General features: G+C 40.7%; 48 protein-coding genes and 2 pseudogenes. 23 read left to right on the top strand and 27 right to left on the bottom strand.

Annotated elements, in window-relative coordinates; all coding sequences use genetic code 11:
- Positions 1–39: 39 nt before the first annotated feature.
- The 3 genes and pseudogenes from A1QC_RS08685 to A1QC_RS15450 all read left to right on the top strand — a co-directional run.
- Positions 40–474 (top strand): GNAT family N-acetyltransferase, encoded by a 435-nt coding sequence (locus A1QC_RS08685; RefSeq protein ID WP_026025686.1) that lies wholly within the window; start codon positions 40–42, stop codon positions 472–474.
- A 129-nt stretch (positions 475–603) separates the two neighbouring features.
- Positions 604–969, top strand: a complete 366-nt coding sequence (locus tag A1QC_RS08690; RefSeq protein ID WP_017024018.1) for a DUF6404 family protein — start codon at positions 604–606, stop codon at positions 967–969.
- Positions 970–981: 12 nt separating this feature from the next.
- Positions 982–1,077, top strand: a pseudogene (locus tag A1QC_RS15450) (type II toxin-antitoxin system RelE/ParE family toxin); the annotation flags it as partial.
- A 25-nt stretch (positions 1,078–1,102) separates the two neighbouring features.
- Here the strand turns inward: A1QC_RS15450 and A1QC_RS08695 are convergent.
- The 7 genes and pseudogenes from A1QC_RS08695 to pflB form a co-directional block, all read right to left on the bottom strand.
- A complete protein-coding gene (locus tag A1QC_RS08695; protein WP_017024019.1) occupies positions 1,103–2,014 on the bottom strand; it encodes a sensor domain-containing diguanylate cyclase in 912 nt (303 codons plus the stop codon).
- Positions 2,015–2,166: 152 nt separating this feature from the next.
- Positions 2,167–3,726, bottom strand: coding sequence for a SpoVR family protein (locus tag A1QC_RS08700; protein ID WP_017024020.1), 1,560 nt, complete (start codon positions 3,724–3,726; stop codon positions 2,167–2,169).
- Positions 3,727–3,741: 15 nt separating this feature from the next.
- Positions 3,742–5,013: a YeaH/YhbH family protein gene (locus A1QC_RS08705; protein WP_017024021.1), complete on the bottom strand. Its 1,272-nt coding sequence runs from the start codon at positions 5,011–5,013 to the stop codon at positions 3,742–3,744.
- Positions 5,014–5,147: 134 nt separating this feature from the next.
- Complete coding sequence (locus tag A1QC_RS08710) at positions 5,148–7,082, bottom strand: PrkA family serine protein kinase (RefSeq protein ID WP_017024022.1); 1,935 nt, start codon at positions 7,080–7,082, stop codon at positions 5,148–5,150.
- 279 nt (positions 7,083–7,361) lie between these two features.
- Positions 7,362–7,469, bottom strand: a pseudogene (locus A1QC_RS15350) (YfbU family protein); the annotation flags it as partial.
- A 14-nt stretch (positions 7,470–7,483) separates the two neighbouring features.
- Positions 7,484–8,224 carry a pyruvate formate lyase 1-activating protein gene (pflA, locus tag A1QC_RS08715; protein WP_017024023.1) on the bottom strand — a complete coding sequence of 247 codons (741 nt, stop codon included), beginning with the start codon at positions 8,222–8,224 and terminating at the stop codon, positions 7,484–7,486.
- 174 nt (positions 8,225–8,398) lie between these two features.
- Positions 8,399–10,675, bottom strand: coding sequence for a formate C-acetyltransferase (gene pflB / locus A1QC_RS08720; protein ID WP_017024024.1), 2,277 nt, complete (start codon positions 10,673–10,675; stop codon positions 8,399–8,401).
- Positions 10,676–11,543: 868 nt separating this feature from the next.
- Here pflB and A1QC_RS08725 point away from each other — a divergent pair.
- The 4 genes from A1QC_RS08725 (at position 11,544) to A1QC_RS08740 (ending at position 14,705) form a co-directional block, all read left to right on the top strand.
- Positions 11,544–12,314 (top strand): ABC transporter ATP-binding protein, encoded by a 771-nt coding sequence (locus tag A1QC_RS08725; protein ID WP_017024025.1) that lies wholly within the window; start codon positions 11,544–11,546, stop codon positions 12,312–12,314.
- Between the two features lie 131 nt (positions 12,315–12,445).
- Positions 12,446–13,216: an ABC transporter substrate-binding protein gene (locus tag A1QC_RS08730; protein WP_017024026.1), complete on the top strand. Its 771-nt coding sequence runs from the start codon at positions 12,446–12,448 to the stop codon at positions 13,214–13,216.
- A 65-nt stretch (positions 13,217–13,281) separates the two neighbouring features.
- The gene (locus tag A1QC_RS08735; RefSeq protein WP_017024027.1) at positions 13,282–14,025 is read left to right on the top strand and encodes an ABC transporter permease; all 744 of its coding nucleotides are present in this window, start codon (positions 13,282–13,284) and stop codon (positions 14,023–14,025) included.
- A 2-nt stretch (positions 14,026–14,027) separates the two neighbouring features.
- Positions 14,028–14,705 carry an ABC transporter permease gene (locus tag A1QC_RS08740; RefSeq protein WP_026025688.1) on the top strand — a complete coding sequence of 226 codons (678 nt, stop codon included), beginning with the start codon at positions 14,028–14,030 and terminating at the stop codon, positions 14,703–14,705.
- Between the two features lie 105 nt (positions 14,706–14,810).
- Here the strand turns inward: A1QC_RS08740 and xthA are convergent, their stop codons facing one another.
- From xthA to A1QC_RS08775, 8 genes are all read right to left on the bottom strand, one after another.
- Entirely contained in the window at positions 14,811–15,617 is an 807-nt protein-coding gene (xthA, locus tag A1QC_RS08745; protein WP_017024029.1) for an exodeoxyribonuclease III, read from the bottom strand.
- A 79-nt stretch (positions 15,618–15,696) separates the two neighbouring features.
- A complete protein-coding gene (locus A1QC_RS08750) occupies positions 15,697–16,305 on the bottom strand; it encodes a YeeE/YedE thiosulfate transporter family protein (RefSeq protein WP_017024030.1) in 609 nt (202 codons plus the stop codon).
- Positions 16,306–16,322: 17 nt separating this feature from the next.
- On the bottom strand, positions 16,323–16,577 hold the full coding sequence (locus A1QC_RS15550; RefSeq protein WP_158006025.1) for a hypothetical protein: 255 nt from the start codon (positions 16,575–16,577) through the stop codon (positions 16,323–16,325).
- A 106-nt stretch (positions 16,578–16,683) separates the two neighbouring features.
- Entirely contained in the window at positions 16,684–17,844 is a 1,161-nt protein-coding gene (locus tag A1QC_RS08755) for a cupin domain-containing protein (RefSeq protein WP_017024032.1), read from the bottom strand.
- 109 nt (positions 17,845–17,953) lie between these two features.
- A complete protein-coding gene (gene purB, locus A1QC_RS08760) occupies positions 17,954–19,327 on the bottom strand; it encodes an adenylosuccinate lyase (protein WP_017024033.1) in 1,374 nt (457 codons plus the stop codon).
- A 70-nt stretch (positions 19,328–19,397) separates the two neighbouring features.
- Positions 19,398–20,015 carry a high frequency lysogenization protein HflD gene (gene hflD / locus A1QC_RS08765; RefSeq protein WP_017024034.1) on the bottom strand — a complete coding sequence of 206 codons (618 nt, stop codon included), beginning with the start codon at positions 20,013–20,015 and terminating at the stop codon, positions 19,398–19,400.
- A gap of 96 nt (positions 20,016–20,111) precedes the next feature.
- Entirely contained in the window at positions 20,112–21,269 is a 1,158-nt protein-coding gene (gene mnmA, locus A1QC_RS08770) for a tRNA 2-thiouridine(34) synthase MnmA (protein WP_017024035.1), read from the bottom strand.
- 139 nt (positions 21,270–21,408) lie between these two features.
- A complete protein-coding gene (locus A1QC_RS08775; RefSeq protein WP_017024036.1) occupies positions 21,409–22,122 on the bottom strand; it encodes a pseudouridine synthase in 714 nt (237 codons plus the stop codon).
- A 317-nt stretch (positions 22,123–22,439) separates the two neighbouring features.
- Here A1QC_RS08775 and A1QC_RS08780 point away from each other — a divergent pair, with 317 nt between their 5' ends.
- The gene (locus A1QC_RS08780; protein ID WP_017024037.1) at positions 22,440–24,671 is read left to right on the top strand and encodes an NADP-dependent isocitrate dehydrogenase; all 2,232 of its coding nucleotides are present in this window, start codon (positions 22,440–22,442) and stop codon (positions 24,669–24,671) included.
- Between the two features lie 326 nt (positions 24,672–24,997).
- Positions 24,998–25,333, top strand: coding sequence for a hypothetical protein (locus A1QC_RS08785; RefSeq protein ID WP_017024038.1), 336 nt, complete (start codon positions 24,998–25,000; stop codon positions 25,331–25,333).
- Between the two features lie 52 nt (positions 25,334–25,385).
- On the opposite strand, the gene cspD is transcribed toward A1QC_RS08785, so the two are convergent.
- The gene (gene cspD, locus A1QC_RS08790) at positions 25,386–25,607 is read right to left on the bottom strand and encodes a cold shock domain-containing protein CspD (RefSeq protein WP_017024039.1); all 222 of its coding nucleotides are present in this window, start codon (positions 25,605–25,607) and stop codon (positions 25,386–25,388) included.
- Between the two features lie 350 nt (positions 25,608–25,957).
- Between cspD and clpS the strand changes: the two genes are divergently transcribed.
- Together clpS and clpA are read left to right on the top strand one after the other, a co-directional pair.
- A complete protein-coding gene (gene clpS, locus A1QC_RS08795) occupies positions 25,958–26,278 on the top strand; it encodes an ATP-dependent Clp protease adapter ClpS (protein WP_017024040.1) in 321 nt (106 codons plus the stop codon).
- 51 nt (positions 26,279–26,329) lie between these two features.
- Positions 26,330–28,594 carry an ATP-dependent Clp protease ATP-binding subunit ClpA gene (clpA, locus tag A1QC_RS08800; RefSeq protein ID WP_017024041.1) on the top strand — a complete coding sequence of 755 codons (2,265 nt, stop codon included), beginning with the start codon at positions 26,330–26,332 and terminating at the stop codon, positions 28,592–28,594.
- Positions 28,595–28,823: 229 nt separating this feature from the next.
- Here the strand turns inward: clpA and infA are convergent, their stop codons facing one another.
- The 3 genes from infA to aat all read right to left on the bottom strand — a co-directional run bounded on the left by infA (position 28,824) and on the right by aat (position 30,566).
- Positions 28,824–29,042: a translation initiation factor IF-1 gene (gene infA / locus A1QC_RS08805; RefSeq protein WP_017024042.1), complete on the bottom strand. Its 219-nt coding sequence runs from the start codon at positions 29,040–29,042 to the stop codon at positions 28,824–28,826.
- Positions 29,043–29,158: 116 nt separating this feature from the next.
- Positions 29,159–29,851, bottom strand: coding sequence for an arginyltransferase (locus A1QC_RS08810; protein ID WP_017024043.1), 693 nt, complete (start codon positions 29,849–29,851; stop codon positions 29,159–29,161).
- A 4-nt stretch (positions 29,852–29,855) separates the two neighbouring features.
- A complete protein-coding gene (aat, locus tag A1QC_RS08815) occupies positions 29,856–30,566 on the bottom strand; it encodes a leucyl/phenylalanyl-tRNA--protein transferase (RefSeq protein ID WP_017024044.1) in 711 nt (236 codons plus the stop codon).
- 178 nt (positions 30,567–30,744) lie between these two features.
- On the opposite strand from aat, the gene aroA reads away from it, so the two are divergent.
- From aroA to pyrF, 7 genes are all read left to right on the top strand, one after another.
- Positions 30,745–32,028 (top strand): 3-phosphoshikimate 1-carboxyvinyltransferase, encoded by a 1,284-nt coding sequence (gene aroA, locus A1QC_RS08820; protein WP_017024045.1) that lies wholly within the window; start codon positions 30,745–30,747, stop codon positions 32,026–32,028.
- A 286-nt stretch (positions 32,029–32,314) separates the two neighbouring features.
- Positions 32,315–32,995 carry a (d)CMP kinase gene (gene cmk / locus A1QC_RS08825; RefSeq protein ID WP_017024046.1) on the top strand — a complete coding sequence of 227 codons (681 nt, stop codon included), beginning with the start codon at positions 32,315–32,317 and terminating at the stop codon, positions 32,993–32,995.
- Between the two features lie 127 nt (positions 32,996–33,122).
- Positions 33,123–34,793 carry a 30S ribosomal protein S1 gene (gene rpsA, locus A1QC_RS08830; protein WP_017024047.1) on the top strand — a complete coding sequence of 557 codons (1,671 nt, stop codon included), beginning with the start codon at positions 33,123–33,125 and terminating at the stop codon, positions 34,791–34,793.
- A gap of 74 nt (positions 34,794–34,867) precedes the next feature.
- On the top strand, positions 34,868–35,152 hold the full coding sequence (locus tag A1QC_RS08835) for an integration host factor subunit beta (RefSeq protein ID WP_017024048.1): 285 nt from the start codon (positions 34,868–34,870) through the stop codon (positions 35,150–35,152).
- 183 nt (positions 35,153–35,335) lie between these two features.
- Positions 35,336–35,629, top strand: a complete 294-nt coding sequence (locus tag A1QC_RS08840; protein WP_017024049.1) for a LapA family protein — start codon at positions 35,336–35,338, stop codon at positions 35,627–35,629.
- A 12-nt stretch (positions 35,630–35,641) separates the two neighbouring features.
- Positions 35,642–36,811, top strand: a complete 1,170-nt coding sequence (lapB, locus tag A1QC_RS08845) for a lipopolysaccharide assembly protein LapB (RefSeq protein WP_017024050.1) — start codon at positions 35,642–35,644, stop codon at positions 36,809–36,811.
- 77 nt (positions 36,812–36,888) lie between these two features.
- Positions 36,889–37,584 (top strand): orotidine-5'-phosphate decarboxylase, encoded by a 696-nt coding sequence (gene pyrF / locus A1QC_RS08850; RefSeq protein WP_017024051.1) that lies wholly within the window; start codon positions 36,889–36,891, stop codon positions 37,582–37,584.
- 123 nt (positions 37,585–37,707) lie between these two features.
- Here the strand turns inward: pyrF and A1QC_RS08855 are convergent, their stop codons facing one another.
- Positions 37,708–38,124 (bottom strand): VOC family protein, encoded by a 417-nt coding sequence (locus A1QC_RS08855; protein WP_017024052.1) that lies wholly within the window; start codon positions 38,122–38,124, stop codon positions 37,708–37,710.
- Between the two features lie 233 nt (positions 38,125–38,357).
- On the opposite strand from A1QC_RS08855, the gene A1QC_RS08860 reads away from it, so the two are divergent.
- On the top strand, positions 38,358–39,155 hold the full coding sequence (locus A1QC_RS08860) for an alpha/beta fold hydrolase (RefSeq protein WP_017024054.1): 798 nt from the start codon (positions 38,358–38,360) through the stop codon (positions 39,153–39,155).
- 23 nt (positions 39,156–39,178) lie between these two features.
- On the opposite strand, the gene A1QC_RS08865 is transcribed toward A1QC_RS08860, so the two are convergent.
- From A1QC_RS08865 to elyC, 7 genes are all read right to left on the bottom strand, one after another.
- Positions 39,179–39,496, bottom strand: a complete 318-nt coding sequence (locus A1QC_RS08865) for a DUF2007 domain-containing protein (RefSeq protein WP_017024056.1) — start codon at positions 39,494–39,496, stop codon at positions 39,179–39,181.
- Positions 39,493–40,134: a CDP-alcohol phosphatidyltransferase family protein gene (locus tag A1QC_RS08870; protein WP_017024058.1), complete on the bottom strand. Its 642-nt coding sequence runs from the start codon at positions 40,132–40,134 to the stop codon at positions 39,493–39,495. The genes A1QC_RS08865 and A1QC_RS08870 overlap by 4 nt, the downstream gene beginning before the upstream one ends.
- Positions 40,127–40,783 carry an ATP-binding cassette domain-containing protein gene (locus tag A1QC_RS08875; protein WP_017024059.1) on the bottom strand — a complete coding sequence of 219 codons (657 nt, stop codon included), beginning with the start codon at positions 40,781–40,783 and terminating at the stop codon, positions 40,127–40,129. The genes A1QC_RS08870 and A1QC_RS08875 overlap by 8 nt, the downstream gene beginning before the upstream one ends.
- Positions 40,780–42,447 carry an ABC transporter permease gene (locus tag A1QC_RS08880; protein WP_017024060.1) on the bottom strand — a complete coding sequence of 556 codons (1,668 nt, stop codon included), beginning with the start codon at positions 42,445–42,447 and terminating at the stop codon, positions 40,780–40,782. Before A1QC_RS08880 ends, A1QC_RS08875 begins: the two co-directional genes overlap by 4 nt.
- Positions 42,448–42,483: 36 nt before the next feature.
- Positions 42,484–43,644, bottom strand: a complete 1,161-nt coding sequence (locus A1QC_RS08885; protein WP_017024061.1) for an ABC transporter substrate-binding protein — start codon at positions 43,642–43,644, stop codon at positions 42,484–42,486.
- 198 nt (positions 43,645–43,842) lie between these two features.
- Positions 43,843–44,847 carry an HTH-type transcriptional repressor PurR gene (gene purR, locus A1QC_RS08890; protein WP_017024062.1) on the bottom strand — a complete coding sequence of 335 codons (1,005 nt, stop codon included), beginning with the start codon at positions 44,845–44,847 and terminating at the stop codon, positions 43,843–43,845.
- 226 nt (positions 44,848–45,073) lie between these two features.
- Complete coding sequence (gene elyC / locus A1QC_RS08895; RefSeq protein ID WP_017024063.1) at positions 45,074–45,874, bottom strand: envelope biogenesis factor ElyC; 801 nt, start codon at positions 45,872–45,874, stop codon at positions 45,074–45,076.
- A 112-nt stretch (positions 45,875–45,986) separates the two neighbouring features.
- Here elyC and cmoM point away from each other — a divergent pair, with 112 nt between their 5' ends.
- The 4 genes from cmoM to A1QC_RS08915 all read left to right on the top strand — a co-directional run.
- A complete protein-coding gene (cmoM, locus tag A1QC_RS08900) occupies positions 45,987–46,769 on the top strand; it encodes a tRNA uridine 5-oxyacetic acid(34) methyltransferase CmoM (protein ID WP_017024064.1) in 783 nt (260 codons plus the stop codon).
- 42 nt (positions 46,770–46,811) lie between these two features.
- On the top strand, positions 46,812–48,164 hold the full coding sequence (mukF, locus tag A1QC_RS08905) for a chromosome partition protein MukF (protein ID WP_017024065.1): 1,353 nt from the start codon (positions 46,812–46,814) through the stop codon (positions 48,162–48,164).
- Positions 48,145–48,915: a chromosome partition protein MukE gene (mukE, locus tag A1QC_RS08910; protein WP_017024066.1), complete on the top strand. Its 771-nt coding sequence runs from the start codon at positions 48,145–48,147 to the stop codon at positions 48,913–48,915. Before mukF ends, mukE begins: the two co-directional genes overlap by 20 nt.
- On the top strand, positions 48,912–49,630 hold a 719-nt coding region (locus A1QC_RS08915), incomplete at its 3' end, for an ATP-binding protein (RefSeq protein WP_017024067.1). The genes mukE and A1QC_RS08915, both read left to right, overlap by 4 nt.

The following is a 49,630-nucleotide window of genomic DNA, read 5'->3' on the forward strand; positions in this document are numbered from 1 at the left end:
TTCGTGGGAGTCATTATGTCTATACGTAAGGAGAGTTTGGTGGTAATAGTTCGTGAAATGGATATCGCTGATTATGATTCCGTCATAGCCTTATGGTGTCAAACTGAAGGGATGAGCATAAGAGATGCCGATTCAAGAGAAAGTATTGGACGTTACCTAGAGCGTAACTCGGGTTTAAGTTTTGTTGCAGAAAGTGAAAGCGAGATTGTTGGCGCGGTATTGGTTGGTACTGATGGGCGTCGTGGCTACTTACAGCATCTGGCTGTTTCTCCAAAATTCCGAGGGCAAAGGTTAGGTTGTGAGCTCGTATCAACATCGCTCGATGCACTTTCAAAACTAGGAATCCCTAAAACGCATTTATTTGTATATAACGACAATGTAAGCGCCCAGCAGTTTTATGAAAAATTAGGTTGGTTTCCACGAGATGAAATTCGAATATACTCGTTTAATAGCTCGAGCAATAGCAACGTTTAGTGTTAGGCGTATAACAAAAAAATAATTGGACGGTTGGGGTTTGGCATTTTGGGTTATCGGTTTGGTGCGCTTTGTTGGTAATTACAGGTGTAAGCATGGCTGGTCATATAAGTGTTGAAAGGATGAACTATGGAAAAATTGGCTTTTATTAAACAACATCTAGTCGAAAAAGGTGTTCCTGAGGATTTGACCAAATTTAATTCTAATTTGTGGTCGAAGCTCCTTTTCTCAGAGACTAAGCCATTAGTCTTTCAATCCCCAGTTAAAGTCTTTTTTAAACAAGGAATAGTTTTCGGTACACTTTGGGGTCTACTTATGTGGTTGTTTATTTGGCGGACAGCTCCTGAAGATTGGATTATCCAATTAGTCTCTACACTTCTGTTTGGCTGTATTATAGGCGGGCTGTTAGCATATCGCGTTGCTAAAGCGCACAAGAAATTGGGCAATGTAAATTGGAAGGAGTGGTGTAGTGCTAACTACGAATCTGCGCCATAACAGGGTTCTGAAGTGGATGTCTTATCTGACCTTAATGATAACGCTGAATACATCGAACTTGAAAATTTTGTAGCTGCAAAACAATGGATTCAAACGAGTAAAGTACAGCCAACAAGAGCTTGGCATGGGAAATTTATTGACTTGAAAACTGATTCTTACCTTTTCTTTTTGCTTCATAAAGCGCCATATCTGATCGTTGATACACTTGGTCAATGGAATCGTCTTCTTTCTTAAATTGGCTTAAACCGATGCTGACGGTCATTTGAGGTTCGGAATTTCGGTCATTTGACGAAAGATGAATAACAGCCTGGTTGATTTTAGAGGCTAATTCAACCGCGGATTTCGGAGAGGTGTTTTTATGAATGATAGCAAACTCATCTCCGCCAATGCGCCCAACAATGTCATTACTGTTTATCTCTACTTGGCATATTTTCGCCAGTTTTTGAATTGCAGCGTCGCCTGATTGGTGGCCATGCGTATCATTAATGGCTTTAAAGTTATCAATATCGAGAACTAAAAAGCTATAACAATCATTGTGTTGTTGATAAAGAGTAAAAGCGCTCGATAATTTGGAGAATAATTTTCTTCGATTATACAGTTCAGATAATTCATCAATTTCTGATTGGAATAGAAGTTGTTTTTCTAATTGGTGGCGCTTGGTTATATTGCGGGCTACCCAGACTACAGCTCTTTCACCATAGCGTGGAGACTTGAGTGGATTCACTCGGCCTTCAAAACGAAGAATGCCATTTGGGCCAGATAGATCATCGATACTAGCAACATCATTAGAAGAAAGTGAGTACTCAAAAATCATCAATTTATTTTGTGTTAATGTTTCTTGAATTCTATCAATAAACCAATTGGCTTTTTGAACAGGTAAAACATCAAATAAAGAAACGCCTTTAAGGGGATCGGCATTATGATAAAGTTCGGAGCAATCACCGCCTACAATGTTTGCATAGTGTCCTGATTCGGTAATAACAAAAACCATATCAGGTAGTGCTGAAATGATAGCTCTATATTCTTCATATTCATTTTGATCCATAAGGATTAGCCTTGTTAAGAGGTACTGATAGCTTATGAACCATATTTTCTTTCATGTTATTAAAAATGGATTAGCTAATAATTAACGGATATTACTATAAGTAGATGAGAGCAACGAACAGAATTGTATTCATATAACATATAGTCTTACTTTTAAGATACGCCATGAGTCGTATTGGGTTTTGCTGGACATGTAGCCAATATCTCTCTATGACCTGAATCTTTTAATTCTTCAAGAATCACATCAAATCCCCATAATCTATGCAGGTGCTTAAGCACTTCAGGGTAGTTACCGTTTAATGGAATTCTGTCTTGAGGAATATGTTGTAATGTTAATGAACGATCGCCACGTACATTGACATTCCACACTTGAATATTGGGTTCTAAATTACTTAGATTATATTGTGACGCGAGTTTTTCACGAATCGCCTGATACCCATTTTCATCATGGATGGCACTGACTTTAATATGGTTTTTTCTATCGTCATCTAATACAGCGAACAACTTAAAATCACGAATGATTTTTGGTGATAAATATTGGCTAATAAAGCTTTCATCTTTGAAGTTTTGCATCGCAAAGTGAACAGTGTCTAACCAATTTGAGCCAGCCATTTCTGGAAACCATTCCTTGTCTTCATCGGTAGGGTTTTCACAAATACGTCGAATGTCTTGGAACATGGCAAAGCCTAGTGCATAAGGGTTGATACCACTATAATGAGGACTATTGTAATTGGGTTGAGCGACCACATTGGTGTGGCTGTGTAGAAATTCTAAGATGAATTTATCTTCCACAATGCCTTCGTCGTATAAATGGTTCAATATGGTGTAATGCCAGAATGTTGCCCAGCCTTCATTCATGACTTGGGTTTGTTTTTGTGGGTAAAAGTATTGGCTGACTTTACGGACAATACGAACAATTTCACGCTGCCAAGGTTCTAACAGTGGTGCATGTTTTTCTATGAAGTACAGTAAGTTTTCTTGCGGCTCACTAGGAAAGCGCGGAGCATCTGGGTGTTCATCCACATTGGATTTAGGGACGGTACGCCATAATTCATTCACTTGAGATTGTAAGTAAGCTTCGCGTGATTCTTGGCGTGCTTTTTCTTCGAGTATGGATATTTTTTCTGGGCGTTTATAGCGATCAACCCCATAGTTCATTAACGCATGGCACGAATCGAGGGTTTGCTCAACTTGTTCAATACCGTATTTTTCTTCACATTCTGTAATGTAGTTACGCGCGAATAGCAAATAATCGATGATGGAGCTAGCGTCTGTCCATGATTGGAACAAGTAATTGCCTTTAAAAAATGAGTTGTGCCCATAACATGCATGCGCCATAACGAGTGCTTGCATGGTAATGGTGTTTTCTTCCATTAAATAGGCGATGCATGGGTCGGAATTAATGACAATTTCATAAGCGAGACCCATGTGGCCATGTTTGTAGTTTTGTTCTGTTTGAATGAACCTCTTCCCGAATGACCAATGATGATAATTTATCGGCATGCCGACACTGGAATAGGCATCCATCATTTGTTCAGCGGTGATGACTTCAATTTGATTCGGGTAAGTATCTAAGCGGTAATGCTGCGCCACACGTTTTATTTCCGTGTGGTAGAGTTCTAATAGATCAAATGTCCAGTCTGGTCCAGCAGGTAATGGGAAGCCAGGGTGTGAACTCTTGTTAGATGACTGCGCTTTCATTTTTGTAACCATAATGCTGCCCCTTGTCTATTGCGTTTGCTTTTGAAAGAGTTCGCGGAAAATAGGGAAAATATCATCAACACTTTGAATATTCTTCATTGCAAAGTTATCAAACGTATTTTCTAACGATTCATATTCATTCCATAAGGTTTGATGAGCGCGTTTGGTGATCTCGATATACGAATAATAACGGCAAGAAGGTAGCAGTTGTTTGGTTAAGATCTCTTTGCATTTTGGTGAATCATCGGCCCAGTTATCTCCATCAGAAGCTTGAGCGGCGTAAATGTTCCATTCATGTGTTGGATAACGCTTTTTAATAATGTCATCCATCATTTTTAAAGCACTGGATACAATGGTGCCACCGGTTTCTTGGGAGTAGAAGAATTCGTGTTCGTCGACTTCTTTCGCTTGGGTGTGATGGCGAATAAATACCACTTCAACATTTTCATAAGTGCGAGTTAAGAACAGATACAAAAGCACATAAAAGCGTTTGGCGATGTCTTTGGTGGCTTGATCCATAGAGCCGGACACATCCATTAGGCAAAACATGACAGCTTGGCTAGAAGGAATAGGGCGTCGTTCGTAGTTTTTAAAACGCAGATCAAAGGTGTCAATAAAAGGCACGCTAGCAATTTTTTGGCGTAGGGCTTCAATTTCGTTTTTAATGCGTTTTTCTTCTAATGGTTGAGCCGGTTCAGTCATGTGAACATTATCGAATAGGCTTTCTAGTTCTTTTAATTGACGCCGTTTAGAGGCTGACATGGCGGTACGGCGAGCGAGGGATTGTTGCAGGGATCGAACAATAGCAATATTAGAAGGAATACCGGCGGTTTTATATCCAGAACGATGCGATTTCCATTCTGTGATCTTGTTGACCTGATTTTTTTGTAAATTGGGCAACTCTAAATCTTCAAATAGAATATCGAGGTATTCATCTTTAGAAATTTGGAAAATAAAATCGTCTTGGCCTTCACCATCGTTACTGGCATCACCTTTGCCTGAACCACTGCCACCACCGCCTGCTGGTGGGCGGTCAATTTGATCACCAGTGATGAATTGGTCGTTACCGGGATGAACGCGCTCTTTGCTGCCGCCTTTACCCTGATGAAAAACAGGCTCACTGAGATCACGGCTAGGAATCGCGACATCTTCGCCGCTTTCTGTATTGGTAATAGAGCGTTTTTTCACCGCTTCAGCGACAGACTTCTTGATCTGTTCTTTGTTACGGCGAATAAATCGCTGTCTATTTACGGTACTTTTGTTTTTCCCGTTTAAACGTCTATCAATAAATTGTGCCATAGCTCCCCCAAAAGACTCATTGGCTCAATCACTCTTTGTGGGCTTTTAGTTACTAAACCATTGGACTTGTCATCCCAATTTAGCAACTAAAAGCAAGAGCATTAGCCTTGATGTACAGCGTCGCAAGTGGTGAGTTATGATGATTTACGAACACGTAAGTACCATTCTGCCAGCAAGCGAACTTGTTTTTTGGTGTAGCCTTTCTCCATCATACGAGCAACAAAGTTGTCGTGTTTTTTCTGATCATCGCTAGAGGTTTTTGCATTAAATGAAATAACAGGCAAAAGCTCTTCTGTGTTCGAGAACATTTTCTTCTCAATCACAGTGCGAAGTTTTTCATAACTTGTCCATACTGGGTTACTGCCTTTATTGTTTGCACGAGCACGTAAAACAAAGTTCACAATCTCATTGCGGAAGTCTTTCGGGTTACTGATCCCCGCGGTTTTTTCGATTTTCTCTAGCTCGTCATTTAGGGCTGAACGATCAAATAATTGGCCTGTTTCTGGGTCGCGGTATTCTTGATCTTGAATCCAGAAATCGGCATAGGTGACATAACGATCAAAGATGTTTTGCCCGTATTCGGAATAGGATTCAAGGTAAGCGGTTTGAATTTCTTTGCCGATGAATTCAACATACTTGGGTACTAAGTAGCCTTTCAAAAACTCAAGATACTTGTCAGCGGTTTCTTGTGGGAATTGCTCGCGTTCGACTTGTTGTTCAATGACATAGAATAAATGAACCGGATTTGCTGCGACTTCGGCTTGATCAAAGTTAAAAACACGAGAGAGAATTTTAAAAGCAAAGCGGGTTGAAAGGCCAGACATGCCTTCGTCCACGCCTGCATAGTCGCGGTACTCTTGGTAGCTTTTGGCTTTTGGATCGGTGTCCTTTAGCGTTTCACCGTCATACACGCGCATTTTAGAGAAAACGGATGAATTTTCTGGCTCTTTAAGGCGAGAAAGGATACTAAATTGCGCGAGGGTTTCTAATGTACTTGGTGAACAAGGGGCTTGAGATAGCTCGCTGTTAGAGAGTAATTTTTGATAGATTTTGATTTCTTCCGATACACGTAAGCAATAAGGCACTTTCACAATATACACCCGGTCTAGGAAGGCCTCATTGTTTTTATTGTGACGGAAGGTCTGCCATTCCGATTCGTTGGAGTGTGCTAAAATCATGCCCTCAAATGGCAAAGCAGAAAGTCCTTCAGTACCGTTATAATTGCCTTCTTGAGTGGCGGTTAATAATGGGTGTAAGACTTTGATCGGTGCTTTAAACATTTCGACAAATTCCATCACACCTTGGTTTGCTTTACATAAAGCACCAGAGTAGCTGTAGGCATCAGGATCATCTTGTGAGAAATGTTCAAGTTGTCGGATATCAACTTTACCAACCAAGGATGAAATGTCTTGGTTGTTCTCATCGCCCGGTTCAGTTTTCGCAATGGCGACTTGATCTAAAATAGATGGGCGTAATTTCACGACTTTAAACTTAGTAATATCACCACCAAATTCATGTAAGCGTTTGGCAGCCCAGGGCGACATGATTGAGCGAAGATAGCGTGGGTCAATGCCATATTCGCTTTTTAATAATTCACCATCTTCTTCAATGTTGAATAAGCTAAAAGGGTGGTCATTCACAGGGCTTCGAACCCCATTCGCGGAAAGCACATAAATGGGTAACTGTTGCATCAATGCTTTTAATTTTTCAGCGATTGAAGATTTACCACCACCAACAGGGCCAAGCAAATACAGAATTTGTTTACGTTCTTCCAATCCTTGAGCGGCATGTTTTAAGTACGAAACAATTTGCTCAATCGCTTCTTCCATGCCGTAAAAGTGTTCAAAGGTTTTATAACGTGAAATGACCCGGTTGGAAAAGATCCGGCTTAGTCGCGGCTCTTTCGAAGTATCAATGATTTCAGGCTCTCCAATGGCGAGCAGTAGTCGCTCAGCTGCATTGGCATAGGCGCTTTTATCTTGTTGGCAGAGGGCAAGAAAGTCTTGAAGAGAAAGCTCTTCTTCTTTAGATGCTTCGTAACGTGCTTGATAGTGGTCGAAAATACTCATAGCGAATCCCCTTGAATATGTCGAATGGTGATACCAATATCAGCAATTCTCTGTTCAATGAATTACTTAAACTGGTATAAGAATGGCAAATTCATTACACCCTTACCAATAAGACTAGACTCGATTTTGTATTCTGCTTAACAATTATGTACTTATTTATGTCAGCATTTGCGGTTTATCACGAAGAAAATGTTGAAGTAACAAAGGTATTGATTTTGAAGGGGGAGATAAGAGGGTAACAAAACGGCACCGTAATCGATGCCATTTTGGTGATGATGGTTATGCGCTTAATATCTGCAATAATTCAGTTGATGATAAATGATATTGGCGAGGGCAGTTACGCCAAGAGCTTAACATGCGACGATACTTTTCTTGCATTGTATGGTGCATTTCTATGTAATTTAGAACATAACGTTGTTGTTGTATTTGCTTAAAATGGCAACGATATTTTCCATGGTTTCTTTTGACGGTGGTTCAACACCATCTAAGGGATAATCGTGACCGAGTGCTTCCCATTTATGAGCGCCAAGCTTGTGGTAAGGCAACAGTTCTACTTTTTCGATGTTATCCATATCTTTAATGAACTCACCTAGCATTTCAGCCGCTTCTGGATCATCGGTATAACCGGGCACGATCACGTAACGTAACCATGTTTTTTTACCAATTTTGTTTAAATAACGTGCGAAATCTAATGTTCGGTGATTGGACACGCCAATAAAATCATGATGAATCTCATCTTTCATGTGCTTAATATCGAGCATGACAAGATCGGTATCGTCTAAAACTTCATCGATAACATCGGTATGCTTGCGAATATAGCCATTTGTATCCAAACAAGTGTGAATGTTTTCAGCATGTGCGGCACGGAATAAATCGCGTACGAATTCAGGTTGAAGCATGGCCTCTCCACCTGAGCAGGTAATGCCGCCACCAGATGCGTTCATGAAGTGACGATAAGATTTCGCTTCATTGATGATTTCTTCAACACCAACTTCTTTACCTCCATGTGTGTCCCAAGTGTCGCGGTTGTGACAGTACATACAACGCATTAAACAACCTTGCATGAACACAATGAAGCGGATGCCTGGTCCATCAACAGTGCCACAAGATTCATAAGAGTGGATACGACCGGTTACTGACATAAGGAAAGTCCTTTGGAATTGAATGTCTTTATTTTATTACAAAAACTAGGGTTAACCTAGGATAAGTAAGGCTGATTTTAGGCTCAAATCGTTATCAAACGGCGGTTGATGACTATAATAAAAAGCCCCACTCAAGGGAGTAGGGCTTGTTTCTCTGACTACTCTAGTTCAATTTTATAGAGATTCAGTAAAGGTACGTGCGATAACGTCCTGTTGTTGTTCTGTGGTTAGAGAGTTGAACCGTACAGCGTAACCCGAAACGCGGATAGTTAGCTGAGGATATTTCTCTGGGTGCTTAACGGCGTCTTCTAGTGTTTCGCGGTTAAGAACATTCACGTTAAGGTGTTGGCCACCTTCCAAGTCAGCTTCATGGTGGAAGTAACCATCCATTAGGCCCGCAAGGTTCGCTTTCTTAGCTTCATCTGTTTTACCTAATGCGTTAGGTACGATAGAGAAGGTGTAAGAGATACCATCTTGTGCATCCGCAAACGGAAGTTTTGCAACGGATGTTAGAGACGCTACTGCACCTTTCTCATCACGACCGTGCATTGGGTTAGCACCAGGAGCGAAAGGCGTACCAGCGCGGCGACCATCAGGCGTGTTACCTGTTTTCTTACCGTATACCACGTTTGATGTGATAGTCAGGATAGATTGCGTTGGAATCGCATCACGGTACATTTTAAGTTTACGTATTTTGCCCATAAAAGTAGAAACAAGTTCACATGCAATATCATCCACACGCGCATCGTTGTTACCAAATTTAGGGTAATCACCTTCTATTTCAAAATCGATTGCAAGACCATCTTCGTCACGAATAGGTTTTACCTTCGCGTATTTGATTGCAGATAGTGAGTCAGCTGCAACAGAAAGACCCGCAATACCACACGCCATGGTACGACGAACGTCACGGTCATGAAGTGCCATTAATGAAGCTTCATAGCTGTACTTGTCGTGCATGTAGTGGATAGAGTTTAATGCTGTCACGTATTGTTTTGCTAACCAATCCATGAAGTGGTCCATTTTTTCCCACAATTCATTGTAGTCAAGAACGTCGCCAGCGATTTTGTCCATTTTAGGACCGACTTGGATTTTCAGTTTCTCATCCACACCACCATTGATGGTGTAAAGCATGGTTTTCGCAAGGTTTGCACGAGCGCCGAAGAATTGCATTTGCTTACCAACAACCATTGGTGATACACAACATGCGATTGCGTAATCATCCGATTGTAGGTCAGGACGCATTAAGTCATCATTTTCGTACTGGATAGAAGAAGTATCAATCGATACTTTTGCACAGAAGTGCTTAAAGCCAGCAGGTAGTTTTTCAGACCAAAGAACCGTGATATTTGGCTCAGGGCTTGGACCCATTGTGTATAGGCTGTTTAGGAAACGGAAGTTACTGCGTGTTACTAATGTACGTCCGTCAAGACCCATACCACCCATTGATTCTGTTGCCCAGATTGGGTCACCAGAGAACAACTCATCGTATTCAGGTGTACGTAGGAAACGCACCATACGTAGTTTCATTACGAAATGGTCAATCATTTCTTGCGCTTGTGCTTCAGTGATTTTGCCAGCAGCGATATCACGCTCGATGAAGATATCAAGGAAGCTTGAAGTACGGCCAAGAGACATTGCCGCGCCGTTTTGTGATTTAACTGCTGCTAGGTAGCCGAAGTAAGTCCATTGGATAGCTTCTTGAGCAGTTTGAGCTGGCTCAGAAATATCACAGCCGTAGCTTGCAGCCATTTCTTTGATTTGGCCTAGTGCGCGATGTTGTTCTGCAATTTCTTCACGAAGTTGCATTGTCGCGGTTAGGTCTTCACCATTTTCAAAACGATCTTGTAAAGATGTGAATTGAGCCAGTTTGTCTTTCATCAAGTAATCAATACCGTAAAGCGCTACGCGACGGTAATCACCAATGATACGACCACGGCCGTAAGCATCAGGAAGACCGGTCAATACGCCAGATTTACGACATTTCATGATGTCTGGAGTGTAGATATCGAACACACCTTGGTTGTGTGTTTTACGAAGCTCAGAGTAGATCTTAGAAATTTGTGGGTCTAAAGTACGACCGTATGCTTTACAAGAACCTTCAACCATGCGAATACCACCATTAGGGATGATAGCGCGTTTCAGTGGAGCTTCAGTTTGAAGACCAACGATAGTTTCAAGATCTTTGTTAATGTATCCAGCATCGTGAGATGTGATGGTAGAAATAACAGAAGTATCGAAATCAAGTGGAGCAAGAGTCTTGTTCTCAACCTTGATGCCTTCCATTACTTGAGCCCAAAGCTTATCAGTCGCTTCAGTACCCTCAGAAACTAGGAAAGATTCATCACCTTCATAAGGTGTGTAGTTCTTTTGAATGAAATCACGAACGTTTACTTCATTTTGCCAATCACCGTTAGCAAAACCTTCCCAAGCTTTAGCAAATTGCTCTGCCATGACATACCTACCTTTGTAGTAGAAAAAATACGTACTGTGATAACGACCATAGAATGAGAATTATCGCCCTAAGGCTTCAGTACACTTAGATTAATAACAATATCAATGAATACTGATTAGGCTCATTGGTTCAATAGTGTTAATTGATATTGTTACTGAGGAATGACAGCATAAAACGCTTACTGTATACCCAAGTTTCTAGAGATAAATTCAAAATGAAATTGTACTTTTGGCTATGATATTTTCCCTTAAATCTAAATTAATCTAAATAATAGCTATTTTGTCAGATTATTCTTCAGTTTTTGTGGGAAAAGTCATGACATCTAAATGCTTCCCTGGTTAAAGAGGTTCTTTACTACCTCCTTTGGGTAAAAGTTAACAATAGATGGACGCATAAGTGTTGATCTAGATCACTTAATGAAGAGTATTTGTCTTTTAACTAAAAAAATTTATAAAAAACTTAACTTTTTTTGGTGTTTTTTGGGGTGGCATTTTAAGGTGTTGATTTTAAATAATTTTAATTTTATTAATCATTCATTTAAAAAATAAATATCACTAATGCATACACTTCCTAGATGTTTGTTATTAGCCTCGTCATGTTGTTTCGACGTACCTCCTTCTTTCCATGCTCGATATGACACAATTTGGTCGACAGTATATTGATATTATTGTCTTTTCTGAATTTTTGCATTGAAATAAGAATAAATGCCTATAAAATGAATATAAATTCAGTATGTCGCACTGGTTCAAGCGTTGAAGGCGCAGATCATTGATTGCAGCGTGTAAGGAGTAATGCTACTTTTGTTAAATATTGGTTAAAATTAAAAAGCCAAGTGGCATATAAAAATTATTAAGGGAGCAATGGCGCATGACGGATGTACCCGCGCTGGATATTAAAGACCTGCACAAAACGTTTGGTCAAAATGAAGTTTTAAAAGGCATTTCTCTGTCGGCTAATAAAGGCGACGTCATTTCTATCATCGGATCATCCGGTTCTGGAAAGAGTACTTTTCTGCGTTGTATTAATTTACTTGAGACACCTACATCTGGTGAAGTATGGGTCAATGGTGAACTGATCAAAATGAAAGCGGACCGTAAAGGTGAAGTGTTGCCCGCTAACGACAAGCAAGTGCAACGAATTCGCTCTCGTTTAGCGATGGTATTTCAAGGATTCAATTTGTGGTCTCACTTAACGGTTCTTGAAAATGTGATCGAAGCTCCAGTTCATGTATTAGGTGTTCCAAAGGCTCAGGCGATTGAAAATGCAGAATTGCTGCTTAAAAAAGTAGGCTTGTATGATCGCAAAGATTACTACCCTGGACACCTATCAGGGGGGCAACAGCAGCGTGCTGCAATTGCGCGTGCATTAGCTGTCGATCCTGAAGTTATGTTATTTGATGAACCAACTTCTGCACTTGATCCTGAATTAGTTGGTGAAGTGTTAGGTGTTATGCGTGATTTAGCCGAAGAAGGCAGAACCATGTTGGTGGTGACTCATGAAATGGCATTTGCTCGTGATGTATCAAATCATGTGATGTTTTTACATCAAGGGTTGGTTGAAGAAGCAGGGCACCCAGAGAAAATATTTACTCACCCCGAATCTGAACGTTTTAAACAGTTTATTTCGTCTGTTTACTAAGCGTTTTTTGAATCAAAATTTAATGCTTTATTTAAAAGTGTTAATGCAAACGTCTTTGTATGTCATAAATACGAAGAAATAAAAATAAGAAAACAAACAATAATATCAGTGATAATCACAGGAGTATGGATATGAAAAAGTGGTTTTTAGCAGCAACGATCGCAGCAGCAACTTTATCTGGCGCTGCGCAAGCCAAGGATTGGGATACAGTACGTTTTGCGACTGAAGGGGCTTATCCTCCGTTCAACTACACCAATTCTTCTGGTGAGCTTGTTGGGTTTGATGTCGACTTAGCTAATGCGCTTTGTAAAGAGATGGAAACCAAATGTAAAATTGTTGCTCAAGATTGGGATGGTATTATTCCTGCATTATTGGCTCGTAAATACGATGCGATTATTGCTGGCATGTCTATTACCGAAGAGCGCAAAAAGAAAGTAGCCTTTACTCATAAGTACGCATTAATTCCAAACAAATTTATTGCGAAGAAAGGGGCTAACCTTGATTTCACCAAAGAAGGTCTTAAAGGCGTAAAAATTGGTGTTCAACGTTCTACAACGCATGACCAATACATTGAAGATAATTATAAAGATATCGTCGATGTTTCTCGTTACGGCACGTTCGATGAAGCATATTTAGATCTTGAAAGTGGTCGCATTGATGCAGTATTTGGTGATGCATCAGCACTGCAAAGCGGCATGTTAGATAAAAAAGACGGCTATGAATTTACAGGGCCTTCATTAACTGACAAGCAATGGTTTGGTGATGGTTTCGGTATTGCGGTTCGTAAACAAGACCAAGACCTTGCGACTAAATTAGATAAAGCGATTGATTCACTACGTGCTAAAGGTATTTACCAACAAATTGCGGCTAAATACTTCACTTATGATGTTTACGGTGAGTAAGCCATAAATTTTGATCCATTAGAGGCAGTGTCGGCTGCCTCTCATTCAGTTATTAGACCTTTATGATGTTAGATTTTTTACAAGGTTATGAATACACAATTCTGAAAGGCGCATGGGTAACGATTGAAGTGGCTTTGTTGTCTCTTATTGTTGCGGTGTTGCTCGGTATGTTAGGCGCATTAGCAAAATTGTCGCCTTATCGTATTGCTCGGATTTGTGCTACAGCGTATACGACGATCATTCGTGGTATTCCTGATCTCGTTTTGATGATGCTGATCTTTTTTGGCGGTCAAGTTCTTCTTAATAATTCACTTTACTCACTTAATGAACAAATTAATGAGTGGATGACGAGTTACAATTCCGCTCACGAATGGACCGCATATTTACCTGATTATGTCGATGTTAGCCCATTTTCTGCCGGTATATTAACGATTGGCTTTATCTTTGGCGCTTACATGACAGAAACCTTCCGTGGCGCAATTATGGCCGTCGATAAGGGAGAGCTAGAAGCGGCAAAAGCGTATGGCATGAGTAGTGTGATGTCATTTCGTCGAATCTTATTGCCGCAAATGATTCGCCATGCGATTCCTGGTTTTGGTAATAACTGGTTGGTGTTATTAAAAACGACGGCATTAGTTTCTATTATCGGTTTAGATGACATGGTACGTGTTGGTGCATTAGCGGCTGGTTCAACCAAAATGCCGTTTACATTTTATATGACAGTGTCGGTTATCTTCTTATTTTTCACTAGTGTTTCGATTGCGTTGCTTAGATTGTTAGAACGCAAATACACATTGCACACGAGGTAAGCATGGATTTTTCAGTAATGCTTGATAGCTTGCCTTTATATTTTGAAGGTCTATGGACCACATTTTGGCTCGTAGGTTTATCACTATTAATTGGTTTGTGTATTGCAGTTCCAGCTGGTGTGGCGAGAACCAGTTCTCATGCTTTTATTAATTTCCCAGTTTGGTGTTATAGCTACTTCTTCCGAGGTACACCGCTATTAGTGCAACTGTATCTTATCTATTATGGCTCGAGCCAATTTATGGAGGTACGAGGTACATTATGGGAGCATGCTTGGTTTTGTGCTTTAGTTGCCTTTGTACTTAATACTGGTGCTTATACTGCAGAGATTTTTGCCGGTGCAATTAAGGGGCTGGATAGGGGCGAGATAGAAGCGGCAAGAGCGTATGGTATGTCGACGTGGAAAGTATATCGTCGAATTATTTTACCTAGCGCATTTAGACGTGCATTACCGGCATACAGCAATGAGGTTATCTTTATGCTGCATGGTTCTGCCGTTGCTGGGATCGTCACTGTAATGGATATTACTGGTGTGGCTCGCTTGGTAAACTCAAGAACCTACGCACCATTTGAAGCATTTTTAACGGCTGGTGTTTTCTATATGATTTTGAGTATGTCGATGATTTACTTTTTTAAAGTCTTAGAAAAACGATTACTAGCTTACGCACGACCGATTAGTTGATATGTCGATTATTTAACTGAACAGCCGATAATGAAAAGCCAATCAATTCAATATTGATTGGCTTTTTTGTGTTGAGTTATGAGCTTTAGTTTTCTGACCCGGAGGTTACTTAAACTCTGACCAGATTGGTGCATGATCCGATGGTTTTTCTATACCACGTAATTCGTAGTCAATGCCAGCATCAATACATTTAGCGGCAAGGTTAGGCGTTGCTAACACCACATCAATACGAAGCCCACGGTTATCATCAAAACCACGAGAGCGGTAATCAAACCATGAATATTGGTTATCAACGGTTGGGTGTAAGTTACGGAAAGTATCTTCAAAGCCCCAATCTAATAAGGTTTTAAGCCATTCACGTTCTTCTGGTTGGAACGAACATTTACCTGTTTTGAGCCAACGCTTAGCGTTCGGTTCACCAATGCCGATATCTAAATCAATAGGGCTAATGTTGATATCACCCATTATAATTAGCTGCTCATCACTGTTGTGGTGAGTATTCAAGTGTGTCATCAGATCTTTATAAAACTGACGCTTGTATGGGAACTTGGTTTCATGGCTGATGTTGTCACCTTGAGGGAAGTAACCATTCATTACGGTTGTTTTTTGACCGCTCTCATCTTCAAAGGTGGTCATGATCATGCGACGTTGGTGTTCATCTGTATCAGTAGCGAAACCTTTTTGGACAGCGATCGGCTCTTGCTTGCACAACATAGCGACACCGTAATGCGCTTTCTGACCATGGAAATAAACGTGATAGCCCATTGCTTCTACATCGGCTAATGGAAAGGCTTCATCGTGAACTTTGATTTCTTGCAAACCAATTACATCTGGCTGATGTTTATCGATAATAGCTTGTAATTGATGCAATCTGGCGCGCAGACCATTGATATTGAATGAAATGACTTTCAAGATTATCTTTCCTTATTTCAGTTATCAGCAAATATGCTCCCATAATAACGTGCAAAAGTTTATATGGATATGAATTATATTAACTGGCTGATTTTAAGGTGGGTTTGATTAATTCTGATACTTTTCGACCTAAATAAATGCCCGCGATCATTGAGACAATAGAAGCAATGCTAGCCGGTGATAAAGACGGGATACCAATCAGAAGTTGTGAATCATTTCCGCCTCCCGCTATCACACCACCTAGTCCCATTAAAATACCGGAAGCTAAGTGCAGCAAGTGGCGAGATAAACCACCAAATTCAAGTTTGAATAACTTTCGTTTTAATGCCGAGATTAGCATACCAATAACTAAACTTAATACTAAGCCAAAGCGCGTGATATCTGGCCATGAAGCATTATTTTCATTCCATAATGCAGTACTAATATCTTGTAATAAACCACTTGGTGTCCAATGAGGTTGATACACAAAAACAAGGCTAGCCATAAAGCCAATAAGCAGCATATCTCGCCAAATTTCTTTATTCTTTTTAGAAAAGCGAGGAATCAAAATGCAAAGAATAAGAGAGAAGACAAATAAGTAAATACCTTGCTGATGGAAGTCATAACCAATTCGCTGTTCTGAAATTGAGTTCATATAAGGGGTTAAAATTAACCAACCAATGAGCCAGCCACAAACGGTACTGAACATCACCAATTCGCCACGAACTAACCGATAAAAGGCAGAGGGGTGAGGGCATAAGCGGTAAAATGTTGCAGCGCTCCAATTTGATAAGCGGCTAAGATAGCAACCCATGAAAATGCGCTACTGCACAAGATGGCAAGCAGAAAGCTAGGTTGCCCGTGACGTGCTTTTTCGACACCACGAACCATGCATAATCCAATGCGTTGAGCGTAATAGCCAACCGCTGCCGTCAGAAAAGCCGCGATAATAAAAAAAAATATTTCAGTGTTTATGGGCAAGTAATAGACCAATTAATGATTATTATTGAAGCATGGTAATTTGGCGTGATGAAATGTAAACGTGGCAGAGTCAATAATGTCGTATCCACCACGTTTCAATTTTGTCTTATTCGGTAAACCAATATCCTTTATTTAATAATTCAGTCAATAACTGAATGGCGGCAGGAATACTGGTTAAAGAAGCTAACGTTTGTGGCTCGATCTCGTCGTCATCACACAAAACACTAGCGAGTGGTTCTAATCCTGCTTCGAGTGGGAAAACTTCACCATTAATGAATAAAGTATTTTGGTCGGTTTCTAGATATAAAGCACGTAAACCAGAAACTTTATAAATGCCTTCACCTAGCTGGATGTGTTGCATGACATCATCCATTGTCCATTCTTCTTCAGGCGCAACCACATTAAGCTGATGGCGTGATTGGCTGAGCATACAACCTAAGAAATGATCGATTAACGCTGGGTCTTGTGTCGCTTTTTTTAACATGTCACTGAGTATGTTGGCATCATTACGTTGAATCATACCATTGGCCGATTGTGTTTTTTGTTCAGGGTTATGTAGGTGAACATCACCAATATCATGGGCTAATACATAATCCGCAAAATTGCTGAGAAGTTCTTGCTCTTTTGGTGAACGAAAGCCAACTGAATAGCTCATTGATGCTTCTAATGCATAGCCATCATGAGGAAAACCTGGTGGAATATACAAAACATCACCGGGTTCTAGCACTTCATCAATAATGGCATCAAAGCGATCAATTTGACGAAGGGCAGAGTTACGGCACACTTCGTCATATTGGCCTTCATCTTTGGCCCCAACACGCCAATGGCGTTTGCCCATGCCTTGGCAAATAAAAACATCGTATTGGTCAATGTGAGGACCTACACCACCATTTGGAACCGCAAAGCTGATCATGAGATCGTCAAATAACCACCCTGGCATTTCTTTGAATGGGGTAACTAAATCGGCAGCTTGTGGGTGCCAATGGTTCGCCGCTTGAACAATCAAAGACCAATTCGTTTCGCCCAGTTCAGCAAATTTATCTTCAGAAAATGGGCCATGCTCGGCTTTCCAATCATCATTGAGGTTTGAGATAAAGCGAGAATCGATTTCTTCTTCCATTGAAAGACCGGCTAATTCATCTGGAGAAAGCGGATCTACAAAGCCTTGTTGTGGCGTATCGAAAAATAATCCACCTTTAATAATAGTGGGTTTCTTTTGCCAAAATTCGGCCATAAATTCAGAAAGCGAAAACGAAAGCTGGTACATGATAAGCCTATTTATAAATATGAATCAGAACAGGGGGGGAGTGTAGCAGAAAAGCAATAAAAAAGGGCTAGCCGAAGCTAACCCTAATAGAAGTAAAGTGACTTTTAAATTACTTCAACAAATCAGTCAATCGAACAGCATCACCGATGTAATTCGCTGGCGTCATTTGTTTTAGACGTACTTTTTCATCTTCAGGGATTTCTAAACCATCGATGAATGCGCGCATGCCTTCGCCATCAACACGTTTACCACGAGTTAACTCTTTTAGCTTTTCATACGGTTTTTCAATGCCGTAGCGACGCATGACCGTTTGTACTGGTTCGGCTAGTACTTCCCAGTTTTTATCCAGTTCCGCTTCTAGGGCTGCTTGGTTAACTTCAAGTTTGCTAATACCGCGCATAACTGAAGAGTAAGCAATCATGGCATAACCACAACCAACACCTAAGTTACGAAGAACCGTTGAGTCAGTTAAGTCACGCTGCCAGCGAGAAATTGGCAGTTTTTGCGCGAGATGCCCAAAGATAGCATTGGCTAAACCAAGGTTACCTTCTGAGTTTTCAAAGTCGATTGGGTTCACTTTATGCGGCATGGTTGAAGAACCAATTTCGCCAGCAATGGTTTTTTGCTTAAAGTGACCCAATGCAATGTAACCCCAAACATCACGATCGAAATCGATCAAGATAGTGTTGAAACGTGCAATCGCATCAAATAATTCAGCGATGTAATCGTGTGGTTCGATTTGAGTGGTGTATGGATTCCAATCAACGCCTAGTGATTCAGTAATGAATTCTTCGCTGAATTTATGCCAATCCAGTTCAGGGTAAGCTGAGATGTGGGCGTTGTAGTTACCAACCGCGCCATTCACTTTCGCTAGGATTTCAACGTTAGCAATTTGCTTAAATTGACGTTCCATACGGTAGGCCACGTTTGCCATCTCTTTACCCATCGTAGACGGAGAAGCTGGTTGACCGTGAGTACGAGAAAGTAATGGAATATCACGATACTCAACTGAAAGCCCTTTAATCGCATCAATAATTTGACGAATCGCTGGCAGTACAACTTCATCACGCGCTTCTTTTAACATTAACGCATGAGAAGTGTTGTTGATGTCTTCAGAGGTACATGCAAAGTGAATGAATTCACTTACTGCGTGCAATTCTGGCATTGCTTCAACTTTTTCTTTCAGGAAATATTCAACTGCTTTTACATCGTGATTAGTGGTGCTTTCAATGGTTTTGATGCGGTTAGCATCTTCTTCACTAAAATTAGCCGCTAAATCATTAAGGTATTGATTGGCTTCGTCACTGAATGCCGGGACTTCTGCAATCGCAGAGGTCGCTGCAAGCTTTTGTAACCAGCGAATTTCAACGATGGTACGGTACTTAAGTAAACCGTATTCACTGAAGATTTCGCGCAACGCAATCGTTTTACTTCCGTAACGGCCGTCTACCGGTGAAACAGCAGTCAATGCTGACAGTTCCATGTGGATCTCCTGAATTAAATTGAGTTAAATTGAAATGAGTTTGAAAGAGGTTGTTGCATCATCATACTTATTAAGCGCGAGCTAGCAAGATTTTGGCTTGTTCAACCATTTTCTTGCGATTTAAGATAAGGTGACGACGCTTACCACCAACTTGACGCCATAATACAGCGCAACGTACACCCGCTAATAATAACGCGCGAACTTTATGTTGATTGATGGTTTGTTGCAATATTTCTGGGGTGCCAGATACTTGAATGCGAGGGCCGACAGGGCTAATAACATCAAGGTAAACACTGGCTAAGTTACTGATCATCTGATCATCGAATAAATCGTAATGTTCAGTTTGGCGTTCAACGGTGCTGAGTCGGTCACCAAGTTGGGCCATTGAGTCTGGACGTGAGTTGAGTTTACGCTCTAGAGCCATGATACTGATGATATAACGGGTAGTTTCACTGCCACTTGGTGTGCTATCAATACCTTTGATCAGAGTTTCTAAACCGAGTTTTAAATTTGATTCATCACCAAAGACATCTAACGTATTGCGAGGATTCATGTTAGTGATGGTTTTTAGAGCAGTCTCAAAAGCAGCAGAGTCACACTGTCCGTTACGAGCCACTTGTTGAACAAGGGCCACTGCTTGGCAAATTCCCGCAAAAGCGATAGTACGGTCATAAAGTGTGTTTGCCACGTTTGCTTCTCCTAAAAAATCAATGGTGCTTAAAAACAGTAACGTTGAATGAATCTGGGTATAAACAAAAGGGCCAGAAACAGCCCTTTAGTTTTATTAAATTCTTGCTTCGATGATTCCGCCACCTAAACAAACATCATCTGCGTAGAATACCGCAGATTGTCCCGGAGTCACAGCGACTTGAGGCTCATCAAAGATGACTTTAATGCTTCGATTATCCGTCAAATCTGAATTTTCAATATCAGTCACGTCTATAGGTTCGATTGTACACGGAATATCTTGCTGACGATAACGTGTTTTTACCGAGCATCGAATAGTTTGTGTGAGGTTTTTACGATCAACCCAGTGAAGCTGAGAAGCGATGAGTCCTTCCGATTTTAATAAAGGATGATCGCCACCTTGTACCGCAATTAATACGTTACGTTTTAAATCTTTTTCAGCAACATACCATGGCTCTTCATTACCACCGCCACCTTTCTGGCCTCCAATGTGAAGCCCTTTACGTTGCCCAAGAGTGTGGTACATCAACCCTTGGTGTTCGCCAATCACATTACCGTCAGGTGTTTCAATTTTGCCAGGTTGCGCTGGTAAATAGCGAGATAAGAAATCGGTAAATTTACGCTCGCCAATAAAACAGATACCAGTTGAATCTTTTTTCTTAGCAGTAATGAGGTCTTGCTCTTCTGCAATACGACGTACTTCAGGCTTTTCTAAATCACCCACTGGAAATAGGCTGCGTGCTACTTGTTCATGGCTTAATGTGTATAAAAAGTAGCTTTGGTCTTTATTGTTATCCAAACCGCGCAGCATTTGAGGTTTATCACCCGCCGCTTGTTGCTCTGCTGTTGGGAAAGTGCGACGAACATAATGTCCCATCGCAATATAGTCGGCCTCTAATACTTCATCGGCAAACTCAAGGAATGCTTTAAATTTGATTTCTTTATTACAAAGAATATCTGGGTTTGGCGTGCGGCCTGCTTTGTATTCGGCTAAGAAGTACTCGAATACGTTATCCCAATACTCGGCAGCAAAGTTGATGGTATGCAAGTGAATACCCAGCTTGTCACACACAGCTTGAGCATCGGCTAAATCTTCAGCGGCGGTGCAATATTCTTCATTATCATCTTCTTCCCAGTTTTTCATGAAAAGACCTTCAACTTGATAACCTTGCTGTTGCAGAAGGTAAGCTGAAACGGATGAATCTACGCCGCCGGACATTCCGACAATGACTTTCTTTTGGCTGTTATCTGACATGTATTAGGTACCACATAATTTATCTGGGGCGAATTCTAACAGAAAGTTAGTGCTGGTGACAGATCTGCAAGCCAGAACGAAGCCCAAATATACGCTAATTGATGTGTTTAATATGGGGTAATAAACAATAGAATCAAGTCTACAGTTTTATCTGTTTATACTCGCCGGGTTGAAGATCGTTTAATGACCAATCTCCAATCGAATACCGAACCAAACGTAGAGTAGGGAAGCCGATATGAGCGGTCATTCTACGGACTTGACGGTTACGCCCTTCAATAATAGTGATCGCTAACCAGGTTGTTGGAATGGCAGCTCTGAATCTTACAGGAGGATTTCGCTCCCATATTGTCGGCTCTTCCATAATTTCGATTGTAGCCGGTAATGTCATACCATCTTTGAGCTCAACGCCTTGGCGTAATTTCTCTAAATCACTTTCTGTGGGAGAACCCTCAACTTGTGCCCAATAGGTTTTGGGTGATTTGGATTTAGGCTGAGTGATCTTGGCTTGTAAAATACCATCATTTGTCAGCACCATTAGGCCTTCACTATCGCGATCTAAACGTCCAGCAGCATAAACATCCTTTACATCAATATAATCGGCTAACGTTTTTCGCCCTTCGCCATCGGTGAACTGGCTTAATGTGTCGAAGGGTTTATTAAAGAGTAAAATAATACGATTTTCAGCGCTGATGATAGATGCGGGTTTTACTGTGCGAAAATTTGAAACGCGAGAATTCGATGGTCGCTTGTGACTTGTACGTTGCGGCTTTTTAGGTTTTTCATTAGAGATCGGATCTGTTTTAAACTTACTGCGCTTTTGTGTGGCAAAATGCGACTTAGAAGGGGTGGACATGTTAACTACCTTGCAAAAATATAAACAAACTGTATGGGTAAGTTTTAATAAAACCAGAAATGATCTAGTATAGTGCGCGCTAAACACAAGATAATAGACTAATTACTCGAATTTGTTTAATTCAATCGAGAAATTCTTACCCAAGAGGCTTTCTCGTTAGGTGTATGCTTCAAGTCCGAAGGGTATAGTAATTATCAAATAACAGAAGGAGTCTGTTATCTTACAACATAGTATTAAGTCGACTGATATGACTTAACTCTTGAGCCATACAGCCTATCTCATCCATTAAGGCTGTTCGATCTATATAGGGAAATTCAATGCCTACAAATAAGCCAACAATTATTTACACCATTACAGATGAAGCACCAGCACTGGCTACTTACTCATTATTGCCAATTATTCGTGCCTACACCGCTTCTTCTGGTATCGATGTTGATACCCGTGATATTTCATTAGCGGGTCGTATTATTGCGAACTTTCCTGATTATTTAACTGAAGAACAACGTATCGGTGATGCATTAACCGAGCTTGGCCAACTAGCGAACACGCCAGAAGCCAATATCATCAAATTGCCAAACATCTCTGCATCTATCCCACAATTACGTGCTGCTATTAAAGAGCTTCAAGCGAAAGGCTACGCACTTCCAAATTACCCAGATGAACCTAAAACTGATGAAGAACGTGCGATTCAAGAAACGTACGATAAAATCAAAGGTAGCGCAGTAAACCCAGTATTACGTGAAGGTAACTCTGACCGTCGTGCTCCGCTTTCAGTGAAAAACTATGCGAAGAAAAACCCACACTCAATGGGCGCATGGGATACTCATTCAACTTCTCATGTTGCTAGCATGACAGAGCAAGATTTTTATGGCAGCGAGAAATCAGTCACTATCGATGGTGCAACGTCAGTTCGCATTGAACATGCTGATGCAGCAGGTACTGTAGAAGTATTAAAGGCTGATTTTGCGATTCAAGATAAAGAAATCATTGATGCTGCGGTACTTAATAAAGCTGCATTGGTTGAGTTTTTCGAAAAAGAAATTTCTGCTGCGAAAGAGCAAGGCATCTTACTTTCATTGCACTTGAAAGCTACCATGATGAAAGTTTCAGATCCTGTGATCTTTGGTCATGCGGTCAAAGTTTACTATAAAGATGTATTTGCCAAATACGGCAGCGTATTTGAAGAGCTTGGCGTCGATGTGAACAACGGTCTTGGCGATGTTTACAGTAAGATCGAATCTCTTCCTGCTGAGCAAAAACAAGAAATTGAACAAGCGATCCAAGCGGTTTACGCGACTCGCCCTGCTTTAGCCATGGTGGATTCTGATCGTGGCATTACTAACCTCCACGTACCAAGTGATGTAATTGTTGATGCGTCTATGCCAGCAATGCTTCGTTCTTCAGGTAAAATGTGGAATAACGATGGCCAACTTCAAGACACCAAAGCAATGATCCCAGATCGTTCTTATGCAGGTGTTTACCAAGCGGTTATCGATTTCTGTAAACTGCACGGTGCATTTGATCCAACCACAATGGGCAGCGTGCCTAACGTTGGTTTAATGGCTCAAAAAGCCGAAGAATATGGTTCACACGATAAAACGTTCGTCGCGAAAAAAGCGGGCGTGGTTCGCGTAGTGGATAGCAATGATAAAGTGTTGCTTGAGCAAGATGTTCAAGAAGGCGATATCTTCCGCATGTGCCAAGTAAAAGACGCACCAATTCAAGATTGGGTGAAACTTGCTGTCACTCGTGCACGTGCATCAGGCGTTCCTGCTGTTTTCTGGTTAGACGAAAACCGCGCTCATGATTCTGAACTGATTAAGAAAGTGAATGCGTACCTTCCAGATTATGATACAGACGGTTTAGACATTAAGATTCTTAACCCGGTAGCTGCAACCAATTATTCTTTAGAACGTATTAAAGAAGGTTTGGATACAATTTCAGTAACTGGTAACGTTTTACGTGATTACTTAACCGATTTGTTCCCAATTCTTGAATTAGGTACGTCGGCGAAAATGCTTTCTATCGTGCCATTAATGAATGGCGGCGGTTTGTTTGAAACGGGCGCAGGTGGTTCAGCTCCTAAACACGTTCAACAAGTTGAGAAAGAAAACCACTTACGTTGGGATTCTTTAGGTGAGTTCTTGGCTTTGGCTGCGTCACTTGAACACTTAAGCACGGTAACTGGAAATGCTAAAGCGAAAGTATTGGCAGATGCTCTTGATAAAGCGACAGGTCAATTCCTAGATGAAAACAAATCACCATCACGTAAAGTGGGTGAGTTGGATAACCGTGGCAGTCACTTCTACTTAGCGTCTTTCTGGGCTAAAGCATTGGCAGAGCAGTCTGAGGATGTGGATCTTGCAAAACAATTCACACCAGTGGCAGCAGAGCTAGCTGAAAAAGAGCAACAGATCGTATCTGAGCTAAATAACGCACAAGGCGCACCTGCTGATTTAGGTGGTTACTATTCAGTTGATAATGACAAAGTATCACGCTTAATGCGTGCAAGTGCGACGTTGAACGCGATTGTAGACAACCTTAAGTAATCTAATTAATGATATGGTGCCTTTTCTATAAGGTACATTAATTGACAAAAACGACTCTTAGTGAGTCGTTTTTTTTGCCTGTAATCTAGAGTGCGTAAATAATTACCAAAGAATACTTTTACCTTACTTTGGCGTGATCATTAAAATTAATAAGGTTTAATGGTAGTGCGAGATGGGAAGTGGTATAAATTAAACGTAGCTAAATTTTTAATGAATCTGGATAATGGTCAAGCTAGGTGTTGTCTGTAGATTGGCCACTGAATTAAATCTATAAGGTAAATTTAACTTATTGAGTTAAATTGGTTTAATCGTTAAGTCGGGTGGATATGAAGCAGTCAATAAACCAATCACTTGATATGCTTAGTTATAAAAAGCATGCGGAAAACACAGCTCGTTATAGTTCTGTTTTAATGTTGCATTTATCTAAAGAAAACCCTGAAATAACATTAAATTATCAAAAGTCAACGATACTTGCTGCAAAGTGGCATGATGTTGGTAAAAGCCAAATTCCAGCTTCTATTGTGTTTAATGCCCGTCGTTTGAGTCAGAACGAGTTCAACTTGATGAAAACCCACCCTTTACGTGGTGTCGAGTGTTTTAAAAATACAGACACCCAGTATGATACTGCGACTCAAAAAATCATTATTTATGCCACCTTATAACTAATATAGGGTGGCATTAGATAACGAAATAGCTTGGAAAGGGCGGTTATCTTTATTTACTTTGATCGGTTTCGACTGGCATCACCAAACTAGCATGAGAGCCTTTAGGGCCTTTTTCCACTTCGTATGATACTTGTTGACCAGCTTTCAACGTTCGGTACCCATCCATTTTTATGGTGGAGTAGTGAGCGAAAATGTCGCCTTCCTCACCTTCTGGGCAAATGAATCCAAATCCTTTGGCATTGTTAAACCATTTAACTGTACCTGTAGCCATGCTTTACGTCCCTCATGCTTTTTAACGATGACAACGGTTAATTTTTTAACCACTCAGAACACAATTTAGACAATCACAGCTGACAGTCAATAGTTTTGAGTGATAATTCAACGATGGAATGTAAAAATATTGATATTGATTTAACTTTTATTTAACTATTTTGTTTATGGTTTTCATCATATTTCATTAGCAAGGTGAATGGTTGCTGTAATTTTGACCGTTCGATGGGCGACTCTCGCGTAAACGTGATCTTTTATTTGCAGGGATACCATAGGTGCATTAGTCTCTAAAAGAGAGGATAAATTAGTAGTCATATTTTTTATCAAAGCGATAACAAAGTAGATGTTGAAATGAGTAAGCAATACCAATGGACTTCACCAGATATTGATTTTCTGGCTGAAGAGAAAACGAAGGTTAAACCGCCGGCAATGTATCGTGTTATGTTGAATAATGATGATTACACACCGATGGATTTTGTAATTGAGATCTTGAATCGTTTTTTCTCTATGGATTTGGAGAGTGCGACTCAAGTTATGCTAACAGTACATTACGAAGGAAAAGCGGCTTGCGGAACATTTACCGCAGAAGTAGCAGAGACAAAAGTAATGCAAGTAACAATGTATGCAAAAGAACATGAGCATCCTTTGTTGTGTACGATGGAACAGGTGTAAACCTGCTGTAGCTTATATGAACAGACTTCACTGTTCTTTGGGGAGGTAGCTATGCTAAATAAAGAATTAGAAATGAGCTTGAATAGTGCATTTATACGCGCTAGAGAAAAGCATCACGAATTTATGACAGTAGAGCATTTATTGTTGGCTCTTCTTGATAATGATTCGGCAAATGAAGCTTTATCTGCCTGCCAAGCCGATATAGAGACCTTACGTCAAGAGCTCGATACATTTATAGACCAAACGACCCCTTTGATTCCTGCTGCAGACGATGAGAGGGAAACTCAACCGACATTAAGTTTTCAACGTGTATTGCAAAGAGCTGTCTTTCATGTCCAATCGTCAGGTCGCAGTGAAGTGGCTGGGGCCAATGTTCTCGTTGCCATCTTCAGCGAACAAGAATCACATGCGGCTTACCTGTTGAAGAAAAATGATATCAGCCGTTTGGATATCGTTAATTTTATTTCTCATGGCATCCGGAAATCAGGCGATGAGAGTGACAATAATTCCTCAAGTAGCTTTAACGAAGAACCTGCCCAAGAAAGCAATTCAGAAGAACGTTTAGATAGCTTTGCTACCAACCTAAATGAAGTGGCGAAGAAGGGCCAGATCGATCCTCTTATTGGACGAGATGTTGAATTAGAACGAACGATTCAAGTACTTTGCCGCCGTCGTAAAAATAACCCTTTATTAGTGGGTGAAGCTGGCGTTGGTAAAACTGCGATAGCAGAAGGCTTAGCATGGAGAATTGTAGAAGGGCAAGTTCCGGATGTAATTAAAGACTCTGTTATCTACTCGCTTGATATTGGTTCTTTGCTGGCCGGTACGAAATATCGTGGTGATTTTGAAAAGCGCTTTAAAACCATTTTAAAACAACTTGAAAAAGAAAAAGATACGATTTTATTTATTGATGAAATTCACACTATCATTGGTGCTGGTGCTGCATCAGGTGGGCAAGTGGATGCGGCCAACTTAATTAAACCTTTGTTAAGTAATGGTAAGCTACGCTGTATTGGCTCGACAACTTATCAGGAATACAGCAGTATTTTTGAGAAGGAAACAGCTCTTGCAAGACGCTTCCAGAAAATTGATATTTTAGAACCATCAATTGACGATACGACTAAGATTTTGATTGGTTTAAAGAGTAAATATGAAGAGCACCATGAAGTGCGTTTTACGAATAAAGCGCTTCGTGCTGCTGTGGAATTGTCAGCTAAGTATATCAATGAAAGACACTTACCTGATAAAGCGATTGATGTGATGGATGAAGCTGGAGCGCGTTGTCGATTAGCTCCGGTAGGGAAGCGTAAAAAAGTTGTTAACGTGGCCGATATTGAGACTATCGTAGCGAAAATGGCCCGCATTCCTGAAAAATCAGTATCATCATCTGACAAAGAAACGCTGTCAAAGCTGGATAGTCGATTAAAAATGCTCGTGTTTGGTCAGGATCCGGCTATTGATGTGCTTTGTGAAGCGATTAAGTTAACTCGTGCTGGTCTTGGACATGAACATAAGCCGGTCGGTTCTTTCTTGTTTGCTGGCCCTACAGGGGTAGGTAAAACGGAAGTGACAGTACAGCTTTCAAAATTGCTTGGCGTGGAATTATTACGTTTTGACATGTCTGAATATGGTGAACGCCATTCAGTTAGCCGTTTGATAGGCGCACCTCCTGGGTATGTTGGTTACGATCAAGGTGGTCTATTGACTGATGCAGTCATTAAACACCCTCATTCCGTTGTTCTTTTGGATGAGATTGAAAAAGCACATTCCGATATTTTCAATTTGTTATTACAAGTGATGGATAACGGCACACTAACGGATAATAATGGTCGTAAAGCCGATTTCCGCAATGTGATTTTTGTGATGACAACCAATGCCGGAGTTCAGGAAACCGAGAAGCAATCCATGGGGCTGATTCAACAAGATAACAGCCCAGATGCGATGGCGGAAATCAAGAAGGTGTTCACACCAGAGTTCCGTAACCGTCTTGATAACATTATTTGGTTTAATAGCTTGAACGAAGACATGATCCATCAAGTTGTGGACAAATTTATTGTTGAGCTGCAAGCGCAATTAGATGTTCGTGGTGTATCAATGGAAGTATCTGAAGATGCGCGTCATTGGTTAGCTAAACGTGGTTATGATAGAACGATGGGCGCAAGACCGATGGGTCGAGTCATCCAGGATAAGCTGAAAAAACCACTGGCAAATGAATTACTATTTGGTTCATTAGTCGACGGTGGAACGGTGAAAATCACCCTTAATGGTGACGATCTTGAGTTTACGTACTTGAACCAAGAAGAAGCGGTTCATTAAGCCTCGAGATTGATATCTTGGTTAAACTGTCAAAGGTCCTTAATTATTTAAGGGCCTTTTTTGTACAGGTTATATGCTCAAGTGAGCATAAGATACGTGTTCTGAGTTCCATTGAGAGCAAGTAGGTATAAAATTTAAATAATAAAAAACCGAAGCCTAAACTTCGGTTTTAAAATTAGTCATAGAAATGCGAAATATGGTTTCAACAATTCAAATGATGGATAAGTGATTAACGAGCACGGAAGACGATACGGCCTTTAGATAAATCGTATGGAGTCATTTCTACAGTCACTTTGTCACCCGTTAAGATACGGATGTAGTTTTTACGCCTTTTTCCAGAAATATGTGCAGTTACTACGTGACCATTTTCTAGTTCAACACGGAACATAGTGTTTGGTAATGTGTCAAGGACAGTGCCTTGCATCTCGATTACGTCTTCTTTTGCCATTTAATCCTCTTACCGAAATTTGGCTTATTTTTAACTACTGGATTGCGTAGTCAAAATAGGGGTAATGATGCTCAAGCATATAAATATGATGCTCGAGTTTAAAGTTGTTGCGTATTCTACCCTTGCCAACGTTGATTTACTAGCTTTTGATGATGCTGAAAGCGAACTTTGTAATTCATCGCAGGGCAATCATCAATTTGGTAACCCAAATAAAGCCATTGTTTTCCCATATTTTGTGATTGTTTCATTTGCAACAAAACGCAAAGTGTACCGAGCGATAATGCATATTCAGGTTCAAAAAAAGTATAGAAAGCACTGAGACATTGTTCCATACAGTCGGTCACGGCGATCGCAATCAATTTGTTATTGTCATAAAGGTGCAAAAACTGTGGCTTTAGCCAAGTTGTATTAATAAATTGGTAAAAAGTATCTCGGTTGGCTGGAAACATACTTCCATTGGAATGGCGTATTGAAATATAGCGTTCATAGAGTTCAAACCAGTCACTATCTAACTCTTCTTTAAATTCCCAGCGCAGATGATGAGCTTTATTAAGGAGTCTTTTTTGGCTTTTAGAAAAAGTGATATCCGGTATCGCCACTCTAATTGGCTGACAGGCTTGGCAGTGATCGCAATGTGGTTTGTAAATAGTATCGCCACTGCGTCTAAATCCATTGGCTAAAAAGATTTCGTAATGTTCTGGTGTATGGTGCTCCGCTTCAATAATGACGGCGACACGCTCTTGTTGTGCTGGTAAGTAGCTACATTGGCTATTATTCGTGAGGCCAATTTTAATTTGATTTGATTCCATGCTATCAATCTTCAAGTGAGAGTGTTTGAGGATGAAATAAATCGTCAGCAATGTTCGATGATTTATACTGATCCAGTTGCGATATAAATGATTCTCGAGTTATATCAATGACGCCTAAGCTGAGTAGGTGATCATTCATGATTTGGCAATCAATCAATTGTCCTCCCACACGATTAAAATAATGGCATAAATGCCAAAAGGCGATTTTAGAGGCATTGCTTTCACTTGAAAACATAGATTCACCACAAAAAATTCTGCCTATTTTTAAGCCATATAAGCCGCCAATAATACTGTCATTTTGCCATACTTCAATGGAATGGCAGTGACCTAAATGCGCTAACTTAATATAGGCATCTTGCATTTCTTGAGTAATCCATGTTTCTTCAATACTTCTGGTGCTTGCACAAAGCTTAATAATAAGCGGTGTGGCTTTATTTAAAGTGACAGTTAACCCAGATCGTCTCATGTGTTTACGTAAGCTTTTTGAAGGTTTGAATTCTGCTGGGCGAATAACCGCTCTAGGTGTTGGGCTCCACCACAAAATAGGGTCATCATCAGAAAACCAAGGGAAAATGCCACTCTGGTACGCTTGTAGTATGGTTTCTGGATGTAAGTTACCACCAAAGGCGAGTAAACCATTCGGTTCGTTTAAAGCTTGTTCAACAGGGGGGAAGGGCTCATTTAAAGTATCGAGACAAGGTAAATAGAGGGTCATAATAGCCATATTCCAATTTATGAGCGAAGAAAAGAGAGTGAGAGTATATAAATCAGTCACAAAGGATGATGATAGCAATATTTAGACTGGCACTGAATCTTGTTTTTGGTTAATCTCGAAGGAATATTTGAGGATGACTCATAAACTTTAAGCGATTATGCAAGGAATGTTGTAACTAATGGAAAGCCTTACTCTTCAACCCATTCAGAAAATTTCAGGTGAGATTAATTTGCCTGGTTCGAAAAGTGTTTCAAATCGTGCTTTATTGCTAGCAGCATTGGCAACAGGAACGACTCGCCTAACGAATCTTCTAGATAGTGATGATATTCGTCATATGTTAAATGCTCTGACAGCCCTTGGGGTTAATTATCAATTATCAGATGACAAAACTATCTGTGAGGTTGAGGGGTTAGGTGGTCCACTGTGTTCAAATTCCGTTTTAGAATTATTTTTAGGTAATGCTGGCACGGCTATGCGTCCATTAGCTGCGGCTTTATGTTTGGGGCAGGGGGAATTTATATTAACAGGCGAGCCTCGAATGAAGGAGCGTCCTATTGGCCATTTAGTTGATGCATTACGTCAATCTGGTGCTAGTGTTGAATATCTTGAAAATGAAGATTATCCGCCACTTAAAATTATAGGTACAGGTTTAGAGTCCGGTTCAGTATCGATTGATGGCTCTATTTCAAGCCAGTTTTTGACCGCATTTTTAATGGCTGCCCCCCTCGCTAAAGGTGATATTACAATCAATATTGAAGGGGAGTTGGTTTCTAAACCTTATATTGATATTACGCTTGATATCATGGCTAAATTTGGTGTGTCAGTCGAGAATAACAATTATCAATCATTTGTTGTCTCTTCAGGGCAAAGCTATCAAAGTCCTGGCCATTATTTAGTCGAAGGCGATGCATCATCAGCATCTTATTTTTTAGCTGCTGCGGCTATTAAAGGCGGAGAAATAAAAGTTACTGGGATAGGTAAAAAGAGTATCCAAGGCGATATTCAATTTGCTGATGCGTTAGAAAAAATGGGCGCACAGATTGAATGGGCTGATGATTATGTTCTTTGTCGTCGTGGTGAATTAAATGCGATAGATATGGACTTTAATCATATTCCCGATGCTGCCATGACGATCGCTACTGCGGCATTGTTCGCTAAAGGCACTACGGCCATTCGTAATGTTTACAACTGGCGTGTGAAAGAAACAGACCGTCTAGCTGCTATGGCGACGGAACTACGAAAAGTAGGGGCAGAAGTTGAAGAAGGTAATGATTATATTATCATCACACCGCCAGCTCAATTGACGCATGCGGCTATTGATACCTATGACGATCATCGTATGGCGATGTGTTTTTCTTTAGTGGCATTGAGCGATACGCCTGTGACCATTAATGATCCTAATTGTACGTCTAAAACGTTCCCTAATTACTTCGATAAATTCTGTGCATTGAGTCAACAATAGAGCCACTTAGCTTGCACCGGATATCTCGTTCAAAAAATTAATTGATGCCTTCAAGCCTTACTATTTTGTGAGGCTTTTTGTTTTTTTAATGAATCAATTCTTTATTTCCATCTACCACTCTCCACAATATTCACCTTGTCACTTCATGATTAATGCATTGATAACGGAATCACTACAAAGATCAAATTTTGTAAAAATAATGACTTTCATCGCAATATGTTATGCAGGGTAGGTGGTATTTCTGTATAATTCAGCGCTTGAATTACGTCATACCCGGAGAAAATTTATGTCATCTCGAAGCCCGGTAATCACCGTTGATGGTCCAAGTGGTGCAGGGAAAGGCACGTTATGCATGATGTTAGCAGAGAAATTAGAATTTCATTTGTTAGACTCAGGCGCAATATATCGTGTACTTGCTTTAGCAGCGCTTCATCATGGTGTAGACACCGAATCGGAAGAAGCATTAGTCCCTTTGGCTACGCATTTAGACGTGCAATTTATTGCTGAAGGCGATTTGGTTAAAGTGATATTAGAGGGTGAAGACGTATCTAAAGAATTACGTAAAGAAGAGACAGGTAATGCAGCATCAAAAGTGGCGTCATTACCTCGCGTTCGTGAAGCATTATTACGTCGTCAGCGTTCATTTAGCGCAAAGCCAGGCTTAGTTGCAGATGGTCGAGATATGGGAACCGTGGTGTTTCCAAGTGCGGAAGCTAAGATATTCTTAGATGCGAGCGCTGAAGAGCGAGCTCAACGCAGGTTGAATCAGTTGCAACAAAAGGGCTTAAGTGGTAAATTCGATCAACTTTTACGCGATATTCAAGAGCGTGATGATCGAGACCGTAATCGTGCGGTAGCGCCATTACGCCCTGCTGATGACGCGTTAGTGATTGATTCTACGTTACTTTCTATTGATGAAGTCGTAGAGCAAGCACTTAAATACATCAAATCTAAACTCATTAAGTAACAGCTTTTTTAGAAAAGTTTGTGCTTGGTGACAAGGACTGTCGGTCGCAAGGATGATGACTGGCTAATTTATCAACCCCATGCGGTAGGATACCCATGGACGTTTAATTAATTGAAGATCATATATAATGACTGAATCTTTTGCTCAACTCTTTGAAGAGTCGCTAAACGAACTAGAATTCCGCCCAGGTACTATTGTAAAGGGTACTGTTGTTGCTATCGAGAACGGTTTCGTTCTTGTTGACGCAGGCCTAAAATCTGAATCTGCTATTCCAGCTGAACAATTCAAGAACGCTGCTGGCGAACTTGAAGTTGAAGTTGGTGCTGAAGTAGATGTAGCACTTGACGCTGTTGAAGATGGTTTCGGTGAAACTCAACTTTCTCGTGAGAAAGCTAAGCGTCACGAAGCGTGGATTGTTCTTGAGAAAGCTTGTGAAGAAGCTGAGACTGTTGTTGGTATCATCAACGGTAAAGTTAAAGGCGGTTTCACTGTTGAATTAAACGGTATCCGTGCTTTCCTTCCTGGTTCTCTAGTAGACGTTCGCCCTATTCGCGATACTGCTCACCTAGAAAACAAAGAGCTAGAGTTCAAAGTAATCAAGCTTGATCAGAAACGTAACAACGTTGTTGTTTCTCGTCGTGCTGTTATCGAATCTGAAAACAGTGTTGAGCGTGACGAACTTCTTGAAACTCTACAAGAAGGTACTGAAGTTAAAGGTATCGTTAAGAACCTTACTGACTACGGTGCATTCGTTGATCTTGGCGGTGTAGACGGCCTACTTCACATCACAGATATGGCTTGGAAGCGTGTTAAGCACCCATCTGAGATCGTAAACGTTGGTGACGAAATCCTAGTTAAAGTTCTTAAGTTTGACCGTGAGCGCACTCGTGTTTCTCTAGGTCTTAAGCAACTTGGCGAAGATCCATGGGTAGCTATCGCTAAGCGTTACCCAGAAGGTCACAAACTAACTGGTCGTGTAACTAACCTAACTGATTACGGCTGCTTCGTAGAAATCGAAGAAGGCGTTGAAGGTCTAGTACACGTTTCAGAAATGGATTGGACTAACAAAAACATCCACCCATCTAAAGTGGTTAACGTTGGCGATGAAGTTGAAGTTATGGTTCTTGATATCGACGAAGAACGTCGTCGTATCTCTCTAGGCCTGAAACAATGTAAAGCTAACCCTTGGCAGACTTTCGCTGAAGCGCAAGCTAAAGGCGACAAAGTAACTGGTAAGATTAAGTCTATCACTGACTTTGGTATCTTCATCGGTCTTGACGGTGGTATCGACGGTCTTGTTCACTTATCTGACATTTCTTGGAATGCTCAAGGTGAAGAAGCAGTTCGCGACTACAAAAAAGGCGACGAAATCTCTGCAGTTGTTCTAGCAGTAGATGCTGATCGTGAGCGTATTTCTCTTGGCGTTAAGCAAATGGAAAACGACCCGTTCAATAGCTACGTTGCAGACAACAAAAAAGGTACGCTTGTAAACGGTACTGTAACTGCAGTTGACGCGAAAGGTGCTACAATTGAACTAATCGAAGGTGTTGAAGGTTACATCCGTGCTTCAGAAGCAGCACGTGACCGTATCGAAGACGCATCTCTAGTGTTCAGTGTTGGTGATAGCATTGAAGCGAAATTTACTGGTGTAGACCGTAAAAACCGCGTAATCAACCTATCTATCAAAGCTAAAGACGAAGCTGAAGAGCAAGAAGCAATGGCTACACTAAACAAAACTGATGAAGCTGCGTTTGGTAATGCTATGGCAGATGCTTTCAAGGCTGCTAAAGGCGAATAATAATCGCCTATATTTAGGGGGCCTAGTATTGGCTCCCTTTTTCGATAAGTTAGAGTAAAGTGAGGGAATCACCTATGACTAAGTCAGAGTTAATAGAACGACTATGTGCTCAACAAACACACCTTTCAACTAAAGAAGTAGAAGATGCGGTTAAGGATATCCTTGAACACATGGCTGCTAAATTAGAAGATGGTGATCGTATTGAAATTCGTGGTTTCGGCAGTTTTTCTCTACATTATCGAGAGCCACGCGTTGGTCGTAATCCAAAATCAGGTGAAAAAGTGGAGTTGGAAGGTAAATACGTTCCTCACTTTAAACCAGGTAAAGAATTACGTGAGCGTGTAAATAGTAGTATGTAACGAATACACATAGAATATTTGAAAGCGGCAGTCTTGATAGATTGCCGCTTTTTTGTTGTTAGTGACTGCCAGAAATGCCTTTTAATGTATAATATTTCTGAGTTTCAATGGATTGGCAATGGAGTGTCTGACAAATTTGCTGCATAATCTAGGGAAACGTTTCTTAGCTTAATGGTGGTACTGATGAAAATTATAAAAATCATATTGGTTATCGCACTTTTTCTTATTGCGTTAGCACTTGGTGCTCAAAACCAAGAAACGGTGACGTTTAATTATCTTGTAGCGCAAAATGAATTACCTTTATCTTTATTGTTAGGCGTCGTTTTTGTTGCTGCGTTTGCTATTGCATGGCTGATTTTTGGTAGCTTATATTTAAAATCTACTCTCACGATTCGTCGCTTGCGTAAGCAATTAAATAAATCGAAATCACAAGCGACTTCTCAATCATCAGAGCAATTACCTGAAATCAAAGGTTAGGTTTATTCGTAAATGCTAGAGCTACTTTTTCTGCTGTTGCCGATTGCCGCCGCCTACGGTTGGTATATGGGTAACCGTAGTGCTCGACATGACAAACAGGAACAATCCCATCAGATCTCACGGCAATACGTTAGAGGTCTAAACCTGTTATTGTCTGAACAATCTGATAAAGCCGTAGATCACTTCATTGAACTTTTACAGGTTGATGATGAAACCATTGATACACACTTGGCTTTGGGGAACTTATTCCGCTCTCGGGGTGAAGTTGATAGGGCAATTAGGATTCACCAAAATCTAATTACCCGTGAAGGTTTAACCATAGATCAGAAAAATATCGCACTACAACAACTGGCTAAAGACTATATGGTATCGGGCTTTTTTGACCGAGCAGAAAAGATCTTTGAGCAGTTGGTTGATGAGCCAGAACATAAAGAACAAGCCCTTCTTCAACTTGTCACTATCTATCAGCAAACCCGTGAGTGGAGCAAAGCGATCAAGTATGGTGATGCTTTAGTATCTATGGGCAAAAAGAAAATGCGTAAGGATATCGCGCACTATTGGTGCGAGCTTGCTATGCATGAATTGAGCTTAACCAATACCTCAAAAGCAGTACTTTACTTTAAAAGAGCGATTACAGAAGACCCTAAATGTGTTCGTGCGACCATCGCATTAGGTAACATTCACCTTGAATCTGATAATTACACTCAAACGATTAAATGTTTAGAAAAAGTATTAGAACAGGATATCGATTACATTCCTGAAGTTTTGCCAACCTTAGCTGACTGTTATTATCAAATCGATCAAGAAGCCGGAATGTTGGAGTTTTTGAAAAAGTGTATCGCTAAAAAAGCAGGGGTATCGGCTGAGTTGATGTTGGCACAAATGGTGGCTAAACATGAAGGCATTGCAGCAGCTCAAACCTTGCTAACACAGCAGTTGATCAAAAATCCGACAATGAAAGGTTTCTACCGTTTAATTGATTATCATATTGCGGAAGCCGAAGAAGGCCGAGCCAAAGACAGTTTAACTACGTTACAAGAAATGGTTGGGGTTCAAATGAAAGCAAAACCTCACTATCAATGCCGTCAATGTGGTTTTGCCACTCATGCAATTTATTGGCACTGCCCTTCATGTAAAGGGTGGGGAACCATAAAGCCGATTCGCGGTTTAGATGGCGAATAAATAATATATTCCGCTACACAACATATTAAGAATAAATCATCCAATTGTTTAACGACAATAAAGACAGAGGAAAATCAATGTTAGACCCCAAAGTGATTGTTGCCCTTGATTATGACAACCAGAATGATGCTTTAACCTTTGTGGACAATATTGATCCAACACAGTGTCGTTTAAAAGTGGGTAAAGAGATGTTTACGCTTCTTGGTCCTGATTTTGTTCGACAACTTCATGCTAAAAACTTCTCTGTTTTTTTAGACTTAAAATTTCATGATATTCCTAACACATGCTCTAAAGCCGTTCGTGCAGCTGCAGAATTAGGTGTATGGATGGTTAATGTGCACGCCAGTGGTGGTGAGCGCATGATGACAGCCTCGCGTGATATTTTAGAGCCTTATGGTAAAGATCGCCCACTGTTAATTGGTGTGACTGTCTTAACGAGCATGGAACAATCAGATTTGGCTGGCATTGGTCTAGATATCACTCCACAAGAGCAAGTAAAGCGCTTGGCTAAGCTCACTAAGAATAGTGGTTTAGATGGTGTAGTGTGTTCAGCTCATGAGTCTTCAATGTTAAAATCAGACTTAGGCAACGAGTTTAAATTAGTGACGCCAGGTATTCGTCCTGCAGGCAGTGATGCAGGCGATCAACGCCGCATTATGACACCCGCTGAAGCAATGACAGCAGGCTCTGACTACTTAGTGATAGGTCGTCCAATCACACAAGCTAGCAACCCTAATCAGGTGCTCATAGATATCAATGCTACCTTAAGTTAATATTTGGAAGTATTGAACATACCCATCTCATAACTAGCATTACGTATATATAGATCTCAGTGTGAGCGATCCTCACACTGAGATTTTTCTTTTATGCGCTTTAATACCGAATATCGCTCATATTTATAAGTCGTTATTTCGTTCGCTTGGAATATCACTTAAATATTGAACGAATTCCACTTCAAAACCTGCGGGATCGATAAAATACACATTACGACGAAATGGGTTGGCTGTACCAGGGTTTGCGATTTGATAATCTGCGTTTTGTAATCGTGAAGTGAGCGAATCAATGTTATCAATGACATAAGCAAAATGTGCTAGACCGGTTTGATGACCGGCTAAATCTCTATTCGCTCCTACACCGTTATCACTGATGGCAATGTAGTATTGGTCATCGCCAAAATGCAACCAACGTCTTGGTTTTCCATACCATTCACTTACGCCTTCACTGCGAACTTTCCAATGCGGGAATGCTGTTTGGTAGAATTTCAACATGGCTTCAACATCACTGACCACTAAATTGATATGCTCTAAATACATAGTATTTCCTTATCTGTTTATGCGTTATCTTATTGAGCATGTTAAAACCTAAGGTTAACTTGAGGTAAAGTATTTTGTTCAACTTTGATAATCCTGTGAGGGCGATGGCATAAGGTAAATTGAGTGAGGTTAAGATGTACTATTTTTCCTTTTTGTATGAAAATATAACGATAAGATCGTGGCAATCGTCGTGTGTGTTACAATGATAACCATTGTTTAAATCAGAGATGCGTATGAATGTAGATATCCTTTTCCATAAAACTTACCAACACCCAACCAGCAAGGAATGGGTGGTGTTTGTGCATGGGGCAGGGGGCAGCTCATCGTTGTGGTTTAAGCAGATTAAAGATTATCGACAACACTTTAATTTATTGTTGATCGATTTAAGAGGACACGGTCGCTCAAATCGATTGTTAAAAAATATCATCTCAAAAAATTATTCATTTCAAGATGTCACCACTGACATATTGCGTGTTTTGGACCATCTAGAAATTAAATCAGCCCACTTTGTTGGCATGTCTTTAGGCACGATTCTCGTGAGAAACTTAGCTGAAATGGCAAGTGAACGAGTGAATAGTATGGTGTTAGGTGGCGCTATCACGCGCTTAGATATTCGCTCTCAAGTACTGGTGAAAGCGGGTGATATGTGTAAGCACATAATTCCGTACATGTGGCTATATAAATTATTTGCATACGTTGTAATGCCTCAGCGCAACCAAAAAGAATCAAGACACTTGTTTATCCATGAAGCAAAGAAGTTGTGTCAGAAAGAATTTAAACGTTGGTTCAAGCTAGCTGCGGATGTGAATCCGATGATGAAATATTTTAGAGAGCGTGAAATATCTATTCCTACGCTTTATTTAATGGGAGAGTTGGATTATATGTTCATCCACCCTGTTAAAGAGATGGTAGCGAAGCATCAAAGCAGTTGGCTATTAGAAATCCCAAATTGTGGGCATGTCTGTAATGTAGAACGCCCACAAGAGTTTAACCAGCACTCTATCGAGTTTATTCAAAAGCACTGTAAATAAATTCATTTACAATGTTCGCAATGTTATTGATCCTTGTGACTGTTGCCGCAATTCCAACATATGGCAAATTGTATTTCTACTGATTCATTGCACAGATCGCATACCCAATTGGGTGAATCATCATCTTTTCTATTGTCGTATTCGGCAATGATTTTCTTTGCTTTGCCCTCAAACATATGATCGACAAGCCAGACATAAGGATCCGTATCGTTAGTCATGGGGATTTCTCCTTTTAGGCTGAAAATATTGTCTGAATGAACTTGAGCTTCAATGCCTTGGCTTTCAAGCAAACCGCGAACAATATGTGCTTCTACAGGGTTTTGTGCACTAAATATTTTCATAATTCGTCACTCCTAGGTGTGGCTGCTTCAGCTTGCTGTATGGTTTTGTAACCTGCCCAAATACGATTCGCAGTAGTCATGAAACACAATGCCGCAAAAATACCAGCGAGTATTGGAAAGTGTTGTGGCCATAGACAAAACGCAATAAAAATTGCGATAGTTTCTGTGCCTTCAGTAATGCCAGCCATGTAATATAACGATTTATTTTGATAGACAGGGTTCTCTATATTTTGCTTGGCCGCAATCGAAGCAAAGGCAAGAAAGCTACTCCCAGTGCCGACAAATGAGACAATCAGCAATGCCCCCCAAACTGCGTTTTGTTCTGGATTGGCAAGTATGAAACCAAAAGGGATAAGTGCATAAAACAGAAAATCTAGGCTGATATCTAAGAACCCTCCGGCATCAGACTGCGTGGTTAGCCTAGCAATCGCACCATCTAATCCATCACCTATTCTATTACAAACAATAAAAAACAGCGCCAGTAGGTATTGTTCAAGCCACAAGCTGGGTAAAGCACATAAGCCTAACAAAAAGCTATACCATGTCACTTGATCCGCTGAAATATGCTTACTAACACACAGCTTTGCCGCTATGTTCAGCGGTTTTTTGATAATGGGAATGATGTATCTATCAAGCATTCAACATTTCCTTTTTTAAATTTTCCCAATAGATAAGTTTGCCGTCAGATGGAATATCATCCTCGTCGTGAGTCACCATTAAAGCCGGTATCTGTGCCTGTTTTAATTGGTCAAATACCCAAGCCCTAAATGTTTCTCTTAAATCTTTATCTAATTTACTAAATGGTTCATCTAATAAAACCACTTTTGGGTTTGCTTGCAGCATTCTTAATAAGCTAATACGAGCACGTTGACCACCTGAAACTTGATTCGGCATTGAGAAGGCCAAGTGATCAAGCTTAACTTGTTGCAGGCACTCTAAGGCTCGCTCTTTACGTTTCTGACCTTTAATTTCGTTTGGTAAGGCGATGGCAATGTTTTCCCAGATATTTAAGTGTGGGAAGAGCAGATCGTCTTGAAACAGAATGCCAACCTGACGTAAATGAGGCTGCGCGGATTGGATTGGCTGCCCATCTAATAAAATGCTGCCTTCTAACCAAAAATCGTTAGCTAGGTGGCCAGCAATAGCGCTGAGTAATGTGGACTTTCCACAACCACTTGGCCCCATTAAGGTTAGGACTTCACCTTGGTTAATAACTAAATCCACATTTTTGATTAAAGAGGATTCATTTTTATGGTGAATCGATAGAGATTGTATTTGTAAACTCATTGTGTAGCTCCTTTATCTAAGGAACGAACATTCATTCTTCTATGTAAAAATCGATTGGCGATAAGAGCAATGCTGAAAGATACAAAAGGTAAAATTGCTTGCCATAGCGCATATAACGCAACAACACGACGATCATGACCACTAGATAGGGCAACGGCTTCAGTTGTTAGTGTAGTCACACGCCCAGAGCCTAACATGATGGTTGGTAAATAAAGTGCAAGGCTTACGCTCATGCCCATTGCCCATGCAAAAATCAAAGCACTTGAAAGGGTACGTACCTTAATCTTAAACCAAGTTTTAAAGGGTGAAAGCCCTAAACTGATGGCTGTTTGTGATAAACGAGTCGGGTAGCTTTTCCAAGGGCCATCTAAGCTTAAATAAACATACGGAAAAATGAAAAAGACATGCGACCAAACTACCCAAAAAAAATAATAATCTTGGCCTGCCCATAAACTCGTGACTTGCATGCCAAATAAAAGCGACAACTGTGGAATTAACATAGGCAGGGCTATGATGTACATAGGGAGAGCAAGGCGATATTTTTGTCGATATTCATGTGCAATCACTGCTAAACACAAAGCAATTATACTGCTAATAAGGGAGATATTGATGCTGGTAATGATGGTGTCTTGAATATACACCCATTCACTTTGCCAAAATCGTAAACTCCAATGGCTAGGTAACATATTAGGAAATTGCCATCGTTGAGCAAACGTCCAAATAATGATCACTGGTATTGTTGCTAAGCTAATCGCAGCTAAGACATGAAAGAAATAAGGCTTCATCTCAAGCGAACAACGTCGGCCAGAGATCATCCATGAGCGATAGAGCCGTAAAAAGAATTGCTCTAGAACCCAAACTAAAGTGATTAGTAATGAACATAAGATAAATAGGACAAATGCACCCGCTGCCGCACGAGGAAGCTGATTCAAATCAGGCTCATTAAACCATTGCCATACGAGAACGGCGAAAGTAGGTGGGTGAGTTGGGCCTAATATTAAACTGACGTCCACCACCGAGCCGGAATAAGCCATAATGGCGAATAAAGAAAAACGCATATGCTTCCACCACTGAGGGAACAATGCTTTCCACCATGATTGTTGAAAAGAATAACCCAAGCTTTGGCTGACTTGTAATGTTTGCGATACCTTTAAATTATGTAAAATTGGCATGCTCATTAGCAATAGAAATGGTGTTTCTTTTATGGCTAACGCAAAGGTTAAGCCGATACCAAAATTGTCTTGTAATGAAAATAGACTATTAAATACCGTATCACTAAATGCCCAATGTATCGCGCGAGCAATCCAACCAGTATCCGAAAATAAAAAAAGAAATCCCACTGCGAATGCCACATGTGGCAAAGCTAAAAGTGGTGATAACGATTTCTCAACTCTTCCCCAAAAACGAGTGCCCCAATAAGATTGAATGATCGAAAATGTCATTAATGCTGCAAGTAATGTACTTGCAATAGCAATGAAAAGGGTTTGATGGATAGAGTGCATAACGCCAGGCCATGAAAAAACTGCGCTGAAGGCGTTAAGGTCTACATTGAACAGTCCAAGCGGTGGAATGTAGCCCAGTGCTGGGGCTACCATGCCAAAAAAGCCAGGTATAAGAGGAAATACCCCAATCAGTAATACAGCGAAATAACTCAATCGAAGCATAAATCTTTTGTCCATTGGTGACGGTAAGTCAGCACTTTACTGGCTATAACGCTTAAGCCAAGCTTGCTCAAGAGCCATTTGCCAAGTCGGATGTGGTTCTTCAATTGAATTGAAAAGCTTAGTTTTTTGTGCACTACCAGTTAAATAAGAGGCTTGCAACACGGAAGGGTCGCCCCAGACATTAATATCCCCTTTCTTCGATTGAGCTTCAGGGCTAAGTAAGAAATTTGTTACCACCATTGCACCTTCTTTCGCATTTGCATTCCATGGGATGGCAAGGAAATGAATGTTTGATAATGCGCCATTTTTCCAAGCGTAGCTTGCTGTTGTGTCTGCAAGTTTGCCGCTGGCTTGCGCTGAAAATACTTCATTTGGATTAAAGGTAATCGCAATATCGATTTGGTCATCGTCAAGTAGTTGAATAAGTTCTGGTTGGCTTGTTGGAAATTGTTTTCCTTGTTGCCAAGTTAGTGGTTTTAAGGCATCTAAGTAAACCCAAAGAGGTTGTGTTATTTTGTCAAACGTCCTTGGATCGACCGGCTGTGCTAACGCAGGATCGTTATTCGTCAATTCAATTAATAACGCTTTTAAAAAGCTAGTGCCGTGAAATTGCGGTGGTTTAGGGTAAGTAATTCGCCCTGGATGCGCTTGGGCATACTCTAATAAAGCTTTTGCCGAATTAGGTGGCGATGGAAGTTTTTTAACATCATGAATATACACTAATTGACCAACACCCCATGGGGCTTCTAAACCGTTAGTTGGTTCAGAAAAGTCATTGTCTACTGGTAAGGTTTTATCCACTTTTTGCCAGTTTGGCAGCGTTTCAACGAAAGGGCCAAATAACAGTTGGTTATTTTTCATTGATTTAAAGTTTTCGCCATTAATCCAAACCAAATCAACACTACCACCTTCATTTTTACCTGCTGCTTTTTCTGCAAGAAGACGTGTGGTCGTTTCAGATATATCGCTGACTTTGACATGGTGAAGCGTAATGCCATAACGTTTTTTGACTTGTGCACTGGCCCAACGAAGGTAGTCGTTAATTTCTTGACTGCCCCCCCAAGCATTAAAATAGACGTCCTGTCCTTTTGCTTTGCTTTCTATTGCTTGCCAATTAGTAGAGTCATCTTCCGCATAAGAGATAGAAGATAAAGCCGTCGACAGGGCTAAAGTACAGCTAAGCAAAAAACGTTTCATATCAATCCTTACCTAAAATTAAATGCTGCTATATCAGACAGGCCAAAAGACAAAAAAATTTCATTTTTTATTAATAAATTAGGATTCTACAGAAGAAAAGTCACCTATATGAGTCAGATTAATCTGATTCAGTGCCCTTTTAATAAAAAACCAGCGACGGCCGCTGGTTTTATGTAATAAAAACGGTTTTCTTACAAATTAGTTGAGTTTTTTGACCGTCGAACGTTCGAGAATTTCTGGGAACATTTCAAATACTTGCTTGGCGTGATTCTTATCTTTAATTCGCTCGAGCAGAATTTCTACCGCATTTTTTCCTAAACGGCGTTTAGGCTGGTGGATTGTGGTCAATGGTGGTGAAAAGTAAGCGGATAAATCGATGTTGTCATAACCAATCACCGAAATATCGTCTGGTACACGCATCCCTTTTTCTTGTAAACGGCTCATTAAGCCTAATGCCATAATGTCATTAAAGCAGAATACGGCAGTGGGCTTTTTATCCATAGCTAAAATCTTATCGGCAGCGAGCACAGCCGTATCACACTCAAAGTTACCTTCTATTAACCATTCATCCGGTAAAGACAAGCCTTCTTCCGCTAAAGCTCGTTTGCAACCTGCAATACGTTCAATACAAGCCATCTTTTCAAAGTGACCGCTTAAACAAGCAATATCGGTATGGCCATTATCGATCAAATAACGAGTGGCTAAATAGCCGCCTTCTTCTGAATTATCAATGATTTTATCGGCTTTAGAGGTCTCAGGGCCCCAATCCATAACAACTTTTGGAATATCAGGGTGACCATCAAGCATGCCACGAAGTTCTTCATCAAGATCCGAACACATCACTAATAAACCATCGACACGCTTACCGGCTAACATACGAATATAGTCACGCTGCTTATCAACTAGGCCACCAGTATTGCATAAGATTAAAGTATAACCTTGGCGATAACAGTAGCTTTCTACGCCATCGACCACTTCAGCAAAAAATGGGTTGGTTGATTGGGTGACGAGCATACCAATGGTGCTGGTAGTGTTACATTTTAAACTACGGGCAACTGCACTTGGGGCATAGTTAAGTTCTTTAACGGCCGCCATGACTTTTTCTTGCGTTGTTTCTGCAACAAAGCGAGTTTTGTTGATGACATGAGACACGGTGGTGGTGGATACACCAGCAATACGTGCGACATCTTTGATTGTAGCCATAGTGAGTTCCCTTTGTGCGGAATGTACTTATGTTCAAGCGACTAAAAAGATAAAAGCCGCCTTATTATTAGCGGCTTAGAATGATTTAATATTATTTGAACAGTGATTTTAGTCTGAATTGATAGCGCTGACAATCAAATGACAGTTTTTTATCAATGAAAGCAATCGTCAGCGTCAACGTTTGCTTTCATGGTTTGGAAGGCGGTTAACCTGAACGAATAATGATTTATTCAAATGGTGTGGCAGCTTCTACAGGCCCTGGTTCTGTCGCTAAAGTATTGCGAAGTGATAACCACCAACGACCAAGTTGCTCATGCCAGTATCGCTCACTTTGTTCTAAATACTTGGCTTGAGGAGTAAAGCGGTCCCAAGCTTGGTTTATGTTATCAAAAGCAAGGTAATTGGTTGGTGCCGGAATTGGCTGTAATCCAGCGCTTTTAAACTCTGTCATTGCGCGTTTCATGTGACTGGCCGATGTCACTAGAACAAGGCGTTTTGAACCAACAAAGCCAGATGCTTGTCTTGCTTCTTCCCATGTGTCTTTGGCACTTTCTAATAAAATGATATCCGATTTCGTGACCCCTAATGAAACGGCAACGGTTGCCATCATACGTGCATTACTGACAGATGAACCCGCAGCATATCCGGATAAAATCAGTTTAGCGCCAGGATACATCCTTAAAATACGGATACCCTCAGCAAGTCGCATTAATCCATTACGGGACAATTCGGATGTCGGCGGCATGTCTGCGTCTACGGTATGACCACTGCCTAGTACCATCACATAATCTATAGTTCCTTCCACTGGTAAAAAGGCTTTATAAGCTCGTTCAGTTGGCTTTAATAGTGGTGTTGAAACGGGTTGAAAAGAAAAAAGAAAAATACCCATCAATGAAATGAAAGTTAGCGCGCAACCAGCGCCGCGCTTATAGGTAAACATAATAAGAAAAAGGCCAATAAACCCGATGATTAATAAGGCAGGTAAGGGCATTAATAAAGATGACAATATTTTTTTTAGTTCAAACATTCTAGATAGTCCGAAAATTCATCATTTAGTAAATAAAACGTAGTAATTGCTTTATTCCTGTATTTGCTGTGACAGAATACACGCAAAATTTAGTTATCTTAAACGAAAAAAGATGAACCAAGACCGAAATTTCGATGATATAGCTCATAAGTTCGCCAAAAATATTTATGGATCGGATAAAGGTAACATCCGGAAAACCATTGTTTGGCAGGATTTGGAGCAAGCTCTTGCTTTGCTTGAAACTCAATCCTCCCGCTTGATGATACTTGATGCAGGTGGTGGTTTAGGACAAATCTCTCAGAGATTAGCTCAGTTTGGACATCAGATTGTCCTGTGCGATATTTCTAGTGAAATGTTAGAACTTGCCAAACAAGATGTTGAACAGCATGAACTTAGTGAACAATTTCGGTTTGTTCATTCATCAATACAAGATCTCGATCATCAATTTGATGAACCGGTTGATTTGGTTCTCTTTCATGCAGTGATGGAATGGCTTGAAAACCCACAAGAAGTCTTAAAATGTGTATTAAGTAAACTAAAGCCAGGCGGAGTCGCATCGGTGATGTTTTATAATCATCATGGGTTGGTTTTGAAAAATGTAACTTGTGGTAACATTCCGCATATTTTGCAAGGAATGCCCCATAGAAAGCGGTTTAAGTTACAACCCCAGAAAGGCTTGATACCTGAAAACGTCTATCAATGGATAGAAAACGAAGGTTTTAATATTTGTGGAAAGTCCGGTATTCGTTGCTTCAATGATTATATCGGTAATCAACAATACATGGGTGACTTTGATGTGGAGGATGTTATGGCATTAGAGCAACAGTTATGCCGAACAGAGCCATATTTATCCTTAGGGCGTTACATCCATGTTTGGGCACAAAAACCGCTATGAATTTTATATTTTCAGACATAAATAGAATGAACAGGAACAAGAATGAGTGAGATTACTCAAGATGTTGTTGAGCCAGCCATCAATCAACAACCGATTGATGAACTTGTCGGTTGGGTAAAACAACATGATTTTTCATTAAATTTAACTACAGAGCGATTAGCATTCTTAATTGCTATTGCAGTTTTAAGTGATGAGAAGTTTGATGAAGAGTTAGGCGAAGGCGAGTTGCACGATGCATTCAATATCGTTACTCGTTTATTCGAAGACACCGGTGAAGCCTCGGCATTTCGTGCCAACAATGCGATTAATGAATTGGTATCTCAAAGATTACTGAGCCGCTTTGTCAGTGAGCTAAATGATGGTGCAAGTATTTATCGTATCTCACCATTGGGGGTTGCGATCACCGGTTATTATGTCCGCCATCGTGAATTCTCTAAATTAAAATTGTCGATTCAACTTTCTATGGTTGCCGATGAAATGTCGAAAGCGGTGACCTATGCTCAACAAGCTACCACGATAGGGCATTGGCAAAAAAATGTGTATGGCGTTTTAAAATATTCGGTTGGAGAAATTTTTGATCGGATCGACTTAAACCAACGTGCAATGGACGATCAACAAATTTCCATCAAGCAACAAATTGCCGAGCTGCTCAACCAAGATTGGCGTGATGCGATCAGCAGTTGTGAAAGTTTATTGTCAGAGACATCAAGCACATTAAACGAATTACAAGAAACCCTGCAAGCGGCTGGTGATGAGCTGCAATCTCAATTGCTCGATATTCAACAAATTATCTATGGTCAAGAAGGGTTAGATATCATCGATGCCATTCTTTTCTCATTACAAACCAAGCTCGATCGCATCATTAGTTGGGGCCAACAAGCGATAGATCTGTGGATTGGTTATGACCGTCATGTGCATAAATTCATTCGTACTGCGATTGATATGGACCAAAACCGCGCTTTCAGTCAGCGTTTGCGTCAATCGGTAACCGATTACTTTGATGCGCCTTGGTACTTGGTGCACTCCGATGCTGAACGTTTACGTGATATGCGTGATGAAGCCATGATGCTTCGTAATGATGAAGTGACGGGCGCGATTCCCGATGAAGTGGAATACGAAGAACTCAGCGTAGTGGATGATGCACTCAGCCTACGTGTAGAAGCGATGCTCAAGCAGCATCAAGAAACGGGACAAGCCATTGATTTAGGCCGTGTGCTACGAGATTACTTAGCTGAACACCCCGCGACTCAACATTTTGATTTAGCCCGAATGGTTGTCGATCAAGCGGTAAGAATGGGGTATTCGGAATCCGATTACCAAGCAATTCAACCGGATTGGCAAGCAATTAATGATTTTGGTGCAAAGGTACAAGCAAATGTCATCGATAAATACTGATTATAAAGCACCCGAGAGTGCCGACTTCTCCGAACAAGACTACATGCCAACACAATTGGTTAAGGCCTTGTCTAATTCATTATTTCCAGCATTAGACAGCGCATTGCGCGCCGGTCGCCATATATCAAGTGATGATATGGATAACCACGCTTTTCTAAGCGATTTTGATACCGATCTTGGTATTTTTTATCAACGCTATAATGCGGAATTGGTCCGCGCCCCGGAAGGTTTTTTCTACCTTCGACCACGCTCAACCTCACTGATTGGGCGTAGCGTGTTGTCCGAACTGGATATGCTGGTAGGGAAAATTTTGTGTTTCTTATACTTAAGCCCTGAGCGTTTGGCGCATGAAGGTATTTTTACCAATCAAGAATTATACGAAGAATTGCTTAGCCTTGCTGATGAAAAAAAGCTGATGCGATTGGTCACAAACCGTGCCACTGGTTCGGATTTAGATAAAGAAAAACTGTTTGAAAAAGTACGCACGTCACTGCGTCGTCTGCGTCGTATAGGCATGGTTTTACCGGTCGGCGATGATGAAAAGTTCCGTATCAGTGAAGCGGTATTTCGCTTTGGGGCGGATGTACGGGTTGGTGATGATATTGCGGCAGCGCAATTACGTTTAATCCGTGATGGTGAAGCGGTACTCGATCCAAGTAAAGTTAAGGGTACGCAAGAACAAGATGCGTCTGATGAACAAGTCGACACTGAGTCAGAACAAGACGAACAAGAACAAGCAGGTGGCTTATGAGCGAGCAAGATAAAGTGATTGATCAAGGAAAAGGCATTGCTCGAGGCAAATACCAATCGCTGACCATGATCAACTGGAACGGTTTTTTTGCACGTACTTTTGATATTGATGGCCTAGTGACAACACTCTCTGGCGGTAATGGTGCCGGTAAATCGACCACCATGGCAGCTTTTATCACAGCCTTAATTCCTGATCAGAGCTTATTGCATTTTCGTAATACTACTGAAGCGGGCAGTTCTCAAGCATCACGCGATAAAGGCTTATTCGGTAAACTGCAACCGGGTACCTGTTATTCCGCTTTAGATGTAGTGAACTCACGTCATCAACGCCTATTGTTTACGGTTAAACTGCAACAAGTTGCAGGGCGAGATAAGAAGGTTGATATCAAACCGATCCTTATCCAAGGCCTGCCAAGTCATGTGAAACCGACAGACGTATTGATCGAAACGTTACCAAACGGTCAAGCACGCGTTCGCCCATATAACGAATTAAAAGAGAAAATAGCTGAATACGAAGGCGTGATTTTAAAGGCATTTACATCGGTTGCTGATTACCACAGCATGATGTTTGAAATGGGCGTGTTGCCGAAGAAACTGCGCAACACTGGCGACCGTTCTAAGTTCTATCGCTTAATTGAAGCGTCGCTTTACGGTGGTATTTCCAGTGCTATCACTCGTTCTTTACGTGATTATTTACTGCCACAAAATGGCGGGGG

Origin of the sequence: Vibrio rumoiensis 1S-45, assembly GCF_000286955.2 — a bacterium.
In the GTDB taxonomy this organism is placed as follows: Bacteria; Pseudomonadota; Gammaproteobacteria; order Enterobacterales; family Vibrionaceae; genus Vibrio; species Vibrio rumoiensis_A.

What these genes read in the sequence shown, in the direction of transcription:
- A1QC_RS08690 (WP_017024018.1), top strand. Translation starts at nt 604, where the DNA reads ATGGAAAAATTGGCTTTTATTAAACAACATCTAGTCGAAAAAGGTGTT.
- A1QC_RS08695 (WP_017024019.1), bottom strand. Translation starts at nt 2,014, where the DNA reads ATGGATCAAAATGAATATGAAGAATATAGAGCTATCATTTCAGCACTA.
- A1QC_RS08700 (WP_017024020.1), bottom strand. Translation starts at nt 3,726, where the DNA reads ATGGTTACAAAAATGAAAGCGCAGTCATCTAACAAGAGTTCACACCCT.
- A1QC_RS08705 (WP_017024021.1), bottom strand. Translation starts at nt 5,013, where the DNA reads ATGGCACAATTTATTGATAGACGTTTAAACGGGAAAAACAAAAGTACC.
- A1QC_RS08710 (WP_017024022.1), bottom strand. Translation starts at nt 7,082, where the DNA reads ATGAGTATTTTCGACCACTATCAAGCACGTTACGAAGCATCTAAAGAA.
- pflA (WP_017024023.1), bottom strand. Translation starts at nt 8,224, where the DNA reads ATGTCAGTAACCGGTCGTATCCACTCTTATGAATCTTGTGGCACTGTT.
- pflB (WP_017024024.1), bottom strand. Translation starts at nt 10,675, where the DNA reads ATGGCAGAGCAATTTGCTAAAGCTTGGGAAGGTTTTGCTAACGGTGAT.
- A1QC_RS08725 (WP_017024025.1), top strand. Translation starts at nt 11,544, where the DNA reads ATGACGGATGTACCCGCGCTGGATATTAAAGACCTGCACAAAACGTTT.
- A1QC_RS08730 (WP_017024026.1), top strand. Translation starts at nt 12,446, where the DNA reads ATGAAAAAGTGGTTTTTAGCAGCAACGATCGCAGCAGCAACTTTATCT.
- A1QC_RS08735 (WP_017024027.1), top strand. Translation starts at nt 13,282, where the DNA reads ATGTTAGATTTTTTACAAGGTTATGAATACACAATTCTGAAAGGCGCA.
- A1QC_RS08740 (WP_026025688.1), top strand. Translation starts at nt 14,028, where the DNA reads ATGGATTTTTCAGTAATGCTTGATAGCTTGCCTTTATATTTTGAAGGT.
- A1QC_RS08750 (WP_017024030.1), bottom strand. Translation starts at nt 16,305, where the DNA reads ATGTTCAGTACCGTTTGTGGCTGGCTCATTGGTTGGTTAATTTTAACC.
- A1QC_RS08755 (WP_017024032.1), bottom strand. Translation starts at nt 17,844, where the DNA reads ATGTACCAGCTTTCGTTTTCGCTTTCTGAATTTATGGCCGAATTTTGG.
- purB (WP_017024033.1), bottom strand. Translation starts at nt 19,327, where the DNA reads ATGGAACTGTCAGCATTGACTGCTGTTTCACCGGTAGACGGCCGTTAC.
- mnmA (WP_017024035.1), bottom strand. Translation starts at nt 21,269, where the DNA reads ATGTCAGATAACAGCCAAAAGAAAGTCATTGTCGGAATGTCCGGCGGC.
- A1QC_RS08775 (WP_017024036.1), bottom strand. Translation starts at nt 22,122, where the DNA reads ATGTCCACCCCTTCTAAGTCGCATTTTGCCACACAAAAGCGCAGTAAG.
- A1QC_RS08780 (WP_017024037.1), top strand. Translation starts at nt 22,440, where the DNA reads ATGCCTACAAATAAGCCAACAATTATTTACACCATTACAGATGAAGCA.
- A1QC_RS08785 (WP_017024038.1), top strand. Translation starts at nt 24,998, where the DNA reads ATGAAGCAGTCAATAAACCAATCACTTGATATGCTTAGTTATAAAAAG.
- cspD (WP_017024039.1), bottom strand. Translation starts at nt 25,607, where the DNA reads ATGGCTACAGGTACAGTTAAATGGTTTAACAATGCCAAAGGATTTGGA.
- clpS (WP_017024040.1), top strand. Translation starts at nt 25,958, where the DNA reads ATGAGTAAGCAATACCAATGGACTTCACCAGATATTGATTTTCTGGCT.
- clpA (WP_017024041.1), top strand. Translation starts at nt 26,330, where the DNA reads ATGCTAAATAAAGAATTAGAAATGAGCTTGAATAGTGCATTTATACGC.
- infA (WP_017024042.1), bottom strand. Translation starts at nt 29,042, where the DNA reads ATGGCAAAAGAAGACGTAATCGAGATGCAAGGCACTGTCCTTGACACA.
- A1QC_RS08810 (WP_017024043.1), bottom strand. Translation starts at nt 29,851, where the DNA reads ATGGAATCAAATCAAATTAAAATTGGCCTCACGAATAATAGCCAATGT.
- aat (WP_017024044.1), bottom strand. Translation starts at nt 30,566, where the DNA reads ATGACCCTCTATTTACCTTGTCTCGATACTTTAAATGAGCCCTTCCCC.
- aroA (WP_017024045.1), top strand. Translation starts at nt 30,745, where the DNA reads ATGGAAAGCCTTACTCTTCAACCCATTCAGAAAATTTCAGGTGAGATT.
- cmk (WP_017024046.1), top strand. Translation starts at nt 32,315, where the DNA reads ATGTCATCTCGAAGCCCGGTAATCACCGTTGATGGTCCAAGTGGTGCA.
- rpsA (WP_017024047.1), top strand. Translation starts at nt 33,123, where the DNA reads ATGACTGAATCTTTTGCTCAACTCTTTGAAGAGTCGCTAAACGAACTA.
- A1QC_RS08835 (WP_017024048.1), top strand. Translation starts at nt 34,868, where the DNA reads ATGACTAAGTCAGAGTTAATAGAACGACTATGTGCTCAACAAACACAC.
- A1QC_RS08840 (WP_017024049.1), top strand. Translation starts at nt 35,336, where the DNA reads ATGAAAATTATAAAAATCATATTGGTTATCGCACTTTTTCTTATTGCG.
- lapB (WP_017024050.1), top strand. Translation starts at nt 35,642, where the DNA reads ATGCTAGAGCTACTTTTTCTGCTGTTGCCGATTGCCGCCGCCTACGGT.
- pyrF (WP_017024051.1), top strand. Translation starts at nt 36,889, where the DNA reads ATGTTAGACCCCAAAGTGATTGTTGCCCTTGATTATGACAACCAGAAT.
- A1QC_RS08855 (WP_017024052.1), bottom strand. Translation starts at nt 38,124, where the DNA reads ATGTATTTAGAGCATATCAATTTAGTGGTCAGTGATGTTGAAGCCATG.
- A1QC_RS08860 (WP_017024054.1), top strand. Translation starts at nt 38,358, where the DNA reads ATGAATGTAGATATCCTTTTCCATAAAACTTACCAACACCCAACCAGC.
- A1QC_RS08865 (WP_017024056.1), bottom strand. Translation starts at nt 39,496, where the DNA reads ATGAAAATATTTAGTGCACAAAACCCTGTAGAAGCACATATTGTTCGC.
- A1QC_RS08870 (WP_017024058.1), bottom strand. Translation starts at nt 40,134, where the DNA reads ATGCTTGATAGATACATCATTCCCATTATCAAAAAACCGCTGAACATA.
- A1QC_RS08875 (WP_017024059.1), bottom strand. Translation starts at nt 40,783, where the DNA reads ATGAGTTTACAAATACAATCTCTATCGATTCACCATAAAAATGAATCC.
- A1QC_RS08880 (WP_017024060.1), bottom strand. Translation starts at nt 42,447, where the DNA reads ATGCTTCGATTGAGTTATTTCGCTGTATTACTGATTGGGGTATTTCCT.
- A1QC_RS08885 (WP_017024061.1), bottom strand. Translation starts at nt 43,644, where the DNA reads ATGAAACGTTTTTTGCTTAGCTGTACTTTAGCCCTGTCGACGGCTTTA.
- purR (WP_017024062.1), bottom strand. Translation starts at nt 44,847, where the DNA reads ATGGCTACAATCAAAGATGTCGCACGTATTGCTGGTGTATCCACCACC.
- elyC (WP_017024063.1), bottom strand. Translation starts at nt 45,874, where the DNA reads ATGTTTGAACTAAAAAAAATATTGTCATCTTTATTAATGCCCTTACCT.
- cmoM (WP_017024064.1), top strand. Translation starts at nt 45,987, where the DNA reads ATGAACCAAGACCGAAATTTCGATGATATAGCTCATAAGTTCGCCAAA.
- mukF (WP_017024065.1), top strand. Translation starts at nt 46,812, where the DNA reads ATGAGTGAGATTACTCAAGATGTTGTTGAGCCAGCCATCAATCAACAA.
- mukE (WP_017024066.1), top strand. Translation starts at nt 48,145, where the DNA reads ATGTCATCGATAAATACTGATTATAAAGCACCCGAGAGTGCCGACTTC.